The following is a 56952-nucleotide window of genomic DNA, read 5'->3' as shown; positions in this document are numbered from 1 at the left end:
GGCCGTCGCCGGGCACATCGGGGCCGAGGAGCGCTTCGAGTACACCGTGATCGGCGACCCGGTGAACGAGGCCGCCCGGCTCACCGACCTGGCCAAGGCCCGGTCCGAGCCGGTGCTCGCCGCGGCGGCCGTGGTCGAGGACGCCGGCCCCGAGGAGGCCGCCCGCTGGGAGCTGGGTGAGGAGGTCCAGCTTCGCGGCCGGGCCCGTCCGACCCGCCTGGCCTCGCCGCGCGTCCCCGAGCGCGCCGCGTCCTGATCGTCCGGGCGCGCCGCGTCCTGATCGTCCGCCGGGCAGGCCGGGTTCCTCGCCGCTAGTCGAGGGCGCCCAGGGACGCGCCGTTGAGGGTCGTCGCGAAGCGGCTGAAACCGGCGTCGGTCTCCTCGCCGAGGTAGACGTCCGTGTGGTGCTGCCCGCCGTAGCCGGGACGGAACAGGTCGCTGACCTTCCAGTGCGCCTTGCGGAACCTGGCGCACACGGCCGCGGGGACGCCGTTCCCGCAGTCGGTGATCATGAAGCGGCGGCCGCGGGCCAGGACGTCCTTGTCGGCGGCGGCCGACACCCACGCCTTCAGCGGACGGCCCGCCGGGTCGCGGGTGCTGTCGTCCAGCCAGTAGCCGGTGTTGTGCGACCAGTTCAGGAAGCGGCCCTCCTGCGGGCCCGAGGTGATCCGGCCGCTGCCCTCGGTGCGGATGATCCGCAGGAAGTCGGCCGGGTAGGAGCCGAGCGGCGTGTGCCCGTTCGAGCAGTGGACGGACGTGCAGCCCTTCACGGCCGTCTGCGCGCCGCCGTGCAGGCTCTCGACGGCCGTGTAGTACGTGGTGACGCGCCAGGAGCCGGGCTTGCCGAGCGGGACGACCGATCCGGGGTCGGCCGGGGGCGGCGCGGCCCGCATGTCCGGGGACGGCGCGGACAGGCTCGGCGCGGCGGCCACGGGCGGCTGGACGGAGTCCGGCGCGGGGTCGAGCTTCCCGGACGCCGCGCTGGAGGTCCCGCAGCCCACGACGAACGGGCCGAGCACGACGAGACCGAGAGTGGCCGACTTCAGAGCCGGCGGCCTGCGAGCCCTCGGGCCGGGAGTCGGCGGGCCGGGAGTCGGCGGCCTGAGTGCGGGCCGTCCGGACGAGAGCCGTCCGGACACGGGCCGCCTGAGCATGGTGGGCACGCCGTGCCGCATCCGCATCGCACCTCCCCGGGACCCCGGATGTTCGCGGAGGCACGTCGCGGCCCGTCCGCACGATGGACACTAGCCCGCACCATGGCGGTTCGTCCGGGCTTCGTCAAGACGGCGGCGCCACGCCGGGGGCCGCCGTCCTGACGAAGATCCAGGTCAGTGGCCGCGTGCGATCCACTCGTCCAGATGCGGGGCCTCGGCGCCGATCGTGGTGCTGTCGCCGTGCCCGGTGCGGACGACGGTCTCCGGCGGCAGCGTCAGCAGCCGCTCCCGGATCGACTCGATGATCGTCGGGAAGTCGGAGAAGGACCGGCCGGTCGCGCCGGGACCGCCCTGGAACAGGGTGTCCCCGGAGAAGACCGTGCCGAGCGACGGCGCGTACAGGCAGACCGCGCCGGGGGAGTGCCCGGGCGTGTGCAGGACGGTCAGCTCCGTCCCGGCGACCGTGATGACCTGGCCGTCCGCGAGCTCGCCGTCCGGCGAGGCGCCCGGGTGCCTCTGCCTCCAGAGCATCAGGTCGTCCGGGTGCAGCAGGACGGGCGCGTCGTCGGTGCGGGCGGCCAGCGCGGGCGCGGCGTCGATGTGGTCGTCGTGCCCGTGCGTGGACACGATCGCGACGAGCCGCCGGTCGCCGACCGCCTCGGCGATCGCGTCCGCGTCGTGCGCGGCGTCGATGACCAGGCACTCGGCGTCGTCCCCGACGATCCAGACGTTGTTGTCGACGTCCCAGGTGCCGCCGTCCAGCGAGAACGTGCCGGACGTGACGAGGTGGTCGATCCGCGCGGTCATCAGAGCATCACCACCGAACGCAGGACGTCGCCGTGGTGCATCTTCTCGAACGCGGCCTCCACGCCGTCCAGCGGGATCGTCTCGGAGACGAACGCGCCGAGGTCGAGCCGTCCCTGGAGGTACAGGTCGATGAGCATCGGGAAGTCGCGGGACGGCAGGCAGTCGCCGTACCAGGACGACTTGAGCGCGCCGCCGCGTCCGAAGACGTCCAGCAGCGGCAGCTCGAGCTTCATCTCCGGGGTCGGGACGCCGACGAGGACGACGGTCCCGGCGAGGTCGCGGGCGTAGAACGCCTGCTTGTAGGTCTCGGGGATGCCGACCGCGTCGATCACGACGTCCGCGCCGAACCCGCCGGTCAGCTCCTGGACGGCCGTGACGACGTCGCCGTCCTTGGCGTTCACGGTGTGCGTCGCGCCGAGCTCCTTGGCGGTGGCGAGCTTGCGCTCGTCCAGGTCGACGGCGACGATCCGCGCCGCGCCCGCGAGCCGGGCGCCGAGGACGGCCGCCGCGCCGACGCCGCCGCAGCCGATGACCGCGACGCTGTCGCCGCGGCCGACGTTCCCGGTGTTGATCGCCGCGCCGAGGCCGGCCATGACGCCGCAGCCGAGCAGGCCCGCGACCTCGGGCTTGGCGGCCGGGTCGACCTTGGTGCACTGCCCGGCGTGGACGAGGGTCTTGTCGGCGAACGCGCCGATGCCGAGCGCGGGGGACAGCTCCGTGCCGTCCGCCAGGGTCATCTTCTGCTTGGCGTTGTGGGTGTTGAAGCAGTACCACGGGCGTCCGCGCAGGCAGGCGCGGCACTGTCCGCACACCGCGCGCCAGTTCAGGACGACGAAGTCGCCGGGCGCGACCTCGGTGACGCCGTCGCCGACCGTCTCGACGATCCCGGCGGCCTCGTGGCCGAGCAGGAACGGGAAGTCGTCGTTGATGCCGCCCTCGCGGTAGTGCAGGTCGGTGTGGCAGACGCCGCACGCCTGCACCTTCACCACGACCTCATCCGGCCCCGGGTCCGGGATCGTGATCGTTTCGATCCGCACCGGCTGTCCCTTGCCCGGTGCGATGACCCCACGTACCTGCTGCGCCATCCTTGCCGCCTCCCGTTCGGGTGTGTGACTCTCGGTCAGACCCTATAAAAACGGGCGGCCACCTGGGAATTCAGGGGGTGGAGGGCGTCACCAGGCCCGCGTTGTAGGCGATGATCACGAGCTGGACGCGGTCGCGCGCGTCGAGCTTGGTGAGCAGGCGGGCGACGTGGGCCTTGGCCGTCGCGACGCTGATCGACAGGCGTTCGGCGATCTCGCCGTTCGACAGCCCGGACCCGACCAGCGTCAGGACCTCGCGCTCACGCTCGGTGACGACGGACAGCTCGGCCGGAGGGGCCGCGGACGGCTCGGGCCGGGCGGCGAAGTCGGCGATCAGCCGCCGGGTCACGCCGGGCGCGAGCAGCGCCTCGCCCGCCGCGACCACCCGGACGGCCGCGAGGATGTCCTCCAGGGCCATGTCCTTCACCAGGAAGCCGCTGGCCCCCGCGCGCAGGGCGCCGTAGACGTAGTCGTCGTCATCGAAGGTGGTCAGCACCAGCACGCGCGCGGTCGCGGCGGCCGTGATGCGGCGGGTCGCCTCGATGCCGTCCATGTCCGGCATGCGGATGTCCATGACCACCACGTCGGGGCGGTGCTCGGCGGCGAGCCGCACGGCCTGCTCGCCGTCGCCCGCCTCGCCGACGACCTCCAGGTCGGCGCAGTCGGTGATGAGGACGCGCAGTCCGGCTCTGATGAGCGGCTGGTCGTCGGCCAGCACGACGCGGACCGTCTCCGCCGGCGCGGTCATCCGGCCACCGCCAGGACGGCCGAGGAGCGGGTCGGGATACGGGCGGCGACCTGGAAGCCGCCCTCGGGACGGGGGCCTGCGACCAGGTCGCCGCGCAGCAGGGTGGCGCGTTCCCGCATTCCGACGATGCCGAACCCGCCGCCCTCGCCGGACGGCCCGCCCGGTCTGCCCGTCCCGCCCGTCCCGGTCCCGGCGTCCTCGATCCGGACGGTCAGTTCGTCCTCGGTGAACCCGATCGTCACCCGGCAGGCCGCCACGCGTGCGTGCCGGACCACGTTCGTCACCGACTCCTGGACGATCCGGAACGCCGACAGGTCGATCTCCGGCGGCAGCGGGCGCCGCTCGCCGTTCCAGCGCACCTCGACGTCGACGCCCGCGTCGCGGGTGGCGGCGACGAGCCGGTCCAGGTCGGTGAGGCCCGGCGCGGGGTCGAGCGGCGCGGGGGCGGGGCCGTCCCCGGCCCCTTCGCCGGACTCGCGCAACGTGACGAGCATCCGGCGGAGCCCGGCCAGGGTCTCCCGGCTGGTGGTCTCGATCGCGGTGAGCGCGTTGCGCGCCTCCTCCGGCTGGGTGTCGATGACCCGGCTGCCGACGCCCGCCTGGATCGCGACGATCCCGATGCTGTGGGCGACCATGTCGTGCAGCTCGCGGGCGATCCGCAGCCGCTCGGCGGCGACCGCCTGCTCGGTCTCGCGGGACCGCAGCTCGACGGCGTGCTCGCGGCGCTCCCGGAGCATCCGCGCGGTCGTCATCGCCGCCACGAACGCGAGCACCGCCAGGACGACGCCCTGCATCTGGGACTCCGGGCCGCGCGGCATCGCGACGGCCACCACCAGCTGGAGCATGAACAGGCCCGCGCAGGCGATCGTCCTGGTCGGGCGGGGCTTGCGCAGGGCGATGTAGGCGAGCGCGACGTCGTCGATGACGAGCTTGGTGTAGCCGGTCGCCCAGGTGATCTCTGTGGCGAACAGGATGACCCAGGCCAGCACCAGGAACGCGATCAGTGCCGGGGTGCGGTGGCGGAGCAGCAGCGCGGGCGCCGCCATCAGGAGCGCCGGGGCCACCACGGCCTGGGAGACCGCCTCCGGATGCCGGCTCATGAGCGGGACCAGCAGCAGGGCGAAGAAGGTCGCGCCGCCCCACGCCAGCACGGACATCGCGGCCCGGCGTAGGAAGGCGGCCTTGCCGCCGAGCCGCCCGGACGTGCCGCTGGGCGGCTCGGAAGGGTCGGGGGACATGTCGTGATCGTAACCTTCCACGTCGTTTGTGGGTATTAGCCGCCGGGCGTACGCCCAGGGGCTACCCCTGCCCGCGCAAGTGTGGCCGACGGCCCGACGACGGACATGGGGCCCGCGGGTGATCTTTGCGGCATGAAGATGTTCGTCCGTGTTCTGCTGGCCGTCGAGATGGCGGCCCTCGCGGTGTCCGCCGTGCTCTGGGACTCGCTGGATTTCCGCATCTACCGGCTCGGCGGGGGTGTGGTGACCGACGGGGCCAGGCTCTACACCGAGCAGCTCGCCGAACACTGGTACACCAACTCCCCGGTGTTCGCGCTGCTCTGCTCGCCGCTGGCGGAACTGCCGCTGACGGTGGCGCGGGTGGGCTGGCAGTTCGCGTCGCTGGCCGCGCTCGTCTGGGCCTGCGTGAACCTGCTGGAACTGGCCGGACGCCCCGTCACGCGGAACACGGTCGCCACCCTCGTCGCGGCCGCGATGCTCCTCGAGCCGATGTACCACACCTTCTTCCAGGGGCAGGTCAACCTCTTCCTGCTCGCCCTGGTCGTCGCCGACATCAAGGCCGTCGCGCGCGGCCGGACGGCGGGCGTCGGGATCGGCCTCGCCGCCGCCTTCAAGCTGACCCCGGGCATCTTCATCGTCCTGCTGCTGGTGACCGGGCGCATCCGCGCCGCGGCCATCGCCATCGGGACGTTCGCCGTGGCCGTCGCGGGCACCTGGCTCATCGCTCCGGACGCGTCGCGCGTCTACTGGACGGGCACCTTCCGCGACACCTCGCGCGTCGGTGTCACTTACATCAGCAACCAGTCGCCGTTCGGCATGCTCTCCCGGATGCTCGGCGGCCACCCGGACCGCGTCCAGAGCTGGTACCCGATCATCTCCGTGGCCGTCGCCGTCGCCGGTCTCGCGGTCGCGGCCCTGTGGGCGCGGCGCGGCGACTGGCTGAGCGCGGCCGCGGTGACCGGGGTGACCGGCCTGCTGGTCTCGCCGATCTCGTGGGCGCACCACTGGGTGTGGGTGCTCCCGGCGCTGGTCCTGCTCGTCCGGAACGGGCACCGCGTGGCGGCGGGCTGCGTGTACGTGATCTTCGTCCTGTCCCCGCTCTGGTGGACGCCGCACGACGGCACCGACCGGGAGTGGGGCTTCCACTGGCTGATCACCGCGGTCGCGAACTGCTACCTGCTCTCAGGGGTCGCGTTCCTGGTGTACGCGGCGCTCGAACTGCGGCGCCCGGTCCGCGCCCCTGAGCCGCCGCGCCTGGAGCTCGTCCAGGACGAACCATTCCAGCGCCGGGACCCGGCCCCGCACCGGGAGCCGGCCGAGGTCTCTTAGCTCTCAGGGGTGAGCGCGGGGATCACCGTCGCGCGGGACGCGCGTCCGGGGTGGTGAGGCCGAGGCTTGGGAACCATGAGCCCCAAGAACTTCACCGCCGTGACCCTCACAGGCGCCGCAGTCGTCGGCCTTGGCGCGCTTTCGAGCCCCCCTTCGGGCACTTGGCCCTCGGTCCCCGCGCCCTTCACCGTGCCCGCGACGGAGCGCGGCTCGCTCGTCAAGGCCGAGCACCTGCGCGGTCTGTCCGTGGAGGAGGTTCGTACGGTGCTCGGTCAGGGCGGGTTCGACGCCACGACCGTGAAGCACGGGGTGGAGGCCTACCGGCTCACCTACCGGACGGTCGACACCAAGGGCGCTGCGGCGACCGCCACGGGCTTGTTCGTGGTGCCTCAGGGGAAGCGGGGTCGGCTCACGCCGGTCTCGTACACGCATGGGACCATCAGCTACAAGCCGGACGCCCCTTCCGTGAGCATCACCCCGTGGGCCGTCGGCCCGGCCTACACCTACGCGGGTTCCGGTTTCGCCGCGGTCCTTCCGGACTACCTTGGGCTGGGCGAGGGGCCGGGCGCGCATCCGTGGAAGGACGTGCCGTCCGAGACCTCGGCGTCGCTGGACATGCTCCGCGCCGCCCGCGCGTTCGCCCCGCGCACCGGTCACAGTCTCGATCGGGACGTGCTGATCACCGGCTTCTCCCAGGGCGCGTCGTCCGCGCTGGGGCTCGCCCGCACCCTCCAGGACGGCACGGACCCGCACTTCCGGGTCAAGGCCGTCGCGCCGATCAGCGGTGCCTACGACCTCGCGGGCGCCGAACTGCGGACCGACGGCGAGGTCTGCAAGGCCTGGACGCCCCGGATGACCGTCCGGTTCTACAAGGCCGAGGCCGACGAGCAGGCGACGACCCTCAACACCGACCACTGTGTCGCCTCGCTGCGGGAACGCGGCGTGGACCCGCAGGTCGAGAACCTCGGCAAGCCGCTCTACCAGGGCTCGCTGCACCTCGGCACGAACGTCGCCGGGACCGGGAAGATCGTTCACTGGTTCTCGTCCATGGCCGCCTGACCGCCCCGACACGCCGAACGGCCACCCCGGAACGCCGGAGTGGCCGTCTGCTCGTGCTGTTCAGCAGGATGTCAGCGCAGGAAACCTTCGTAGTTGCGCTGCTGGAGCTGGGACTCGATCTGCTTGACCGTGTCCAGTCCGACGCCGACGACGATCAGGATGCTCGTGCCGCCGAACGGGAAGTTCTGCGTGGCGTTGAGCATGGCGAACGCGACCATCGGGATGAGGGCCACCAGGCCCAGGTAGAGCGCGCCCGGGGTCGTGATGCGCGTGAGGACGTAGTCCAGGTACTCGGCGGTCGGACGCCCGGGACGGATGCCGGGGATGAACCCGCCGTACTTCTTCATGTTGTCGGCGACTTCAGTGGGGTTGAAGGTGATCGCGACGTAGAAGTAGGTGAAGAAGATGATGAAGACGAAGAAGATGCCCATGTGCCAGGGGTTGTCCTGGTGCAGGTAGGGCTGGACCTTCTGCAGCCACTTGACGTTCGGCCACAGCTGGGTCGCCAGGACGGGCAGGTAGAGCAGCGAGGAGGCGAAGATGACCGGGATGATGCCGGCCTGGTTCACCTTCAGCGGGATGTAGGTCGAGGTCCCGCCGTACATCCGGCGTCCGACCATCCGCTTGGCGTACTGCACCGGGATCCGCCGCTGGGCCTGCTCGACGAACACCACACCGGCCATGATCGCCAGACCCACCACGATCACCAGCGTGAAGACGAACCCGCCCTTGGCCTTGTAGATCGACCAGAACTGGGACGGGAACACCGCCACGACCTGCGTGAAGATCAGGATCGACATGCCGTTGCCGACGCCGCGGTCGGTGACCAGCTCACCCAGCCACATGATCACCGACGTGCCGGCGACCATGCAGATCACCATCGTCATGACGGGGAAGATGCTGGTCTTGTACAGGATGTCCTGGTTGCCGCCGGCGCCCTGGAACAGGCTGCCGGTCGCGGCCATTGCGACGATGCCGGTGCCCTGCAGGATCGCCAGGCCCACCGTCAGGTACCGGGTGTACTGCGTGATCTTCGTCGTCCCGGCCTGGCCCTCCTTCTTCAGGGCCTCCAGCCGGGGGATCACCACCGTCAACAACTGCAGAATGATCGACGCGGTGATGTAGGGCATGATGCCCAGCGCGAACACCGACAGCTTCAGCAGCGCGCCGCCGGAGAACAGGTCCACCAGACCGTAGAGCTGGTTGGACTTCTTGGCCGCGTCGGCCGTCTGCTTGAGCACTTGCACGTTCACGTTCGGGGTCGGCAGGTTCTGGCCGACCCGGAACACCACGATCATGAAGACCGTGAAGAAGAGTTTCTTGCGAAGGTCCGGGGTTCGGAACGCCCGGGCGAAGGCCGTGAGCACGATGGGCTCCATACGGATCAAGCCGCGACGCCATTCCTGGGCGTCCGCGGTCGTCAACAGGGACTGTCACAGATCCGTGATGGGAGGCGGGCCGCGCACGGGGTCGGTCTCGCCGCCGGGCGCGGACGGCGGCCGGTGGTCCGTCGCGGGCGGGACGGCGCGTCCGGAGAGCGAGGCGGGCGCCTCGGCCGGACGCGGCGTGGCCGTGCGGATCGCCGACAGCTGGGGCCGCGTGGCGTGATCGCCCGGCCGCGCTTCGTAGCGGGCGATGATGTCCGCGTAGTAGCGGTGGAAGAGGGCGGCGCCCGCCTGCAGGACCTGGCTGCGCTGGGCCGCCCGTTCCTGGCAGATCCGCTCCTGTGCGGTGGGTTCCCGGGGCGTGAGCTCCTGGGCCGAGCTCTGGGCGCTGTGGTTCGCGCACTCCTGTCCGGGCAGGCCGGACGCGCTGGCCGAGCTCTCCAAGGGGGCCGCGGAGCCGCCGGGCAGTGCGGACGCGATGGTCGTGACGAGCCCGAACAGGCCCGCCAGGAGCATGAGCAGCCTGCGGTGACGTGGTGTTGTGCCGTCCACGTCCACCCCCGTCCGCTCAGTGTCGTCCAGCGCACACCTTAGTAGTGGCCGGGAGCACCGTCCACACGACCGAGCCGTACGGCCCGGCATCGACCGGGCGACCCCGGAGGTACCTTCCGGTACGCCGGGTCTGGACGTGAAGATCACGTTTCGCTACCTTCCGCGCCATGACTCTGACGCGGAAGATCGTCCGGGCCCTCCCGGTGGCGGGCCTGGCGGCGGCGACCCTGGCCGCCGGACTAGGCGGTACGGCCCACGCGGGTACCCCGCACCCGGGCAAGCCGCAGCCCGGCTGGAAACTCACCGACAGCGGCGTGCAGGCCCGGTTCCGGGGCCTGGCGGCCGTGGACCGGCACACCGCCTGGGCCGCGGGCAGCGGCGGGACCGTCCTGCGGACCGTGGACGGCGGCCGGACGTGGGCGAAGGTCGCCCCGGCGGACGCGGCCGGCCTGGAGTTCCGCGACGTGGAGGCGTTCGACGCCAACAACGCCGTGGTCCTGGCGATCGGCGACGGCGACGCGTCCCGGGTGTACCGGACGTCCGACGGCGGCCGCACATGGACGACCGGGTTCAAGAACGACGACCCGAAGGCGTTCTACGACTGCATGACCTTCTTCGACCGGCGGAACGGGCTGGCGGTCAGCGACCCGGTGGACGGGAAGTTCCGGATCCTCTCCACGGCCGACGGCGGGCGGAGCTGGAAGGTGCTGCCGAACGCCGGGATGCCCGCCGCGCTGCCCGGTGAGGCCGCCTTCGCCGCGAGCGGCCAGTGCCTGGTCTCGCGCGGCTCCCGCGACGCGTGGATCGCGACCGGCGGCGGCGAGCGCTCGCGCGTGTTCCACAGCCGCGACCGGGGTCGCACCTGGACGGTCAGCGACACGCCGCTGCCAAGCGGCGCGGCCGCGGGCGTGTTCGGGCTGGCTTTCCGGGACGCCCGGCACGGCGTCGCGGTCGGCGGGGACTACCGTCCGGGCGAGCCGTCCCCGGACGCCGCCGCGACCACGGGCGACGCCGGACGGTCCTGGCGGCTCGCGCCGCGTCCGCCCGCCGAGTACCGCTCGGGCGTGACGTACTTCGGGCCGGCGCTGATCGCGGTCGGCCCGACCGGCAGCGACCTGTCCCGTGACAACGGACGCACCTGGACGCGATTCGACACTGGCAGCTTCGACACCGTCTCGTGCGCGCACGGCGGCTGCTGGGCGTCGGGAGAGAAGGGGCGCATCGCCCGCATGGGCTAGTGGGCGCCAGGTGCCCGGCCTGCTCGCGGTTCGGATCGCCGGATCGCCGGCACCCTGCATGACCAGATGAGAAATCATCGTGGATGATCTCCGGCGAGGAGGCTTCAGGGCCTCCTCGCCGTTGCTTTTGCTCCGAAAGAGGCGGGCAACCGGATCGGGGAGGGGCTGGGTCGTAGACGGGCAGTGGCCGAATTCCTGGAGCGTCCGCCCGAGCGGGCCGAGCGGCAAGCCTGATTCACTCCGGCCTTACCGGGAACATAGAGTGAGCACTGAACACTGAGCGTGAGGGAAATGGAATGGCCACGGGCACTGTGAAGTGGTTCAACGCGGACAAGGGGTTCGGGTTCATCGCCCAGGACGACGGCGGGCCGGACGTCTTCGTGCACTTCTCCGCGATTCAATCGGCCGGCTACAAGTCCCTCATGGACAACGACAGGGTCGAATACGACCTGGTGCAAGGGCCGAAGGGGCCACAGGCCGAGAACGTCGTGGTCCTCGAGCAGTAGGCGTCGCCGCCGCCCGTCTGGGGACCACGCCCGGCCAGGGGCGAGGGCGCGAATGATCCGGTAAGGCATGACTCCCGTGGCCGTCGCCGGGAAGGAAGGGCGTGAGGGGCAGGCGACCCACCGGGAGGACAACGTGAGCATGACCGCGCCGCCGACCGATACCGAGATCGGCCTGATCGACGCCTACTGGCGTGCCGCGAACTACCTGTCGGCCGGTCAGATCTACCTGATGGCGAATCCGCTGCTCCGCGAGCCGCTGCGGCCCGGGCACATCAAGCCCCGGCTGCTGGGGCACTGGGGGACCTCGCCCGGCCTGAACCTCTGCTACGTCCACCTCAACCGGGTCATCCGGGCCCGCGACCTCGACATGATCTACATCATGGGGCCGGGGCACGGCGGGCCGTCGGCCGTCGCGAACGCCTGGCTGGAGGGCACCTACAGCGAGGTCTACCCGGAGGTCTCGCAGGACGCGGCCGGGATGGGGCGGCTGTTCCGGCAGTTCTCCTTCCCGGGCGGCGTCCCGAGCCACGTCGCGCCGGAGACGCCGGGATCGATCCATGAGGGCGGCGAGCTCGGCTACTCGCTCGCGCACGCCTACGGCGCCGCGCTCGACAACCCGGGCCTGGTCGTGGCGTGCATCGTCGGGGATGGCGAGGCCGAGACGGGGCCGCTCGCGGCCAGCTGGCACTCGACCAAGTTCGTGGACCCGGTGCACGACGGCGCGGTCCTGCCGATCCTGGCGCTCAACGGCTACAAGATCGCGAACCCCACGGTGCTGGCCCGGATCCCCGAGGACGAGCTGCGCGCGCTGTTCGAGGGCCACGGGTACGCGCCGGTGATCGTGTCCGGGGACGATCCGGCGCGGGTGCACCGGGAGATGGCCGCCGCGCTGGACGGCGCGCTGGACGAGATCGCCCGGATCCAGCACGCGGCGCGCGAGCAGGGCGCGACGGGACGTCCGCGCTGGCCGATGATCATTCTGCGCACGCCGAAGGGCTGGACCGGCCCGAAGGTGGTGGACGGCCTGCCCGTCGAGGGCACCTGGCGCGCGCACCAGGTGCCGCTGGCCCGCGTCCGGGAGGACCCCGGGCACCTCGCGCAGCTGGAGGCGTGGCTGCGCTCGTACCGTCCCGAGGAGCTCTTCGACCAGGACGGACGTCCGGTCGAGGCGCTCCGCGGCCTCGCGCCCGCCGGTGACCGGAGGATGAGCGCCAACCCGCACGCCAACGGCGGACGGCTGCTGCGCCCGCTCGAACTGCCCGGCTTCCGCGAGCACGCCGTCCACGTGGACAAGCGCGGCACCGGGACCGCCGAGGCCACCCGCGTCCTCGGCGGCTACCTGCGGGACGCGGTGTCTGCCAACCCGGACAACTTCCGGATCATGGGCCCGGACGAGACGCTCTCCAACCGGCTGGGCGCGGTCTTCGAGGTCACCGACCGGGTCTTCGCGGGCGAGCGGCGCGACACCGACGAGTACCAGGCGGCGTCCGGGCGGGTCATGGAGGTGCTGAGCGAGCACCTGTGCCAGGGCTGGCTGGAGGGCTACCTGCTCACCGGGCGGCACGGCCTGTTCAACACCTACGAGGCGTTCACGCACATCGTGGACGCGATGTTCAACCAGCACGCCAAGTGGCTGAAGGTCTCCCGGGGCCTGCCCTGGCGGGCGCCGGTCGCGTCCCTGAACTACCTGCTGTCCTCGCACGTCTGGCGGCAGGACCACAACGGCTTCACCCACCAGGACCCCGGGTTCATCGACGTCGTCATGAACAAGAAACCCGAGGTCATCCGCGTCTACCTGCCGCCGGACGCCAACACGCTGCTGTCGGTCGCCGACCACTGCCTGCGCTCCCGCGACTATGTGAACGTGGTCGTCGCGGGCAAGCAGCCCGCGCCGGTGTGGCTGCCGATGGACGAGGCCGTCCGGCACTGCGTGCGCGGCATCGGCATCTGGGAGTGGGCGAGCACCGACGGCGGCGCCGACCCGGACGTCGTGCTCGCGTGCGCGGGCGACGTCCCGACCCTGGAGACGCTCGCCGCCGCCGACCTGCTCCGGCAGTTGCTGCCCGAGCTGCGCGTCCGGGTCGTGAACGTCGTGGACCTGATGCGGCTGCTGCCGGTCGGGGAGCATCCGCACGGGCTGCCCGGCTACGAGTTCGACGCCCTGTTCACCACGGACAAGCCGGTCATCTTCGCGTTCCACGGCTACCCGTACCTGATCCACCGGCTCGTCTACCGGCACACCAACCACGACAACATGCACGTGCGCGGCTACAAGGAGGAGGGCACGACGACCACGCCCTTCGACATGGTCATGCTGAACGACATGGACCGGTACCACCTGGTCATGGACGTGATCGACCGCGTCCCCGGCCTCGGCGGACGCGTCGGGAACATCCGGCAGCAGATGGCCGACACACGGCTGCGGATGCGCGCCTACACGCGCGAGCACGGGGAGGACGCCCCCGAGGTCCGCGACTGGGTCTGGCCTTACTGAGTACGGCCGTACAAAGGGGGGATTCTTCGATGCGTGTGCTCACGGTGAACCCGGGGTCCAGCAGCGTGAAGCTCGCACTGCTGGACGCCGATGACAAGGTGCTCCTCCACGCCGAACTGCCGACCGGAGGGGTGGAGCGGGAGGCGGAGCGCGTGCTCGCCCTGATCGCCGGCATGCCCCGCCCGGACGCGGTGGGCATCCGGTTCGTCCACGGCGGGCGGGACTACACCCGTCCTGTGGTCGTGGACGACGAGGTGACCAAGAACCTGCACACGCTGATCGACCTCGCGCCGCTGCACCAGCCGATGTCGCTGTACGCGCTGGGGGAGATCCGGCGGGCGCTGCCGGACGTCCCGGTCGTGGCCTGCTTCGACACCGCGTTCCACGCGGGCATCCCGGACGCCGCCGCCACGTACGCGGTGCCCGAGGAGTGGCGTGAGCGGTTCGCGATCCGCCGCTACGGCTTCCACGGGCTGTCGTTCGCCCACGCCTCGCGCCGCGCGGCCGCGCTCCTCGGACGGCCGCGGCGCATGGTCGTCTGCCACCTCGGCGCGGGCGCCTCGCTGGCGGCCGTCCTGGACGGCCGGTCGGTCGACACGACCATGGGGTTCACGCCGCTCGAGGGGCTGGTGATGGCGACCCGGGCGGGCAGCGTGGATCCGGGCATCCCGATGTGGCTGCTCAAGCACGGCGTCCCGGCGGAGGAGATCGACGACGCCCTCGAACACCGCTCCGGACTGCGGGCCCTGGCCGGGACGGGCGACATGCGCGAACTGCGGCAGCGGGCCGCCTCCGGGGACGAGACGGCGGAGGCGGCACTCGACGTGTACCACCACAGCCTGCGGAAATGCGCCTCGGCGATGGCCGCCGCGCTCGGCGGGCTCGACGCGCTGGTGTTCACCGGCGGCGTCGGGGAGCACGACACGGTCGCCCGCGCGCGACTGGCCGCCGACCTGGCCTTCCTCGGCGTCCGGATCGACTCGGTCCCGAACGAGAACGCGCACGGCGACGCCGTCCTCAGCCCGGCGGGGGGCGAGGTCGGCGTCGCCGTGGTCGGGGCCCGCGAGGATCTGGAGATCGCCGCGGGCACCCGTTCCGCCCTGGCCGGCTAGCCCCGAGGGGTGGCCGGCCAGGGCGGACGGACTTCGGCGCGGGCGCCTCAGCCGTCCATGGCGTCCATGGCGTCCGTGGTTCAGTCGTCCATGGCGAGGAGCAGGCCCGCGGACCAGCTGAAGTTCGGCGAGTTGAGCGTCGCGCCGGTCAGCGGGTCGTAGTTCTCGTGCAGGGCGCCGTCGCCGAGCATGCCGGACGCGTTGGCGCGCAGCCGGTCGGCGAGCGTGCGGGCGTCGGCGTTGTAGCCGTAGCCGCGCAGGCCCTTGAGCGCGAAGTACGCCTGGTCGATCCAGACCGGCCCGCGCCAGTACTTGGTCGACTGGAAGTACGGCGAGCTCTTCGACACCGTCGGGAACGGGACCTTGGTGGCGAACTCGTTCGGGTCCACCATCTTGAACCGGACGGCCGCGGCCTGCTCCTTCGACGCGACGCCCGCCCACAGCGGGATCGCGCCCTCGATGCCGCGTCCGCGCTCGGTGAGGGTCTTCCCACCGTCGGCGGCCATGGACGAGTCGTAGAAGAAGCCCGTCTTGGTGTCGTACATCCGCGCGCGCACGAGCCCGGCGACCTTGGCGGAGTCCTTCTCGAACCTCGCGGCGTCGGCGTGCTTGCCCAACTGCTTGGCGATCAGCGCGAGGTAGTGCTTCTCGGCGGCCAGGTAGGCGTTGAGGTCGACCGACTCCTGGTTGATGGAGTAGCCGACGACCTTGCCGGACGCGTCGGTGTTGGCCAGCATCTTCACGCCGAGGTCGGCGTCGAAGCGCGGCGCGTTGTCCATGCCGCTCTCCCACGCGGCGGCCTCGATCTGGTCGTCCTCGGTCGCGTTGGCCGGGTCGACCGTCGCGCCGTACTCGGCGAGCCCGTTGTGGTCGTGGTCGCGCGTCCGGTACCACCAGTCGTGGTAGGCGACCAGCTTCGGGTACATCTCGCGCAGGAACGAGGCGTCCCGGTCCTTGAGGAAGACCTCCCAGACCGACCAGGCGGCGAGCGGCGGCTTGCTGTTGCGCTCGTTCCAGTTGCCGCCGCCCTCGGCCGGGGTGTTGTAGAAGATCGCGTCCGGGATCATGCCCGCGTCCTGCGGCCGGTCCTTGGACCCCGCGGTGATCTGGTAGTCGAACATCGAGCGGATCTGGTCCCGGGCGAGCGCCGGGTCGAACTTCGCCGTGCCGACCGCCTGCTTCCAGGTGTCCCACGACCACAGTCCGCTGAACCACTTGTAGGTGATGGACGGCGTGATCCCGTTGTGGCGGATCGCGCCCGCCGGGCCGCGCCAGTTCGACACCAGCGTCTCGACGGACTTGACCGCCAGGCGCCGCCGCTCGGCGGGGACGCCCCGGGTCGCCTTGGAGACGTAGCCCTTCCAGCGCTCGTCGCCCTGGGCCTCGGCGCGCTCGGGCGAGCGCAGCAGGCCCGCGACGGCCGGGGCCTCCGCGCGCCGCTCGGCGTCGTCGAAGGTGTAGGTCTCCGCCCAGGTCAGGGCGCTGGTCGCCCGCGGCTTGACGGTCAGCGGACGGGCCAGGTCGGTGGTGTAGGAGTCGCCCGCGATGGTCGTCCGGACCGGCTCGGCGTGCGTGATCTGGAACCGCTCGGTGCCGTTGGTCAGGTAGCTCCAGGTCTTGCGGACCTTGGCGAAGTCGACCTGGACGCCGGTCCCGGTGGCCTTGAGCGAGGGGGCGCTCTTCATCGGCTCGGCGTCCGGGCGGAGCAGCTCGCCGGTCCAGCCGACCTGGATCGTCCGGGCCGTCCGGCCGGTGTTCTCCACGAACGCGCGGACGAGCGCGGAGTGGGCGCTGCCGAAGCGCAGCTCGAGGGTGAGCTTCAGGCCGTCCAGCTCGTAGACCTGGCGGAGCAGGCCGGGCAGCGCCGACAGCTTCGGCTTGGCGCCGGACAGGTCGATCCTGCGGCCGTTCTCACTGAGCTGGATGCGGCTGAACGCCTTGCTCAGCCACCAGGGGTACTCCTGCGCGATGTACAGCGGGCCGGTGAAGCCGCCGTAGGTCGCGGGGTCCTCGGGCAGGGCGTAGGCATGCCATGCGCCGCGGTCGGAGAACACGTTGATGTCGTTGAACTCCGGCGGCTCGGACGCCGTGGGGGTGCCCTTCATGTCGAGCACGTTGGCGTAGCCGGTCCGGCCGTCGGGACCGGCGGGGGCCGCGTGCGCGGGCACCGCCGTCAGGGGGAGGAGAGCGACGACACCTATGGCGGCGCTCAGGGGGTAGCGCATGGTCACCTTGTTTCGGATGCGGGGGTGAGGACGGCGGCGCCGAGCGGGGGGAGTTCGAGCTCGCCCCGGACGGTCGCGCCGGACAGCAGATCAGTACCGAACAAACCGCTCACACGCGACACGGTGTCCGCGTGGTTCAGCAGGAACAGGTGGTCGCCGCGCCGGGTCACCTCGACGCCCTCGGGCGCCTCGTGGACGGGGCGTACCTCCGCGGCGTCCAGGACCAGGCCGAGCGCGGACGGCAGGTGGCAGCTGAGGTACCAGCCGAGCCCGTCGCCGTGCGCGTTGCGGGTGATCGCGGGCCGTCCGGCCAGGGGGCCCTCGGCGTAGGACGCGACGGGATCGGCGGTCGTGACGTCCAGCCACTCGCTCCAGAGCGTCGCCCCGCCCAGGCCCTCGACCTCACCCTCCACCTGCACGGCCTCGTCGTCGGGGACGGGCCAGAACTCGTCCACGACGACGCCGAGCGCGTCGCGCAGCGGGGCCGGGTAGCCGCCGAGGTGGATGTGGTCGTGCTCGTCCACGATCCCGGAGAAGAACCCGCAGGCCAGGTGGCCGCCGCCCGCGACGAACCGGGTGAGCCGCTCGGCCGTGTCCGTCCGCAGCATGTACAGGTTCGGCGTGAGGACGACCTTGTACCGCTCGAAGTCGGCCTCCGGCGGGACGAAGTCGACCGCGATGTTCCGCTTCCACAGCTCCCGGTACCAGGATGCGACGATCGCCTTCAGCTCCAGCCGCGTGGACGGGTGGTCCTCCTGCTCCAGCGCCCACCACGAGTCCCAGGACAGGACGATCGCGACGTCGGCCTCGGTGCGGCTGCCCGCGACCCCGCCGAGCTTCGCCAGTTCAGCCCCGAACCGGACCGTCTCGGCCCAGCCGCGCGACTTCGTCCCGCCGTGGGGGAGCAGCGCGCTGTGGAACTTCTCCGCGCCCGCGCGCGAGGCCCGCCACTGGAAGTACATGACGCCGTCCGCGCCGCGCGCGACCGTCTGCAGCGACCACAGCCGGTGCAGTCCCGGACGCTTCGGCACGTTCACCGGACGCCAGCTCACCGCCGACGGGGCCTGCTCCATGAGCAGCCACGGCTGACCGCCCTTGAGCGAGCGCATCAGGTCGTAGTTCATCGCGGCCGTGATGTGCGCTTCGGGGTCGTGCGGGTCGGGGTAGGCGTCGTCGGAGACGAAGTCCTCGCGGGACGCCCACTTCCAGTAGTCCAGCACCTTGAACATCGACATGAAGTTCGTGGTCACCGGGATGCCGGGGGACACCTCGTCCACCATGTCCTTCTCGGCCTGGTAGCAGGCGAGCAGCGCGTCCGAGCAGAACCGCCGCCAGTCGAGCGTCTGCGTCGGGTTGACCGGGCCGGGCGCGTCGCGCGGCGGCTCGATCTCGTCCCACGACCCGTACCGCTGCGACCAGAACGCCGTGCCCCACGCGGAGTTCAGCGTCTCCAGGTCGGCGTACCGCTCGCGCAGCCAGCGCCGGAAGTCGGCCGCCGACTCCGCGCAGAAGCATTCGGTGACGTGGTCGCCGTACTCGTTGTGGATGTGCCACAGCGCCAGCGCCGGGTGGTCCCGGTACCGCTCGACGATCTTCCGCGCCAGCGTGACCGCGGCCTCCCGGTACACCGGCGAGGACGGGCAGTAATGCTGCCGCGACCCGAACTCCAGCCGGACACCGTCCGACCGGACCGGCAGGACCTCCGGATGCGCGCGCACGAGCCACGCGGGCGGCGACGCCGTCGCCGTGGCCAGGTCGACCGCGATGCCCTGCCCGTGCAGGAGGTCGAGCAGCCGGTCCAGCCACGCGAAGTCCCAGGCGTCCGGGCCGGGCTGGATCTTGGCCCAGGAGAAGACGCCGACGGTGATCATGTTGACGCCGGCCTCCTTCATCAGGGCGGCGTCCTCGGCCCACACCTCCTCGGGCCACTGCTCGGGGTTGTAGTCCCCGCCGTACAGCATCCCGCCGACCCGCGTCAGGGTCGTGTTCCCACCGGTCATCAGCCCTTCACCGCCCCGCCGAGCAGGCCGGCGACGAACTGCCGCTGGAAGACGAAGAACACGATCATGATCGGGAGGGTCGCCACGAACGAGCCCAGCATGAGGCCCGAGTAGTCCACATGGGACAGCCCGATCATCTGGTTGAGCGCGATGGGCACGGTGAACTTCTCCTCGGTGTTCAGCATGAGCAGCGGCCAGATGAAGCTGTTCCACTGGCTCATGAAGGTGAAGATGATCAGGGCGCCGAGCTGCGGGCGCACCCCGGGGAGGACGACCTGGTAGAAGATCCGCAGGTCGCTCGCGCCGTCGATGCGGGCCGACTCGATCAGCTCGTCCGGGAAGGCGAGGAACGCCTGCCGCATGAGGAAGATGCCGAACGCGTTGGCCAGGAACGGCAGGATGACCGCCTGGTAGGTGTCGGTCCAGCCGAGGTTCGCCATCATCTGGAACAGCGGGACCAGCAGCACCTGCATCGGGATCATCATCGTCGCCAGCACCACGCCGAGCAGGACGCCCCGGCCGCGGAAGCTGTACTTGGCCAGGCCGTAGCCGCACATCGCCGAGATCAGCGAGCTGAGCACGGTGTACACGACGGCGACGCCGAGGCTGTTGACGACGACCCGTCCGAACCGGTGCTCGGACTGCAGCCGCGACAGGTTGTCCATCAGCGCCCCGCCGGGCATGAACGGCGGCGGGGAGCCGAACAGGTCGGCGGTGTTGTGCGTGGCCGCCACCGCCATCCAGTAGAACGGCACGAGGCTGACGACCGCGCCGACCAGCAGGATCAGGTACCCGCCCGCCCGGCCCAGAATCTTCGGGTTCACCGCGACCCCCTTCCCAGCAGGCGGAACTGGACCAGCGACACCAGGCCGATCAGCAGGACGACCACCCACGCGATCGCCGCCGCGTAGCCGAAGTCCATCTGGTCGAACCCGACCTTGTAGAGGTACAGGACGGGCGTCATCGTCGTGTTGTCCGGTCCGCCGCGCGTCAGCACGTAGTTCTCGTCGAACAGCTGGAGCGTTCCGATGGTGGAGGTGATCGAGCAGAACAGGATCACCGGCTTGAGCTGCGGCACGATCACCCGGACGAACGTGGTGACCGCGCCGGCGCCGTCGATCGACGCCGCCTCGTACTGCTCACGGCCGATCGCCTGGAGCCCGGCCAGCAGGATCACCGCGTTGTAGCCGGTCCACCGCCAGGTGATCGACAGGATCAGCGAGATCCGCGCCCACGTCGCGTCGTTCAGCCAGTCCACGCCGCCGATCCCGACGCCGTCCAGCATCTGGTTGACCATGCCGCCGTCGGTCTTGAGCAGCACCCGGAACACCACGGAGTAGGCGACCAGGGTGGTGACGGCGGGCAGGAAGTACATCAGCCGCCACCCGCCGCGGAACCGCAGCCAGGACGCGTTCAGCACCCCGGCCAGGACCAGCGCCAGGCCGATCATGATCGGGACCTGGATGACCAGCAGCATCGCGGTGTTGATGAGCGACTGCAGGAGCACCGGGTCCTGGACGAGCCGCCGGTACTGGCGGAGTCCGACCCAGACGGTCGCGCCGTCCTGGTCGGCGGTGAAGCTCTGGTAGATGCTCGCGAGGAGCGGATAGGCGAAGAACGCCACGAACAGGACGGTCGCCGGACCGGTGAACCACCAGTGGGTCAGGCTGAACCGTCGCCGGCGCGGCCGGGGAGCGTCCCCGGCGGGGACGCTCTCGAGCTTCGCGGGCTTGGTCTGCACGGCTGCCATGTGCTACCCGGCGGTCTGACGGCCGGTGGCGGAGGCGATCTGCTTGGCCGTGGAGTCCAGCGTCGCCTTCGGGTCCTTGCCGCGCAGCATCACGGCCGCGTTGGCCGACCACACCAGCTGGGTGGCCTTCGCGCCGTCCTTGGTGTACTCGATCGCCGGGATGGACGGGGACAGGTCGGCGAAGACCTTGTTGGCCGCCTGGCCGCCGAAGTACGGGTCGCCCTGCTGCACCAGCGGGTCCTTCAACGCGGGGAGGAACGCGGGGAACAGGCCCTCGTTCTTGAGCATGGACACCTGGTTGGCGCTGTTGGCGAGCATGAACTCGGTGAACGCCCACGCGGTCTTCGGGTTCTTGGTCTGCGAGGTGACCGTGAGCAGCGAGCCGCCGTTGTTGGACGTCCGCACGCCGCCCTGCTCGAACGCGGGAAGCGGGAACACGCCCCACTTGCCGCTCATCTCCTTCATCTCGCCGGTGAGCGTGCCGCCCCACCAGGCCGCCTGCGGCGTGGTGGCGGACTTGCCGGTCTTGGACGAGGTGACCGTGGCGTCCCAGCCGCGCGCCCAGTCGACCAGGCCCTTGTCGGACAGCTGCTTCAGGAGCGTCATCGCCTTGACGGCCTGCGGCGTGCTCACCGCGACCTTGCCGTCCTTGAAGTAGCCCTGCCCCTGCTGCTGGAGCAGCATCCGGAAGGTGTTGTCCTCGGCCGGGTCGAGGGTGATGAACTTGGTCCCGGTCTTGGCTTTGACCTGCTCACCGGCCTTGACGTAGTCGTCCCAGGTGTTGATCGAGTTGGGGTCGACGCCGGCCTTCTGGAACAGGTCGCGGCGGTAGTACACGCCGCAGGGGCCCGAGTCCCACGGCAGGGCCATGATGCGGCCCTTGTCGTCGGTCGCGGTCTTCCACGAGGCGGGGTCGTACTGGTCCTTGTACTTGTCCGCGAGCGTGCTCAGGTCGTAGAACCTGCCGGGGAACGAGCCGACGAAGCTCTGGAACCGCGGGCCCTCGACGGTGGTGATGTCGGGCAGTCCCTTGCCCGCCTTCAGACCGACGGTGATCTTGTCGTAGGCGTTGTCGTAGCCGATGTCGACAATGTTGATCTTCGTCCCGGGGTGCTGCTTCTCGAACTCGGGGGCGAGGCGCTTGAGCGCGGTCGCCGCGACGTCCCACGACCAGATCGTGACGTCGCCCTTGATGTCGGCGTTCGACCCGGCGGCGAGGCTCGGCGCGGACTTCTTGCCGCCCGAACCGCCGCCCGCGGCGCAGCCGCTCAACGCGATCGCGGCGGCCACCGCGCCCGCGAGCAGAACCGACCTTCGTGTCCGGTTCGTCCCGTTGATATGCACCCTTGCCTCCTGACCCGTCATGCTGAATGCTGTATACAGCACACCGAATGATGATGTTTCTCGTCAAGAGGGGGAGCATGACCGGCTCGTTTGCCCACCCGTACATCCCCAACGCGGCACCCGATGTGAAGCGCGCGATGCTCGACGCCGTCGGGGCCGAATCGGTTGAGGACTTCTACGTCGACGTCCCCGCGGACCTGCGGCTGCAGGGCCCGCTCGACCTGCCGGCGCCGATGCGCTCGGAGGCGGGACTCGTCCGGCACATGAGCGGCCTGCTCGGCCGCAACACCAGCACCCGGGACGCGCTGAGCTTCCTCGGCGGCGGCGTCTACCAGCACCACGTCCCCGCCGTCGTGGACGAGGTCGTGGACCGTTCCGAGTTCCTCACCGCCTACGCCGGCGAGCCCTACGAGGACCACGGCCGCTTCCAGGCGCTCTGGGAGTACCAGTCGCTCATGGGTGAGCTGCTCGACATGGACGTCGTGAACGTCCCGACCTACGACGGCTTCCAGGCCTCGGGCACCGCGCTGCGGATGGCCGGACGGGTCACCGGCGCGCGGCGCGTCATCGTCGCCTCGGCCGTCGCGGCCGACAAGCTGTCCAAGGTCGTCGACTACGTGCGGCCCGACCACGACGTGGTCGTCGTCCCGGTGGTGGACGGACGCGCCGACGTCGCGGCCGTCCGCGCCGCGGTGGCCGAGGGCGACGTCGCGGCGGTCTACGCCGAGGCCCCGAACTTCCTCGGCGTCGTCGACCCCGCCCTGCCCGAGCTCGCCGAGCTCGCGCACGAGGCCGGCGCGCTGTACGTCGTGAACTGCAACCCGATCTCGCTCGGCGTCGTCGCGCCGCCCGCGTCCTACGGCGCCGACATCGTCTGCGGCGACGTCCAGCCGCTCGGCGTGCACATGAGCTTCGGCGGCGGCAACGCCGGGTTCATCGCCACCCGCGACGAGGAGCACCTGGTCGCCGAGTTCCCGTCCCGCCTGTTCGGCGTCGTGCCGACCACGGTCGAGGGCGAGTACGGCTTCGGCGACGTCGCCTACGAGCGCACGTCCTTCGCGATCCGCGAAGAGGGCAAGGAGTGGGTGGGCACGGCCGCCGCGCTGAACGGTATCGCCGCCGGCGTCTACCTCGCGCTGATGGGCCCGCACGGCATGCGCGAGGTCGGCGAGACCATCATGGCCAACACCCGCTACGCCATCACCCGCCTCTCGGCGGTCCCGGGCGTCGAGGTGCCGAACGCGGACGCGCCGCACTTCGCCGACTTCGCCGTCCGGTTCACCGGCTCCCGCACCGTCGCCGAGATCAACGAGGCGCTGCGCGAGCAGGACGTCTTCGGCGGGCACGCGCTGTCCGAGCGCGACGCCCTGTACTGCGTCACCGAGGTGCACACCAAGGACGACATCGACCGCCTCGCCGCCCTGCTTGAGGAGATCTGCAAGTGAGCGCCCCCGCGAACACCGGACCCGTCTCGATCGAGGACGCGCGGATCGCCCCGAAGCCCGCGCTGCGCCGCTTCCACCAGGCGCGCTGGGACGAGCCGCTGATCTTCGAGCTGGGCACGCCCGGCACGCGCGGCGTGGGCGTCCCGGCGCCCGAGGTCCCCCTGGACGACTCGCTGCCCGAGTCGCTGCGCCGCAAGGAGGCCCCCGGCCTCCCGGAGATGTCGCAGCTGCACGTCCTGCGGCACTACCTGCGGCTCTCGCAGGAGAACCTCGGCGTCGACATGAACATCGACGTCGGCCAGGGCACCTGCACGATGAAGTACAGCCCGAAGGTCAACGACCGGTTCGTCCGCGACCACCGGATCTCCGAGCTGCACCCGCTCCAGGACGAGTCGACCGTCCAGGGCGTCCTCGAGGTGATGCACCACCTGGAGAAGATGCTCGCGGAGATCTCCGGCATGGACCGGGTCTCGCTGCAGCCCGGCGCGGGCTCGGCCGCGATCTACACCAACATCGCGATGATCCGCGCCTACTTCGCCTCGCGCGGCGAGCTGGAGCAGCGCGACGAGGTCATCACGACGATCTTCTCCCACCCGTCCAACGCGGCCTGCGCCAAGACCGCCGGGTTCAAGGTCATCACCCTGTACCCGGACGCGGACGGCTACCCCGACATCGAGGCGCTGAAGGCGGCCGTCGGCCCGCGCACCGCCGCCCTGATGATCACCAACCCGGAGGACACCGGGATCTTCAACTCGCGGATCGCCGAGTTCGTCGACATCGTGCACGAGGCCGGCGGCCTGTGCGCCTACGACCAGGCGAACGCCAACGGCATCCTCGGCATCACCCGCGCCCGCGCCGCCGGGTTCGACATGTGCCACTTCAACCTGCACAAGACGTTCTCCACCCCGCACGCGTGCGGTGGCCCGGCGGCCGGGGCGTCCGGCGTGAGCGAGAAGCTCGTGCCGTTCCTGCCGCGCCCGACCGTGGAGTTCGACGGCACGCGCTACCACCTGGACGACGACCGTCCCGAGTCGGTCGGGAAGATGCGTCCGTTCTACGGTGTCGTGCCGAACCTCGTGCGCGCGTACGCGTGGATCATGTCGCTCGGCGCGGAGGGCCTCCGTGAGGTCGCGGAGATCGCCGTGCTGAACAACAACTACCTGATGAAGAGGATCCTGGAGATCCGCGGCGTGTCCGCGCCGTACGCCGAGGGCAAGCGGCGCATCGAGCAGGTGCGGTACTCCTGGGAGGAGCTCGGCAAGGACACCGGCGTCCACAGCGAGGAGATCGGCGTCCGCGCCGCCGACTTCGGCACGCACTACTGGACGAGCCACCACCCGTACGTGGTGCCCGAGCCGATGACGCTGGAGCCGACCGAGTCCTACTCCCGGCAGGACCTGGACGAGTACGCCGCGATCCTCGCCGAGGTCGCGCGCGAGGCCTACGAGGACCCGGAGACCGTCCGGACCGCCCCGCACAACTCGACGATCCACCAGGTCCGGCAGGCGACCCTCGACGACCCGAAGACCTGGGCCGTCACCTGGCGCGCCTACCGCCGGAAGATCCTCGGCCAGTGAGATACGGACTGGTGGTCAACCCGGTCGCCGGACTCGGCGGCCGGGTCGGCCTCAAGGGCAGCGACGGCCCTGACGTGCAGGCCCGCGCCCGTGAGCTGGGCGCGGTCCCCCGCGCGTCCGAACGCGCGACCGCCGCGCTGGAGGAGCTCATGGCCCGGGTCGGCGCGCCGGTCGTGCTGACCGCCGCCGGGCCCATGGGCGAGGACGCGGCCCGCGCGGCCGGGCTCGAGCCGGACGTCCGGTACGTCCCGGACGGCGGGCGGACGACGGCGGCCGACACGGTCGCCGCCGCCAAGGCCCTCGCGCTCGACGTCGACCTGCTGCTGTTCGCCGGCGGCGACGGGACGGCCCGGGACGTCCTGGACGCGGTCGGCACGTCCGTGCCCGTCCTCGGCGTCCCGACCGGCGTGAAGATGCACTCGGCGGTGTTCGGCGTCGGGCCGCGCGCCGCCGGGGAGGTCGCCGCCCGCGTCGCCACGACACGGGCGTTCACCGAGGCCGAGGTCATGGACCTGGACGAGGAGGCCGTCCGGTCCGGCCGGGTCTCGGCCCGGCTGTACGGCCACCTGCTCGTCCCCGACGTGCCCGTCCGCGTGCAGCAGCGGAAGGTCGGCAGCTCGGCCGCCGACCCCTACGCGGTCGGCGGGATCGCCGCCGAGCTCACCGAGCGCGTCGGCGACGGTCAGCTCGTCCTCGGCCCCGGCGGGACGACCCGCGCCATCGCCGCGGCGCTCGGCGTGGACGTCCCCGTCATGGGCGTCAACGTGCTGCGCGCCGGACGGTTCTTCGCCGCCGACGTCAACGCCGCCGAACTCGCCCGGCTCGTCGCCGACCATCCCGACGGCACCTGGATCGCGGTCACCCCGATCGGCGGGCAGGGCTTCCTGCTCGGCCGGGGCAACCAGCAGATCGCGCCCGAGGTGCTGCGCGCCGTCGGCCCGGACCGGCTGCTGGGGGTCGCGACCGAGGCCAAGCTCGCCGCCCTCGGCGGCCGCCCGCTGCTGCTCGACACCGGAGACCCCGACCTGGACCGCGCCCTGGCCGGCTACCGCACCGTGATCACCGGCCGCGGCCGCACCGCCCGCTACCCCGTTCAAGGAGCCTGAACATGATCGACCTGACCGGCAAGCGCGCCGTCGTGACCGGCGCCGCGTCCGGAATCGGCCGCGCCACCGCCGAGCTGCTCGGCGAGCTGGGCGCGTCCGTCGTCCTCGCCGACCTGAACGCCGACGCGGGCGAGGAGGCCGCCAAGGCCATCCCGAACGCCGTCTTCTCGCACTGCGACGTGTCGAGGGCCGCCGACTGCGAGCGGACGATCGCCCTGGCCAAGGACACCTTCGGCGGGGTGGACGTGCTGTTCAACAACGCCGGGATCATCCGCCGTTCGACCGTGTGCGAGATCACCGAGGACGACTGGGACCTGGTGATGGCCGTCAACATCAAGTCGATCATGCTGATGAGCCGGCATGCGATCCCGCTGATGGTCGAGGCGGGCGGCGGAAGCATCGTCAACACGGGGTCCGGTTGGGGCATCCAGGGGGGTGCGCAGGCCGTATCGTACTGTGCGTCGAAGGGGGCGGTCGTCAACATGACCCGCGCGATGGCGATCGACCACGGTCCGCAGAACATCCGCGTCAACTGCGTGTGCCCGGGTGACACGGCCACCGGGATGCTCGCGGACGAGGCGGCCCAGCTGGGCGCGTCGGTCGAGTCGTTCTACGTCGACGCGGCCGACCGGCCGCTCGGCCGCATCGGCACCCCGCGCGACATCGCCAGCACCGTGGCGTTCCTCGCCAGCGACGCCGCGGCGTTCGTGTCAGGGGCCGTCCTCGCCGTGGACGGCGCGGGCACCGCCTGACCCAGGGCCGGGCGCGTGGCGGATCGAGCCGGCCGCGCGCCCTGCCGTCACGGTCGAATCCGGGCACTGGGAAGAGGGAGAGCATGCCGATCGAGCGCCGTCCGCTGCGCGAGCAGATCAAGGACGAGCTGCTGGAACGGCTCAACCGGGGCGAGTTCGCCGCGGACGAGCCGATCAACGAGAACCGGATGGCCGCCGACCTCGGCGTCAGCCGCACCCCGCTGCGGGAGGCGCTGATCGCGCTGGAGCGCGAGGGGGTGATCCGCAGCGAGCGCGGCAAGGGCTTCCGGTTCGCGCCGATGAGCCGCAAGGAGTTCCTCGACCTCAGCACGATCGTGCGCGAGATGGAGTCCCTGGCGCTGAGGCTGAGCGACCCGGCGTTCCTGGTGTCGCTCGCGCCGCGGCTGCTGGCCGAGGCCCGCGGGTTCCCCGACCCGCGCGCCGCCTACGCCGTCCTGGAGAGCCACGACGACGCCTGGCACGGGATGCTGACCTCGGGCTGCCGGAACGAGCGGCTGATGGACATGATCGGCTCGCTGAAGCTGACGATGCACCGCTACGAGCGGGTCGTGGTCGGCGACCAGGACGTGCTGGAGCGCTCGGCCGCCGAGCACGAGCGGATCGCCGAGTGCCTGCTCGAGGGGGACGTCGAGGGCGCGGTCGCCGAGCTCAAGACCAACTGGGCGAGCGGCACCGAGCGCATCCTGGAACGTTTCGACCGCGACCGCCGGACCGCCGAACCCACACCGTCCTGACGTCCGGGCGCTCGCCCTCCCGCCGGCGGTGAGCGGCCGGTGAGGTGCCGGTGAGCGCCCCCGGACATCGTTCTCTCATCAGCCGGTCCGCACCGAGGACCGGCCGCTGAGAGGGAGACGACGATGGGCAAGCTCGACGGCAGGACGGCGCTGGTGACCGGTGGCTCGCGGGGGATCGGCCGGGCGGTGGCGCTGCGGCTGGCCGCCGAGGGCGCGTTCGTCGCCGTCCACTACGGCAGCGACGCGGAGGCGGCGAAGCGGACGGTCGCCGACATCGAGCGGGCGGGCGGCTCGGCGGTCATGGTCCAGGCCCGGTTCGGCGAGGACGGCGCGGTGGACCGCCTGTTCGAGGCGCTCGTCCCCGCGCTGGACGGTGCCGGCCTGGACATCCTGGTCAACAACGCAGGCATCGGGTCGGTGAGCCCCGTCTCGGCGCTCACCGAGGAGGAACTCGACCGGCTACTGAAGGTGAACGTCGCCGCGCCGTTCTTCGTGACGCAGCAGGCGCTGCCGCTGCTCAACGACGGCGGCCGGATCATCAACATGGGCTCGGTCGCGAGCCGGATGGCCGTGTCCGTGCAGATCGGCTACAACGTCTCCAAGGCCGCCCTGGAAGCGCTGGCCCCGGCCCTTGCCAACGACCTCGGCCGGCGCGGCATCACGGTCAACACCGTCGCGCCCGGCGCGATCCGCACCGACCTGACCGCCGGATACGTCTCCATCCCGGAGGCCGCCGCCGCCCTGGAGTCCATCACCGCCCTCGGCCGTCTCGGCGAGCCCGAGGACGTCGCCGACGTGGTCGGCTTCCTCGCCGGACCGGACGCCCGCTACATCACCGGCCAGACCATCGACGTCTCCGGCGGCACCTGGCTCGGCCCCATCGCCCCCGCGTAACCCCCGAAGCCGCCGAACGCCCGGCCGGATCACTCCTGGCCGGGCGTCGGCATGCGGTTCCCCCTGGCCGAAGTTGGCAGTCCGGCCGGGGTGAAAGGTCAGGCGTCCTTACGGAGGAGGCCGCCGTACTCGTAGCCGGGGAAGTGCGCGGACGCGCCGAGGAACTGCTCCAGGTCGGCCGGGACGGGCGGCAGCGGCGGCTGCTCCGGGTCCGGACGCCACCCCTTGATGTTGACCAGGCCCGGCTCGACCGGCGTCAGCCCGGACAGCAGCTCGTCGACCTCGCCGGGGGAGCGCGTCCGCCACGGCATCCCGGACGCGTTGGCCCTCTCGTCCATCGCGGCGCGGATCGCCGCGTCGTCGGTGACGATCTGGGTGAACGCCAGGTGCGAGCCGGGCGCGGCGATGTCGTCGACGATGTGCCGCAGGAGGCCGCGCGGGTCCATGTCGTCCAGGAGGTGGTGGCCGACCGACAGCCACAGCACCGCGACCGGCTCGTCGAAGTCGATCAGCCGCTTGACGCCCGGGTCGGACAGGACGCGGTCCTGGTCGCGGAAGTCGGCGGCGACGAACGCGGTGGTCTCGTCCTCGGCCATCAGCGCGCGGCCGTAGCTGAGCACGGTCGGGTCGTTGTCGACGTAGACGACCCGCGAGCCCGGCCCGAACTCCGCCGCGACCTGGTGGACGTTGCTGTTGGTCGGGAGCCCGCAGCCCATGTCGACGAACTGCCGGATGCCCGCCTCGGCCGCCAGGTACCGGACGAGCCGGTACAGGAACAGCCGGTTGTCGCGGGCGATGTCCACGATCCCCGGGAAGTGCGGGAGCGACTCGAGGGCGAACCGGCGGTCCACCTCGTACCAGTCCTTGCCGCCGAGCGACATGCCGTACAGGCGCGCCGACGAGGGCGTGTTGTGAATGCCGGCGATGGCGTCGCTGCTACTCATCGGGGACTCCGGTCGGACGGGTGACGAAGACGCATTCCGGACGTCACGCTACAGGCCGGGCCGCCGCCGCGAGGGTGTTTCATGATCTTGATCCCGCCGGACCGGCCGCTTCGGGCCAAGGTGCGGACCCACGGCGACGCCCCGGGCGGCCAGGGGGGAGTCTGGACCGACCAGGGCGCCTGCTGGGGCGGGGCCGCGGGGTGCTCGGCCTCAGCCGCCGAGCGCCTCGCGCTCGATCTGCGCGAACTGCGCGCCCATGGCCTCGGCCAGCGCGTTCGCCCCGGACAGCGGACGGACCATGACGGTGAGCTCGTCGATGAGTCCGTCCTCGCGGACGTGGACGAAGTCGCAGCCGTGCACCTCGCGTCCGCCGACGGTCGTGCGGAACACGAACGCGTGGTCGCGTCCGCCCGGCTCGGAGATCTCCCGGACGTACCGGAAGTCCTCGAACACCCGCAGCACGCCGCGCAGGATCGCCATCGTGATCGGCTTGCCCGAGTAGGGCTTGAACACGACCGGGCTGGTGAACACCACGTCGTCGGCGAGGAGCGCCTCCATGGCCTCCATGTCGTGCGCCTCGGCGGCCTTCCGGAACGGATGCATGCCCGTCACCCCTACTCAACGAGTTGACTATGTGCCTGCAGGCTAACACACGCACTTAATCAACAAATTGAGTACAGGTGGCGGTGGCGCCGGGCTGGTCGAGGTGTTCGAGGGCCGGGCCGAGGGTGTCCATGAACGGCGCGTGGACGGTGACGTTGGTGAAGCCGAAGCGCTCGCGGGACTCCCGGATCTGTTCGGCGATCTGCTTCTCCGTTCCGACCAGCAGGAACGGGGTGTCGAGGACCTCGTCCAGGGTGAGGTGCGGCAGGAACCTGGGCGCCATCTCCGTCAGGACGCCGCGCCGGTCCGCGGTGACCTGCACGTGCTGGATGAGGACGTTCAACTCGATGTCCGGGAAGCGGTCGCCCGCCTGCTCCCGGACGAAGGCGACCCGCTCGGCGGCCTCCGCGGCGCTGCCGAGCCGGAACGTCCCGGGTGGCGCGCCGGGGACCTGGTAGGTCCCGGCGACCGCGACGATGTCGGCGTGCGCGGCGGCGACGCGGAGCACGCGGTCGCCCGTTCCGCCGACCAGCAGCGGCGGCCCGTAGCCGCCGAACCCACTGCGTTGGACGGGCTTCAACGTGTCCAGGCCGAATCGCTCGTCGGTCGCGGCGCGTTGCTCGTACCCGTCCGCGGCGAACAGCCGCCTCAGCTCGCCGATGGTCTCCTCCATCCGCCGAGCCCGCGCCCCGAAGCCTTCCCAGGGGATGCCCGCCTCGTCGAACTCCCACTTCATGTGGCCCGCGCCGAGCCCGAGTTCGAGCCGTCCGCCGGTGAGGCGGTCCACCGAGGCGACCTCGCGGGCCAGCAGGTGCGCGTTCCAGAACGGCACGTTCAGCACCAGCGACCCGACCCGCAGCCGCTCGGTCGCGTCCGCCGCCGCGACCATCGTCGGGAACGGCGCGGGCGAGCCGAGGTGGTCGGGCACGAGCGCCACGTCGAAGCCGTACCGCTCGCCCCGGCGACACTGGTCCACGAAGTCCTCGCGCGAGCGGATGTCGAAGAAGTTGAACCCGAAGCGGAAGTCTCTCATCCGCCGATCATCCGCTCGCCCGCCCCGAGCACGCCAGGGCCGCCGCTCACGCCCAGGGTGAACAACGCGGGCGTGGACCCACGGGGAAGAAGACCCGCTACCCCTCGACGCGGACGTGGTCCGCCTGAAGCCCCTTCTGGCCCTGGGTGACCTCGAAGGAGACCTTCTGGTCCTCCTTCAGGGACTTGAAGCCAGAGGTCTCGATGGCGCGGAAGTGGACGAACAGGTCCGGCTCTCCGGACTCCGGGGTGATGAAGCCGTAGCCCTTCTCGTCGTTGAACCACTTCACGGTGCCGTTCTGGCGCTCGGCCATGCCTTCTCCTGAGTGCGATCGAGTGTGCCGACGCTGCAGATCCTCTCACGCAAAGTGTCGATATACGCGCTTAGGGTGATGGCGCGGCCGTGTGCGTGTCAGGAGTGGCGGTGGCTTTGCTGGAATCGGGCGGTTTTGGCGCGGTTTCCGCAGACGTCCATGGAGCACCAGCGGCGGGAGCCGTTCTTGGTGAGGTCGTAGAACCACAGGACGCAGTCGGGGTTCGCGCACTTGCGGACGCGCTCGGGGCGTTCCCCGTAGAGGCGGACGAGGTCGGCGGCGGCGATCCAGGCGGGGGCCCAGTCGGCGTCCTCGGTGACGACCTCGGCCGCAGGCTCGCCGTTCCTGAGCAGGGGGCGGCGTGAGCCGTGCGTGAGGACGGTGTTGAGAGGGCGTTCGTCGCCGTGGAGGGCCAAACGGATGGCCTCGCGGGCGGTCATGACGTGGGCGCGGACGGCCTCGGGGCCTTCGGGCGGGACGGGGAGGGCGTGTTCGGCGAGCCAGCCCTCGAGGCCGCCCGGCTCGTCGAACTCGTCGAAGCGCCGGCCGCGGTCGATCCAGATCGTGGCGAGAAGGTCGAGCGCGAGGGGTTCCCCGGTGAGTGGTCGTGGCATGCCACGAGTGTATCAACCGGCTAAGTGGGGTTGACTGGTTGAGCGGGATCGGGGTACGTTCTTCTCGTTGGCAACCGGCTAAACGCCTTTAGATGGTTGGAGAAGATCATGGTTGACGTACGGCACAAGACGATCGAGATCGACGGGCTCGACGTGTTCTACCGGGAGGCGGGCGACCCGTCGGCGCCCACGCTGGTGCTGCTGCACGGCTTCCCGACGTCCTCGGTCGTGTACCAGGGCCTGATGAACGAGCTGGCCGACGAGTTCCACCTGATCGCGCCGGACTACCCGGGCTTCGGGCTCAGCTCGGCCCCCTCGGTGGACGAGTGGGAGTACACCTTCGACCACATGGCCGACGTGGTGGAGAAGCTGCTCGACGGGCTGGGCCTGACCCGCTACGCGATCCACGTGCACGACTACGGCGCGCCGGTCGGCTTCCGGCTGGCGACCCGGCACCCCGAGCGCGTCACCGGGATCATCACGCAGAACGGCAACGCCTACGACGAGGGCCTGACCCCGTTCTGGGAGCCGATCCGCGCCTACTGGGCCGACCCGTCGAAGGAGAACGGCGACGCGCTGCGCGGCCTGCTCACCCGCGAGGCCACCCACTGGCAGTACACGCACGGCCTTCCCGACGCGTCGCTGGTCGACCCGGCCTACGAGCTGCACGACCAGGCGCTCCTGGACCGTCCGGGCAACCAGGAGATCCAGCTCGCGATGTTCCTGGACTACGGCAGCAACCCGCCTCTCTACCCGTCCTGGCAGGAGTACCTGCGCACGCAGCAGCCGCCGCTGCTGGCGGTGTGGGGCCGCGGTGACGAGATCTTCGGCCCGGACGGGGCGCTCGCCTTCGCCCGTGACCTGAAGGACGCGCACATCCAGCTGCTCGACACCGGGCACTTCCCGTTCGTCACCCGGACCCGGCAGAGCGCGGCGCTGATCCGCGACTTCCTCCGCCGCCTGTCCGATTGACGACGCCCGTCCGATTGACGACGCCCGCCGCCCATCCGGCCAGCGACGCGTCCCCGCCAAAACGGCCCGGCCGACACGCGATGCGTGTCGGCCGGGCCGGCGTCGTTTCCCGTGCTCGCGCGTTGTCCGTCGCGCTCGCACGTCGTGCTCATGCGGTGTGCGGCACGCTCGTGCTTCGTGCTCGCTCGTGGCCGGGGCGCTCGCGCGCCGTCACGGCCCGTCCGCGTCGGTGGATCAGTACATGCTCATCGGCGGGTAGCCCGGCGTCATGGGCATGCAGTACGGCATCACCGGCGGGGTGAGGAGCGGGACGGGGAGCGGAGCGGGGGCGAGCCCGCAGGGGACGAAGTCCGGGGTGGCGGCCTGGTTCGCGGGGGTCTCGGCCTGGGCCGGGACCGCGCTCAGCAGGATTCCCAGGACTGCGGTGGCCGCACCGATGGTGAGGGTTTTGCGCATTGACGTAGCTCCCGTTCTGCACCCGGTCCCCCTCTGGGACCGGTTTCTCGGCAGACACCCTACGGCTACTCTGCGTGATTATCGCAGTACAGAGGGGTTGGTCGGCGCGCCGAAAAGGCGCTTCGCCCGGCCCCCTGGTGGGGACCGGGCGAAGCGCCCTGAGCGGAGAGCCCTGCGCCGGGTCAGGCGAGGGTGAGGAACATCTTCTCCAGCTCCTCCTCGCTCATCGGCGGGGCGCCCTCATCGGTGGTGGCCATGCACTGGCGTATCCCGCTGGCGACGATCTTGAACCCGGCCCGGTCGAGGGCCCTGGAGACGGCGGCGAGCTGCGTGACGACGTCCTTGCAGTCGCGACCGGCCTCGATCATGGCGATCACGCCGGCGAGCTGGCCCTGAGCGCGGCGGAGCCGGTTGAGGACCGCGCCCTGCGCGTTCTCGTCGACCTTCATCGCTGACCTCCCTGTCGAGCTGAGCGCTGGATCCATGGTACCCACGGGGGTATCCGAACGGACCGGTTTCGTGGCGGGCGTCTCAGTCATGGGAGAACCTGACGTCGGGCAGCAGCCGGTTCAGCCACCGCGGGCACCACCAGGCGGCCCGTCCGGTCGCGCGCAGCAGCACCGGGAGCAGCACCAGCCGGACGAGCAGCGCGTCCAGCAGGACGGCCACGCCCAGGATGACGCCCATCTCCTTGGGCGGCAGCGGACCGGACAGCGCGAAGGTGAAGAACACCGCGACCATGACCCCGGCCGCCGCGAAGATCACCCGGCCGGAGCGGGCGAGCGCGCCGATGGCCGCCTGCTTCGGGTCGCCGGTCCTCTCCCACTCCTCCTTGGCCGTGGCCAGCAGGAACACGGTGTAGTCCATCGCGATCGCGAAGATCATGGCGAAGAAGAACACCGGGGCCCAGCCGTCCAGGAAGCCCTGCGGGGTGAAGCCGAGCAGGCCGGACCCGTGCCCGTCCTGGAACACCAGCCGGGCCGCGCCGAACGCGGCGGCGGTGGACAGCAGGCTGGTCAGCGCGCCGAGCGCGGCGATCAGCGGTGCGCGCAGCGCGAACAGCAGCAGGACGAACCCGAGGCCGACGACGGTGCCGAGCACCAGCGGGGTCTTGGCGTCCAGCGTGTCCTTCAGGTCGAGGTTCTCGACGGCCGCGCCACCGACCAGGGCCTTGTCCGGCAGGTCCGCGCGGAGCCGGTCCACGGTCTCGGCGAGGGCCGGGTCGGACGGGTCCACCTTCGGGACGGCCTGGACGAGCGACAGCCCGGAGCCGTCCGCGGACGGGGCGGCGGGCATGACGGCCCCGATGCCGGGGTCGTTGCGCAGCACCGACGCGGTGGCGTCGGCCTCGGCCTGCGGCGTGATGATCTGGAGCGCGCCGGGCGCGCCCTTGCCGAACGCGTCCTGGACGGCCGAGTAGCCCATGCGGGCCGACGCGTCCTCGGGGACGACGGTGATCGACGGCATCGCCGTGCGCAGTCCGAAGACCGGGATGGCCAGCGCGACCAGCAGCACGGTCGCGGCCGCGCCGAACAGGGCCGGACGCCGCCACAGCAGGCGTCCCCAGGCCTCGAAGCGGTTGGGCCGGGCCTCGGCCCCGTCCTTGCGGCGGGCCCACGGCGGCGTCCCGAGGTCGATCTTCTTGCCGAGCATCCCGAGGACGGCGGGCAGCAGCGTCAGCGTCGCGGCCAGGACGAACACGACGGCGAGCATGATCCCGCCCGCCATGGAGCGGAAGGCCGGGGACGGCACGATCATCACGGCCGACAGGCTGACCAGCACGGTCACCCCGGACAGCAGGACGGCCTTGCCCGCGGTGTCCATCGTCTCGGCCACCGCGCGGGCGGGGGTGGAGCGTTGGAGCGCGTCCCGGAAGCGCATCACCAGGAACAGCGCGTAGTCGATGCCGAGCGCGAGGGCGAACATCATCGCGAAGTTCATCGCCCAGATGGAGATCGGGGTCAGCTCGGTCAGCAGCACCAGCGAGCCCGCCGACGCGGCGAGTCCGGCGAGGGTGAGCAGGAGCGGCAGTCCGGCGGCGACGAGCGAGCCGAACGCCAGCACGAGGATGGCCATGGTGACCGGCCACGACAGCATCTCCGACTTCATCATGGCGTCGTGGTTGGCCTTGTTGAAGTCGCTCCACAGCACCGAGGCGCCGGTGGCGCGCACCTGGACGCCGTCCGCCGACAGCTTGGCGATCGGGTCCTTCAGGTCGTCGGCGGCGCGGACCATCTCGTTCGGGTCGGCCGCGGCACCCGCCAGGATCACCGCGGTCCTGCCGTCCTGGCTGACCGTGGCTCCCGGCTGGGGCCGGACGATCTGCCCGACGCGGTCGTCGGCGTCCAGAACGCCGACGGCCTTGTCGACGATCCCCGTGACGGCGGGGTCGGTGACGGGCTTGTCGGCCTTGATGACGACCTGGAGCGCGCTGGAGGCGTTGCCGCCGAAGTGCTTCTCGGCGAGCTCGCGGACCTGGACCGAGGCCGATCCGTCGGCCTGCCAGCCCGCCCCGGACAGCGCCGAGTTGACCTTGGGCGCGAACGCCCCGAGGACGGCGACCAGGATCACCCAGGCCAGCAGGACCAGCCGTGCGTGCCCGGCGGCCCATCCACCGAGCCGGCCGAGGAGTCCGTCCCGTCCCGGTGGACGGTTCGCCTCCCGGGTCCGTTCCCCTCGGCTTTCCACGACGCTCATGCGGCTCCTCTCCAGGATCCGGACATACCCCATGGGGTATCTGACCCGGCCACCGTACCCGATACCCCATGGGGTATCCAAAGACGGTCTTGAGGACGGGCTGCAGAGGCCTTCTGGAGGTGTGTTGATAGAAACACTGTGAGTGATCGTTTTCGCCGGTTCGGGGGCCTGAGGTGCGGCGACGTGTGGTGATCATCGGCGGGGGAGCCGCGGGGACGGCGGCGTTCGCCGCGCTGGCGCGCGCCGGGGTGGACGCGCCGGTCGACATCGTCGACCCGCTGCCCGCCGGGGCGGGCCCGGCCTTCGGGGCCCGCGACGCGGCACTGCTGTGCAACACGTCGGCGGACCTGATGTCCCTGCTCCCGGGCCTGCCCGGCGACTTCCGGGAGTCGTTGCGGGCACGCGGCGTGCCCGCCGAGCGCGAGGTGTTCGCGCCGCGCCGGGAGTTCGCCCGGTACCTGCGCGAGGTCTACGAGACCTGGGCGGGACGTCCGGGGGTGGCGCACCGCCGGGTGGCGCGGCGCGCGGTGGCCGTCCAGCCCCTCGGGCCGGACGAGGGGCAGCGCGTGATCCTGGACGACGGATCGCACCTGATCGCCAGTGACGTCCTGGTGTGCCTGGGCTGGGGGCCGCCCCGGGTCCCGGACGGCCTGCGCGACCGTCCGGGCATCGTGACCAGCCCCTTCCCCGAGGAGCGGATGCTGGAGTCGGTGCCGCCGTCCGGCCGGGTCCTGGTGCTGGGGACGAAGCTGTCCGCCATCGACGCGGCCCTCCTGCTGACCCGCCACGGGCATCGCGTCACGATGGCGTCGCCGTCTGGCGCGCTGCCCGCCGTGCGCACCCGGACCGTCCGGGGAGCCGTCCGGGTCGATCCGGCCGCGGTGCACGCCCTCGACCCCGCCGACCCGCACCTCACCCGGCGGATCCTGGCTCTCGTCACCCGGACGCTCGGCACCGCCTTGACCTGTGATGACGCGGCCGGCGGGACGATCGAGCGGCTGCGGACGGAGATCGATCTCGCGCGTCGCGGACGGGTCGGCTGGCAGGACGTCCTGGTCGAGCTGGTCGACATCGCCAACCCGATTCTCGTCCGGCGGGACGGGGACGCACGCCGTCGTGTCCTGCGCGCGTGCGAGCCGCTGATGCGTTACCTGGGCTCGTTTCCGCTCACCAACGCCGAACGCCTGTTGGGGCTGCTCGAAACCGGTCAGTTGAGGGTGCGCGCAGGGATTCCACGACGCCTGGACGGCCCGCTTCCCTGGCGGGTGCAGTGGCCGGACGGCCAGCACGAGCGCTTCGACACCGTGGTCTGCGCGACCGGCTTCACCGGCAGGCCCCTGCACATGCGGCGTGGCGCCCTCGCGCTGACCCGCGACGCGTCCGGCCTTGGCTCGCCCCCGGAACTGGACGCCGACCTGCGCCTACACGTGGACGGTCGCAGCGAGCGCATCTGGCTACTGGGCGTTTCGTCCGGCTTGCGCATGCCGTTCGTCAACGCCGTCCACCACGCGACCGACCAGGCCGAAGCCTTCGCGCGGGCCTTCGTGGAGAGCTGACCGGCCTCACCCGAACCGAGTCGTCCAGGCGTCGAGCGCCCAGGGGGACTGATCGAGAAAGGGCAGGTCGGAACGCACCATCGGACGGACGGCCAGGATCGGCAGCGGGCTGCGCAACGGCCGGAACCCCGGATTGCGGATGCCCTTCGCGGCGGGCGGCCCGGGATGGAACTCGCCGACCATCAGCCCGTGCCGCACGAACGACGGCTTCAGCCGCCGCTGCGCGCCCTCGATGACCGTCCCCCAATCGCGCTCGTCGACGCCGGGGAAGGCCACGAGCAGCGCCCGATGCGGATCGTCCGCGCCGCCGTGGTGGGCCACGAACCAGGAGAGGTACCGGCGCATCACCCGTGCCACCTGCTCCGGCCCGTCCGGACGTGCCGGCCAGACCGCGCCCAGCAGCTTGCCGCCGTCCAGGGCCTGCCGCGTGTACGGGCACACCGCTCCGGACCGTCCCAGCTCAGGGTGCGGACGGCACAGGTAGTCCCGCACCCAGCGGGTGATCACTTCGAGTGGTCCGGGCCGCGGTCCCGCCTGCTCCGGGCGGATGCCGAGCGCCTCCCCGGCCGTCAGCGGCCGGGGAGGCTCCCAAGGGTCGCTCATCGAGCCGAGAACACCTCCACCGGCTCGTCCGAGACGTAGAACCGGCGGGCCTCGGCCAGCAGCTCCTGGGTGCTGATGTGGCCGTCGCGGTCGGTGTCGAGCTCGCGCGCGGACGCCGTCGCCTGCCGCTGGTTCGCGCCCATCGCGGTCAGGACCTGCGTCCAGTCGTCCACCGTGACCCGGCCGTCGTCGTCGTGGTCGGCGACGGCGATGACCGCCTCCGCCCACGGGCGCAGCGAGTCGTCGAAGCCGCGCATGCCCGAGTGGAGGGAGTCCTGGGCGGCTGCGAGGAACTGGGCCCGGCCGATCGCGCCCTCCGGGTCGGCGTTGGCGCTGCGCGCCAGGCCCTCGAAGTAGTGGCGGGCGCCCTCGTGCAGGGCGCGTCCCTTCTCCGATCCGGGGTGCTGCGAGAGGGCGCGCAGGATGCCGTCGGCCATGAACTCGAGGTCGTGGCGGGAGATCGCGCCGTCGTTGTTGCGGTCGAAGGTCTCGAACCGCTCCGCCAGCTTGACGTCGTAGGCCCCCTGCCGGGCCTGGTCGACCTGCTTGGCGTTGTGCCGCGGTTTCCCGTTCTTGCGGGGCTTCTTGTCCTGGCGAGCCGGCTTGTTGTTCTTCCTGTTCGCACTCACGGTGCCCTCCGTCAACTCGAATGTCGCGTTTCGCACCTATATCGCTACCCTGAGTGACTGTCGGTATCCGAGATCATCTCTCTGGCGCACGGTAAGAGTCGGCAAACAGCCGTCCGCGACGGGGCCCGGCTAGGAGAGCAGGGTGATCGCGACGGGGAGGTGGTCGGAGTCCGGGACGTCCACCTTGCCGGGGTTCTCCGCGGTCAGGTCCGGTGTCGTCAGGATGTGGTCGAGCTGGTCGGTCGGCCTGGGCCGCGCCGGATAGGTGACGAAGGGGCGGACCGCGGCGAACGCGTCCCGCAGGCCCGCGCCGAGCAGGACCTGGAAGGCCCGGTCGCTCGGCTGCATGTTGAGGTCGCCGCCGAGGACGACCGGACCGCCCCTCGCGGCGGCCGACCGTGCGATCCGGGCGAGCTGCTCGGCCTGCCCGAGGTCGGCCCAGCCGTCCGGCGGCTGGGTGTGGGTGGCGATGACCGTGACGACCCGTCCGTGCCAGCGCACGCCGACTTCGAGGGCCTCGGCCCCGGTCGGCCCGCCCTTCACCAGGACGTGGTTCCGGACGGACACGACCGGCAGGTTCGTGAGCAGCGCGTCGCCCCACACCTCGTCCCCGGCGGGCGCCCAGTGCGGCTTCAGGCCGAGCCGGTCGGACATCAGCCTCAGCTGGTCGCGCCCGCCGTTCAGGAACCAGCCGCGGTCGACCTCGCTCAGCAGCACGATGTGCGGACGCAGAGCCCGCAGGGCCTTCGCCTGCCCGTCGACGGTCATCGTTCCGTTCATGCCGAAGCCCATGCGCAGGTTGTAGGCGGCGACGCGGAGCCCGTCGCCGGTGATCGGCTGCCAGGACGGCGTGCCGGGCAGGCCCGTGGTCAGCGTCACCAGCAGCGCGGACGCCACCGCGGCGGCGAGCACGCCCCACTGCCGTCCCGCCTCGGGACGGCGTTCGGCGCGGCTGAACGAGACCGCCGCGACGACGACCGCCGCCGCCACCGGCACCCACCGGTTCGGCATGCCGAGGTCGTAGGCCGAGTAGTACGCGAAGAACAGCACCACGAAGACCAGGAACCCGGTCGCGGTCGCCAGCCCGCGCCGGGTCGCGGCGCCTTCGCCGGCGGACGGGCGTGCGGCCGCCCAGCCCAGGCATCCGGCGAGGGCGAGCTGCCCGGCGACCTGCGCGATCAGCGTCCAGGTGGGGGAGACGCCATGGACGCCGTCCACCGTCGCGCGTCCGAAGGCGAACCCGAGCGCCGACAGGACGAGCACGACCCCCGGCACCGCCGGATGGCGCGTCCAGAACGCGGGCCGCGCGACCACGGCGACCGACAGGACGGTCCCCGTCGCGACCACCACCGCCGCCCAGGTCGCGCCGTCCGCGCTGGCCTGCGCATGCGACGAACTGCCCGTGTACAGGCCCCACAGCAGAAGGGCCGGGCCGAGCGTCCACCACAGCCGTCCACCCTGGGGCTGCTCGTCTTGCGCGCGGCCCCGACGCAACGCGAAAGCGAAAATCCCCAGCTCAAGCGCCAGCACTGCCCAAGGCCAGATGCCGTCCCGCCACACCAGGTCGATGCCGCCGAGCGCCGCGTGCAGGACGCCCGAGGCGGCGAGACCGGCGACGAAGCCGACGGCGACCGGACGGGCGTCCCGTGCCGTTCCGGCCGTCGCGACCAGCCAGCACAACCCGGCCAGCAGCCCGACGCTGGCCACCGCGACCTGGGGCGTCCCGCCGTCGGTGAACTGGAGCGCGGCGCGTGAGGCCAGGAGCACCACGGCCGCGCCCGGGCCGATCCGCCGGGCGAAGGGCGCGGCGGCGAACGCCGCGACGAACCACACGAGCGCGTACAGTCCGATGAGTTCGGCCGGTGTGCTGCCCGCGTCGCCGACCACGGTGATCAGGGACGGCAGGAACACCCTGACGACGTCCACCAGGACGACGGCGCCCGCCACGACGTCGAGCCGTACCCGCACCACGCACCTCCGGTGTCCGCGTGAATGCGAGAGAGCTTCACGTATGGAGCCGGAGGTGCGCAAGAGGCGTCACGGACGAATCATCCGAACGGGCGGGGAGTCGGCCGGACGGGCGGGGGAGTCAGCCGAACAGGCGGTACTCCGTGAGCAGCTCGCCGACCTCGGTCTCGTTGAGCTTGTGCAGCAGCCGCTTGCGGATCAGTTCGGGCATCGGCAGGTGCAGCTCCTCGCCGTCCCGCAGGCGGCTCGTCGCGGCGAGCAGCTTGCGGACGTCGTAGGTCGAGTTGAACACCTCGGGGACGCCGCGCTCGATGCCGAGCAGCCGGTACACCGCCTCCATCGGCGTGCGGACGGAGTACTCGGTCGTGAAGATGCAGTCGCGGGTGCTCTCGGCGAACTGCCCGATGAACGCGAAGTTCACCGAGCCCTCGGGGACGACGTCCGGCCGGTCGCCCGCCCGGCGCGGCATGAAGAACGACGTCACGTAGGGCATCATCACCGGCACCGCCTTGGCGCCGGTCGCGGCCAGCTCGGGGATCTCCTCCTCGGGGACGCCGAGGTGGTACAGCCACTCCTGGACGATCTCCTCGCCCGTGCACTCCTGCATCGGCTTCTTGACGTAGTCGCCGGGGACGTCCACGAACAGCGAGTACACCCAGGCGACGATCTGCCCTTCCGGCTGCTGCTTGAAGTGCGGCTGGCGGTTGACCGTCCAGCTCATCAGCCAGCTGGAGTCGCGGACGGTGACGATGCCGCCGGTGACGACGCGTCCGCTGAACGGGTCGCGCTTGCAGATCTTCTGGATGTACCGGGGGATGCGCTCGTCGAGGGTGGTGACGGTCGCCGACTCCCACTTGGTCTCGGGGATGTGCGAGCCGAACACGTCCGGGCGGCCGAACGCCGGGTCCTTGGACGCGATGCGCCGCCACAGGTCCCAGGCGGGGGCCGGGCCCTCGTTCAGCTTCGCGGGGGTCTGGTGGTCGCCGTTGTCGGAGTTCTCGGTGAGCGAGCCGATCGTCATGAACAGCAGGTCGTCCGGGCCGAGCTCGGTGCCGCCCTCGACGCCCTTCCGGATCCACTTGACGCTGGTCGCCTGCTTGCGTCCAGGGGTCCCGGACTCGCCGGCCGTGCCGGGCGTGAGGACGAAGTCGACGTCCACGACCTCGGTGTCGAAGTGGAAGTTCACGCCCTGGTCGAGCAGCCACCTGTACAGCGGCAGCACCAGGGACTCGTACTGGTTGTACTTGGTGAACTTCAGCGCGGAGAAATCGGGGAGCCCGCCGATGTGGTGGATGAAGCGGTGCAGGTACAGCTTCATCTCCAGGGCGGCGTGCCATTCCTCGAACGCGAACATGGTGCGCCAGTAGAGCCAGAAGTTGCTCTCCAGGAAGTCCTTGCCGAAGACCTCGTCGATCCGCTTCCCCTCCACCTCCTCACGAGTGGCGAGGAAGACCTTGACGAGGTCCTTCTGGGCCTTCTCGTTGAGGGCGAACAAGCCGTCGGTGCGCGCGTCCTGGCCGCGCTTCTCGGTGACCCGCTGGAGGGAGTAGTTGGGGTCGTCCTTGTTCAGCCAGTAGAACTCGTCGAGGACGCTCGCGCCCTCGACCTCGATGGACGGGATGGAGCGGAACAGGTCCCAGAGGCACTCGAAATGGTCCTCCATCTCGCGTCCGCCCCGGACGACGAATCCCTTCTCCGGCTCCTTGATCCCGTCGAGCGCGCCACCCGGAAGCCGCAGCCGCTCGAGGACGGTGATCCTGCTTCCGTCCATGTGACCGTCCCGGATGAGGAACGCCGCTCCGGCGAGCGACGCGAGCCCCGCCCCGACGAACCAGGCGGTCTTGTCGTCCACGCCCTTCGGCTTACGCGGACGAGCGAATGCCTCGTAGTTTCCACTGCTGTAGTACATGCGATTTCCCCCCGAAACCACGAGTGTTTGCGAACATGGTCCTACCCGCCGGTAACCACGCGCCACACCTCGAATGATCAGATGTGCCCGACCTCTCACGTGGCCCGGTCCGGCGCCGGAGTGTGACCCACGACCACGCACCGCCCCCGCTTGACGGCCCTCCTAGCTAACCGTTATCTATATGGCCCTCGGGAGGTGGCGATGCAGGACGTCCTGCTGGCGTTGCTGAGCAAGGAACCCGCGCACGGGTACGACCTGCGCGCTCGGCTGACGGCCGCGCTCGGCCCCGTGGGCGACACCATGAACGCGGGCCAGGTCTACGTGTCGCTGCGGCGGCTGGAGAAGGCCGGGCTGGTCGAGGCCCACGTGGTCGGGCAGTCCGACCGTCCGGACCGGAAGGTCTACGACCTGACCCCGGCCGGACGCGAACGCGTCGCCACCTGGCTGACGGACGCCTCCTGGGAACGGACGGCGCCCGCCGAGTTCCACCTGAAGCTCGTCGCCGCCGCCGCGTCCGGGCTCGCCGACCCGGTCGCGCTCGTGGACGCCCAGCGCCGCGAGCTGACGCGCCGCCTCGCCGAGGCGCAGCGGGCCGCGCTCACCGAGCCGGACGGCTCGCGCGCCGCGCTGCTGCTGGAGGGGGCCGTGCTGCGACTCGGCGCCGACCTGGCATGGCTGGACGCCTGTGAAACCCACTGGACGAGGGAGAACAGCTGATGGAGCCGGTCCTGCGGGCCCGCGGCCTGCGCAGGCACTACGGGGCGGACGCGGCACTCGTCCGCGCCGTCGACGACGTCCACCTCGACGTCGCGCGAGGCGAGGCGGTCGGGATCGTCGGGCCGAGCGGCTGCGGCAAGTCCACGCTGCTGCACCTGCTCGGCGGCCTGGACCGTCCGGACGGCGGCGAGGTGCTGCTCGGCGGACGGCGGCTCGACACGCTGTCGGAGACGGCCGCCGCGCGGCTGCGGCGCGGCCTGGTCGGGTTCGTCTTCCAGGCGTTCCACCTCATGGACGAACTGACCGCGCGCGAGAACGTCGAACTGCCCGCGCTGCTCGCCGGCGTCCCGCCGCGCACGGCGCGCCGCCGCGCCCTCGGCCTGCTGGAGCGCGTCGGACTCGGCGACCGCGCCGGACACCTGCCGGGTGAGCTGTCGGGCGGGCAACGTCAGCGCGTCGCCGTCGCGCGGGCCCTGGTCAACGACCCGCCGCTGCTCCTCGCCGACGAGCCGACCGGCAACCTCGACACCGCCGCCGCGACCGGCGTCCTGCGCCTGTTCGCGGAGCTGCGCGCCGAGGGCCGCACGCTCGTCGTGGTCACCCACGACCCGCGCATCGCGGGCGCCGCCGACCGCGTCATCGCCATGCGCGACGGCGCGTTCGTCGACCAGACCGTCCTGACCGGGCGGGTGTGACATGGGCCGGATCCTGCTCGTCGCCCGCCTGGCCGCCGTCGACCTGCGGCGACGTCCCGTGCAGGCACTGCTCCTCCTCATCGCGATCACGGCGACGGCGGCCACGCTGACGCTGGGCCTGCTCGTCCGGAGCGTCACCGACGACCCCTGGGAACGGACGCGCGCCGCCACCGCCGGCCCCGACGCCGTCGCCGTTGCGCCTGATTTCGCGAGCCTGCGGACGCTCGCCCACGCCGACGGCGTCACCGAGACCGGACGTCCCTTCCCCACCTTCTCGGCATCGCTCCGCACCCGGGACAGGACGGCGAACGCCGTCGTCCACGGCCGGGACACCGATCCCGGCCCCCTCGACCGCCCGTACGTGACCGGCGGGAATTGGATCCGGCCCGGGATGGTCGTGGTCGAGCGGGCTTTCGCGGACGCGCTGGGCGTCCGTCCAGGCGACGCTCTCACCCTCGGCGGACGCCGTCTCACGGTCGCCGGAATCGCCGTCACCGCCGCCCGCGCGCCGTACCCGTCGTCCACGCCCGGCCTCGTCTGGACGACCCGCGCCGACACCGCCCGGCTGGCTCCGGCTCCCGGCGCCAGGCGGCAGTGGACGATGCCGATGCGCCTGGACAAGCCCGCCTCCGCTCCCGCGTTCGCGGCGCGCCATCCCGGCGTCCGCGCGGCTCAGGACATCGGCGTGTACGCCACGAGCGAGCTGCGCCTGGCGAACGGCGCCCTGCTCGGCGGCACGTGGGCGCTCGTGATCCTGTCCGGCCTGTGCGTCGCCCTGCTCGTCGGCGGACGGCTCGCCGAACAGGGCCGCCGCGTCGGCCTGCTCAAGGCGGCGGGCGCCACGCCCGCGCTGGTCGCGGCCGTCCTGCTGGCCGAACACCTCGCCGTCGCCATCGCCGCCGCTGCCCTCGGCCTCGTCGCGGGCTGGGCCGTGTCCCCGGCGCTGACCGGCCCGAACGCCGGGCTGCTCGGCACCGGCCAGGCCCCGACCCCGTCGCCGGGAACCGTCGCCGTCGTCCTGCTGACCGCCCTCGCGGTGACCGCCGCGTCCACGGCCTTCCCGGCTCTGCGCGGCGCCCGGATCAGCACCACCCGCGCGCTCCTCGAACAGGTGAGGCCGCCTCGCCGGTCGCGCCTCGCCGGACGGGCCGTCGCGCTGCCCGTCCCGCTGATGCTCGGCGTCCGGATCGCCGCGCGCCGTCCCCGCCGGACGGTCCTGGCCGCGTCCAGCGTGGCCGTCACCGTCGCGATGACGGTCGCGGCCCTCGCGATGCAGCACGACGTCCGGCACAAGGACGCGGGCGCCGCCGGCCCGGACTTCGTCCCCGGCGCCGGGAATCCGGTGACCGAGCGCGTGAGCCAGATAGTCCTGGTCCTGTCGGTCGCGCTGCTCCTGCTCGCCGCGGTCAACGCCGTGCTCACCGCCTGGACGACCTGCCTCGACACCGCCCGTCCGGCCGCCCTCGCGCGGGCCCTCGGCGCGACACCCCGCCAGGTGGCGGGCGGCCTGGTCGCCGCCCATCTCCTCCCCGCGACGGTGGCCGCGATCGTGGGCGTCCCTCTCGGGCTGCTCGTCCACCGAGCCGCCCTGGCGGTCGCGGGCGGAACAGGCGGCGGCGCCGTCCCGCTCGCCTGGCTGGCCACCGTCGTCCCCGTGGCGCTCGCCGCCGTCGCGCTCCTGACCGCCGTCCCGATCCGGCACGCCGCGTCCCGCCCGGTGACCCGCGCCCTGACCGCCTGACAGCGGCCTGAGCGGACAAACCGCTTGTCTCGCCCGGAGAGCGATGGTCTGATCCTGTGCCGTGTTCATGACGACCTTCCTGCTCGAGTTCCAGGGCTGGCACTGGAACGCCGCCGCTCTCGGCGACCCGGAGCTGCGTGGCGCCTTCGAGGCGATGAACGAGCCGACGACGACGGAGGACTTCGAGCGTGGATTCCTGACCCTGCTGCGCAGCGACGACACCGCCGCCAGAGGCATCGCGCTCGACTTCTACGACCGCGCGGAGATGACGGAGCGGTTCGTCGGCGGGAACGTGCTCGAGGACCACGCCGAGGAGGTGTTCCGGGTCGCCCGCGTACTGCTCCGGCAGCCTCCCGTATCGCGGGAGGACGGGCAGGCGGAGATCGAAGGGGCGAACCACGCGAGTGCGCTGGCCGCACTATGGAGGTTCGGGCTCGAGGACGAGGACACCGAAGCCGTCATCCGGGTCCTGGAACGGATGCCCGAGGAGACCCTGAGGAGATGTGCCCTCGACGCCGCCGGCGTCCTTCTCGAAAGCTCCGACCCGCCCGATCCGGTGCTGAACGCGGTCGTGGCTCGCGTGGGCGTGTGCTTCGATCGCGTTGAGGCGATTCGCGAGCTGCGCGATTCGGCGGATGCCGAGGCGATCGAACGCCTCCTCCTGGCGACCCGGGACGACGAGTGGAGGGTGAGGCAGGAGGCCGCCGCCGCCCTGGCGTCCCGCTTCCGCTTCTACTCCCACCGGACGCTTCTCGAGGAGCTGGTCGAGACCTGGGCGGACGACGAGCGGTCCGAGGCGTTCGACGAGGTGCGCGAGGCCCTCTCCGAAGGCCCGCACAGCCGGTTCTGGGAGGACACCGAACTGAACGGCGAGCTGCTCGAAGCGCACCGCCGGCTGCGCTTGCCGACCAGCGAGGACGTCCATCATCAAGCCTTCCGCGCCCTGCTCCGCAGTGGGAGCGCGCCGGCGGTGGGCATCGCACTCGACCACTTTCACCTCGTCGACGGCTTGACGCGGTTCGGCATCGACGACGACGAGTACTCGGCCGAGGTGCTCACCATCGCCCGAGCGATCCTCGGAAGGCCGTCCGAGGCCGACGGTGCCGACCACGCGAGCGCGCTCGGCATCCTCGGCGAACTCGGCGTGCCGGAGGACGCGCCGTCGATCGCCGCGGCGCTACGCACCCGGGAAGCGCCGGCCGTGGTCCTGGAGTCCGCCGTGGACGCGGCGTTCGATTGCCTCGACCGGTGGGAGACGCCGGACCGAGACGTCGTCGCCGCGCTGGATGAGTTCATCTTCGACGGCTCACTCGACCTGGACCTTCGCGCCCACGCGGTCAGCGCCCTGATGGGGCTGGGACCGGTCGCGCAGGTCACCGCCGTCCTGACGCGCGCGGTCCGATCCGGGGAGCTGCGCGTCCAGGTGGAAGCGGCCATCGCCCTCACCTTCCAGGCCCTCATCGACGATCACCGCGCCCTGCTGCGGGAGGTCGTCGCGTCCTGGCCGCAGGACGCGGGAGCCCGGGCCGAAGCCGTCCGGGCCACGCTGGCCGACAGCTAGTCAAGGTCAGGAGATCGGCCCTGGTCCGAGGGCGGGGGAGTGCCCGACGAGATCGCACGTTCGGAGTGCGAAGTCGTCGTGGGAATGGAGCGGCGCGGGTGCGCCGGTGGCCTCCGCGGAGATGATCCTGTCGATGCGGAAGGCTCGCGCGGCGCAGGCGGCACCAGCCGAGGAGGTACCAGTACCGTCCGCGCACCGTGGCGAACAGCACGGGCTCGACCTCGTGTTCGGTGCGGCCGCCTTCCTTGTCGGGGTAGGTGAGGCGCAGCACCTGGCGGCCGGCGACGGCGTCCTGGATCACCAGAGGCACCAACGACGGCACGTCCTCTGGACGCTTGAGCAACTGGACGCGGTCGGTCAGACGGCGCGCGGCCTCCGCGTGACGTGCCGGCATCGCCGCGACGATCTTGTGGGCCGCGCTGCGCGCCGCCCCCGCGAACGGTGTCGCGCCGACCTGGTCGAGCGCCACGGCTACTGCGATCGCCTCGGCGGGCGTGAAGTTCAGCGGAGGCAGGCTCATGGTCTTGTCCAGCGTGTATCCACCGCGCCGCCCGGTGTCGGCGTAGATGGGAACGCCCGCCTGCGTCAGCGCGTCGATGTCGCGCGCGATGGTGCGGACGCTCACCTCGTAGCGGGCGGCCAGCTCACGGGCACTGCGCCGACGCGGCGCGACCGCACGCAGTTCCTCCACGATGGCGTAGAGCCGATCCGTGCGATTCACACCTGGGCACGCTAGCCGGACCCACCGACAGAACCCGGTACGGCTTCCTTGGAAACGCTGACATAGGGCTGTCTCGCCGACCCCCGATCGTGGTGCTCGTACCGCTCGAACAGCAGAGAGGAACGAGAACGACATGCCCATCGGATACCTGGACGTCCCCCTCGGCGTCGACATCGACGGGAAGAAAGAGCTCGTCAAGGCGGTCTACGAAGCCCTGCACGAGGCCTATCCCTTCCCCGACGACACGCGGATCTTCCTTCGGGAGTGGCCGCTCGACAGCGTCAGCCAGAACGGGCTTCTCGGTTCGGAGCCGGCCAGGCCCGTCCTGATGCTGCATGTCCCTCAGGGCGCCGAGGCCGACGCCAAGCGCAAGATGCTGGCGAGGGTCAACGCGGCCGTCGCCTCCGCCTACGGGCTCCCGGACTTCGTGACCTTCATCCACGAGCACCCGCTTGACCTCGTGGCGCTCGACGGCGCCCTGCTCGCGGACGACCAGCAGCGAGTCCACGACCAAACCGAGGCCTATATGTAGGTCGCCCAAAGCGGGTGGCGGCGACGGCTTGCCCAGGCCAGGCCTGACGGACCGGCCTGGGCAAGCCGTCTACCGGTTCAGCCGGCCGACGCGCGGGCCGCGGCGAGGAGCGCGGGGTCCACGTCGGGCACGGCGAACTTCGGGTTGTGTCCCGCCGCCACGACCCTCATGACGAAGCCGGCCGCCTCTTCCAGCTGCCGTGCGCTGTCGAGTCCTCCAGCAACGGCGGTCTCAGCGCCAAGACCCGCGATGAGGGTCGTGACCCGATCAAGTGCGTCCTGGTCGTCGCCGCAGATCGTCACGACCGGCGCCGCCTCCGACGGCCCCGTGTACGGCCATGAGGCTCCGGCGAACAGGTGGAGCGCCTTCACCACGTGCGCACCGGTGGCCGCGCGAGCCACGACCTGCGCCGCCGAGCCGGACTCCGGCTTCAGTGCGCCGGTCGCGTAGTCCACCGGATTGGTGCAGTCGATCACGGTCTTGCCGTCCAGCGACCCCTCGGAGCCGCCGACGAGCGCGATGGCGGCCTCAAGCCCTTCCCAGGACACCGCGACCACGACCACGTCGGACCCGGCCGCGAGGTCTCCGGGGGCGACGGCCGCGGCCGCGGCGCCGATCTGCTCGGCGGCCTTGCTCGCGTGTGCCGGATTGCGGCCGGTCACCAGGATCGAGTGCCCGGCTACCGCCCATGCCTGGCCGAGCGTCACGGCTAGGTTCCCGGTGCCCAAGATACCTACGTTCATAGCGTTCTCCTCTGTCGGAAACTTCGACTTCGAGAACGCTATGAGCCGGGTTCCTACCGATCGGTAGGCGACCGATGGGACACTGGAGCCATGATCGACGGGTCCTGCCACACGTTCGTCTCCGACTGCCACGTACGCGCGGCGGCCGAGCTCATCAACCACACCTGGGATCCCATCGTGCTCAGCGCCCTGCGCCTGGGCCCGACACGCCGCAACGAACTGCTCGGACGGATCGCGGGAGCCAGCGACAAGGTCCTGACGCAGGCACTGCAGCGCCTCCTGGCGCACGGGCTCATCACCAAGGAGCGCGCCGCCGACCCGGTCTCGGCGAACAGCGGCGTGGTCTACCGGCTCTCCCCGCTCGGCGAATCGTTCACGAACGGGCCCTTGGTGCAACTCGCGCAATGGGCAGCCGACAACCAGGCCGAACTCGCCGATTCGTCGACGACCTCATGAGCCGCAGCCGCCGCGCGCGGCCCTTCGCCTGAGCGAGCCGTTCGGGGGACGGCCCGAAGCCGGTTGCCGGCAGGGGCGCGAGACAAAAATTCAGTGCAGCATTTGATCAAGCCTGGCATGAGCGGTTGCAGAACGCGGTAATTGGAAGTGGTACCTGCCCTGATCGGGAAACCCGATCGTCGGGTGAGGCTTGTCGCGTGTCGGCACTATCCAATGAACCTGTCTTCTGGCCTGTGAGGGTTGTGTTATGTGCGCCGCCACGGTGATGGACGGCACCACCGTGACATTGCTGCGGCGGGACGACATGCTGGTCGTGGACGTCGACTTCGTGAACGTGCAGCGGACTGCGGCCGGCACTGGCGGACCTGTTCTCGTCCCCACCGACACCGCCACACCCGCGTTCATCGTGGTCACCTTTCAGCCGCAGGCCGTCATAGAGCAGGTGCGGTTCCAGGGCGGGCCGGCCATTGGCGATGCCGCCGCGCGGTTCAGTGGGGACACCCGGCTGGCCTTTCGGTTTCCGCCGGGCGGGAGCATTCCGTTCACGACCGCGGGCTTGCTCGGCTGGACCGGATTGTCGAACGCGCCGGACCGCAGCGGGGTGGAGTGCGTGTGGGATCTGATCCTTCACCCGGCGGATCCGGCCGGTTGGACGCACTCCTTGATGCCCGTGACCAGCGCTGCCGGGGTGACGGAGTTGTGGCATACCCGCCTGACGGACGGCTCGCAACAGCCGATACCGATCGGTGACGTGCGCTCGACGGGGTCCGACACGGAGTTTCCCGGTTCGCTGACGAAGGCGCAGCGGTCCGGGATCGCACAGGCCGCGGCGGTGCGCCCGCTGCTCGCCCATGAGCTGACCCTGAGCGCCCTGGGCGCCACGATCAACCTCACCGGCGATTGGGCGGATCTGCCACGCCTCAGCGTGCTGGGCTATCGCCACCGGGCCGTGCTCGGCAGGGACGAAACCGTCCATGTCGCCGAACGTGGCTTCCTGTTCCCGTTCGGATTTCCGGCGAAGCTGGACACCAACACCGAACGGCGAATCGCCGACGGCACCGCCGAGCTGGAGCAGGTGGCCCGGCTCACCGTGGCGGTCCCCGAGCTCAGCTACGACAGCGCGGTCGGCGTGCCCTTCGCCGGCCGTGACCTTCCCATCCGGCGGATACATCTCGACGGTCCGCTGGTCACCGAGGTCAGCACCACGGACCTGCTGGCCGAGGGGATCTTCTGGGTCGACACACCCTCCGGCGACAGGCTCGCCGTCGACTTCACCGCAGAGGACGGCGAAGGCCACCTCGTCTCGTTCAGCGCGCCGGTCGCGTTCGTCCCGCAGGCACGTGCGTTCGGCGGCCTCGGGTCGGCGGTCCTCGGCTACGACCAGCAGCGTGCGCAGATCCCCTCGCCGGCGAGGGGCCAGATCTGCATCGCACCCGACGGCAGGGACAAGGCGTTCGACGTCACGGCCCTGTACATCGGCGCGCGGGAGGCCGACGCGCCGGAGGCCACGCTGCGCGAGGCGGGCCAGCTCGCCGCCCTTCCTCGGCTGGCGGGCGTCGACGCGCGGGTGCCGGAGCTGGAGGTGTTCGACGCTGCCGCCCGGGAGAGAAGGATCGCCAGTGTCCCGACGACGCTGAACCTTGATCAGAACTACGTGCAGCAAGGGCTGGCACTGGCCGGGATCTATGCCAGTCTCAAGTCGCCGGTGGCCTTCGCCCCGCCGGCCGCCGGCGTCGGCGGTGTCGCCGTGCTCGGCATGGCCGTGTCGGGCCTGTCACGGACGACCGGGCTGGTCGGCGGAGACCTGGAGGCGCTCCGGAGCGGCCGATTCGATCCCGCCAAGTTCCTCGCCGTCGACAACCTGCCGGGGATGCTCCCGCCGACGCTGCTGGGGTTCGTGAAACTGGCCGATCTCGTGGACGTCGCCCCCGTCGGAGACGGCGAGGCCGTCCCGCGGGTCAGCACCGAGATCGTGTATCCGGGCGGGGACCGAAGCAAGCCGCCGACGGTGCGCTCGGTGGTGGCCTGGAGCCCGAAGGTGAAGCCGGGCCTGTTCGAGGGAACGCTGCGCACGACCCCGGACACGCGTCTGGAACTGCACAGCACGACCTCCGTCACGTTGCACGCGACCCCTCCCGTCGCGCCGTCGGCTCCTGGCGGCACACCCCCGGTCGACCTTGGCGCCGGTGAACCGACTTCGGACGTCCGAGGCGAGCTGAAGTCGTTCTCCCTGGAGTTCGCCGGCCAGGTGCTCGTCATCGACTTCGCGCGGGTGGCGTTCGTGGCCCGGCCGGGGACCTCCCCGTCGCTCGACGTCAAGATCACCAATGTGGGGTTCGGCGGCGACATGCGGTTCTTGAACACGCTGCGCCGCTACCTGCCGTCGCCGCCGAACGGGCTGCTGGTGACGGCGTCCGCCGAGCAGATCGACGTCGGCTACACCCTGGCGATCCCGACGGTGTCCACCGGCGTGTTCCTGCTGCAGAACCTCGCCTTGTCGGCCACGGTCAGCCTGCCGCTGACCCGCAAGCCGGTGCGTGCGCGGTTCGCGGTGTCCGGGCCCGATGACCCCTTCCTGCTCACGGTGTCCCTGTTCGGAGGAGGCGGCTACGTCGTCCTGGAGGTCGAGGGCGACCGTGTGGTGGGTTTCGCGGCCGCGTTGGAGTTCGGCGCGGCGACCGCCCTGGACGTGGGGATCGCGAGCGCGTCCGTGGCGGTCACCGCCGGTGTGTACATCGGCCTGACCAGCGGTAAGGCGGAGCTGGGCGGCTTCTTCCGCGCGGTCGGCGAGTTGGACGTCGCGGGTCTGGTCCAGGTGGCCGTCGAGATATACCTGTCGCTCAGCTACCGCCAGGGGCCGAGGGGATCGGAGGCGCACGGAAGCGCCACGCTGACGGTTCGCGTGCGTGTCCTGACCTTCGCCCAGTCGGTGACGCTGAGCCTGGAGCGCTCCTTCGGCACCGGCGCGGACCCCACGTTCGACAAGGCGTTCCCGACCGCCGAACCCTGGCTGCAGCGTTGCGCCGCGTTCGGGCCCACGGCGGCGGCATCGTGATCAAACAGACGATCGTCTGGACACTGCTCCCGGATCCGGCCGCGCCGCGGGCGTCGGGAGGCACGGTTCAGCTGACGCTGCTAGCGAGTCCGCGGCTCACCACCGACACGGTGGTCCCGCTGTCGGACTATCCGGACGTGCGCCACTGGCCCGCGGTGTCGCTCCAGGTCGCCGTGGAGATCGTGAGCCCGGGCGGCGCGGTCACCGTACCGGCGGAGTTCACCGATGAGGCGCCCGACTCCACTCTGTGGCAAGCGATCTTCCCGCCGAGTCTCCCGGTGGTGCCGTTCAAGTTCGACCGCACGTTCGCCGACACCCCGATCAAGTCATATCCGGCAGAGCGAGTGCGGGCATCGCTGGCGGACGAGTACCGCCGCCTATTCGGACCGGACGAGCCCGGTGCCACGACGCACGACGATGCCGCGAACGACGATGTCGCGGACGCCGAATCACGCTGGGAAGCGATCGACCGGCTGATACGCGTTGTCGGGGATGGCACCCGGAAAGCGGTGTCCGTTGGAGGTTCCCAGCTCGGCGCCGTGCCGGACGATCTCCACGAGGACCCGTCCGGCTGGAGCCGCCTGGCCGAATTCCACCGGTCGCGCCGGGGCGAAGGGCACACGACGAAGCCCGGTCTTACTCGCGACGGCAAGCCGGCGGAACGGGACTTTCACGCCGTGGCCGCCGCGCTGGCCGACCACCCGCGGCTGCAGGCCCGGCTCGGCCTGGTACGCGCACTGCGTGTGCATCTGCCCGCGGGCCTTGAGGGGCCGGTGACGATCCGGGCCGTGCCGTCGCACCATGCCGGGTTGTCGGACTACCGGCCGCGGACCTCGTGCGTCGCCCATGCGGGGGAGTTGCGCTTGGCGACGAAGGACGGCGCGGAAGCACCGCTGTACCTGACGCTGGACGACATCAGCCGGTACGCGGCGATCGATGTCGACACCGACGCCGCCGGGTTGTCGCTGCAGACCTTCGTGTCCTCATTGCGGTTGACGCCGCGGGACGCGCCGACGCCGCCGCCGGTGCATCTTCCCGCGCTGCGCTCGGACGGCATCTTCGTCGCCGAGGCGAACCGGGCAATCCCCTTCAAGGACGCGCTGCGCCGCGCCGCCAACGAGATCGAGGCGGATCTGGCCGGGGGAGGGGACGGCGGCGCGATCGTCTTCAACGCCGACGACGTCCAGCAGGGCTACCGGGTGGACGTTCTCGACGTGGACTCCGGACGCTGGTCTCCGCTCTGCCGCAGGGTCGGCGCCTACAAGATCGCCGGTCTCACCTCGCCGGTGCCCGTAGACGACGAAGGCACCGTCAGCGACGTGCTCACCGCGTCAAGCCAGGACGGAGCACCCGTCAACCTGCTCCACCAGTCCCTGTTCCGCTGGAACGGATGGAGCCTGGTCGTGCCACCGCCGGGACGCATGCTCGACCGCGACGGCCAGACCGTCGACCCGAATCCCGGACCCGTCGGCAACCCGCCGTTCACCATGGAAGTGACGGTGCCGGCGGGGACGCTGCCGTCGCTGCGATACGGCCGCCGCTACCGGATCCGTGCCCGCCTGGTGGACATCGCCGGACGCAGCCTCCCGTTCAACCCGGACCCGGCGGTGCCCGCGCCCGCGACCCCCGCCCTCCAGCACAACCGCTACCACCCGGTGCCGAGCCCCGTCCTGGTGCCGCGCCGTCCGGTGACCGAGGGCGAGTCGACCGCCGTCATGGTCGTCCGCACCGACAACAGCGACCCGGCGAACCCGCGGCCGGGACCGCCCTGCGAACGCCACGTACTCCCGCCCAAAGCCGCCGTCCTGACCTTGGAGCGACACGGCGTCCTCGACGTCCCCGGCGAGCACCGCCTCGACCCGAACACCTATGCGCTGCTCTTCGAACGCGACGCGCGCGGTGTCTCCGGAACCCCCGATCCGGCCGCGAGCGGGACGCCGTACATCGACGCCGACACGATCACCCTGCCATGGCTGCCCGACCCGCTCGCCGACGGCATCGCCATCCACGGCCTACCCGGCGACCTGCAGATGCCATGGCCACGAGGGGATGCCTGGCATGATCGCCGACCGGTCCGCTTGATCGTGGAGCCCGGTACCGGCCCGGCACCGCCGCTGATCGATCCCGTCCACCGGACCATCCGCCTGGCCCTCGAGCCCGGCGCCGGCCTCAGCACGACCATCAGCAGCGAGCTGCGCGAGGGGACCGAAGAAGTCCTCGGCCTGTGGCAGTGGTTCGCGGGCGAGGTCGGCCGCGCCACGACCGAGACCGCCGCCCGGCGCCACGAGGCGGTCGCCGGTCGAGCCGGGCAGCTGACGCCGCCGCAGGAACTACGCATGATCCACGCGGTGCGCTGCCCCCAGACACCACCGGTCTTCAGCGGACCGAAGATCGTACGCACCCCGGACGAGGCGGGATACGAGCTCACGGACCCCGCGATCGGCGTTCATGCCGCCTCCACCGCATCCGTCCATGTCGAAGCCGAATGGTCGGACGTCGTCGACGACCCGACGCGGAACGAACCGACCCATGCAACTGGCCGAGCCATCCTGAAGCAGGACCACGAGAATCCCCCCACGGCGGCCACGACGCCGTTCCAGGCGCGTGCCGAGCTGGGCGACACCCGACACCACACCGTGCGGTTCACGCCCGTCGCCACCTCGCCTTTCGCCGCCTACTTCACGCAGCGAAGGACCGTCCGGCTCGCGGGCACCGAAACAGTGCGGCTGGCCGACGCCCTCGTTCCCGGGACCGTCGTGGTGGTCGGCCATGGCACCCCGGCCACCTTTCGCCTCGACCACGACATCGCGGTCGACTACACCGCAGGCACGATCGCGCGCATCCCGGGCGGCGGCGTCCCCGACGGCGCCGACCTCGACGTCGCGTTCGTCACGCCACCGGTCACCCGCGCCGGCTCGCCGATCACCCTGTCGGTGCCGGCGAGCACCCGCCCCGCACCGCCCACCGTGCACAGCGTCGTCCCCGCCTTCGCCTGGCGGCGGGACCGCAGCGGCAGCACGATCATCAGCACCCGGTACGGCGGACTGCTCCGCGTCTACCTGGAGAGACCCTGGTTCGACTCCGGCGACGGAGAGCTGCTGGCCGTCCTCATCGCCGACGACGAGCTGCGGCACCTCAACCCGGACACCTGGGCGCAGACGCTGCCCTTCGTCTCAGGCGCGGGCGCCGACCCGACCGGACTGGGCGGCGGAGCACCCGACCTCGCCCAGGCGACGTTTCCGCGAGCGGTGCGGAGCCAGACCGTGCGTGTGCCCGGCCTGCGCGACATCGACCCCGCACAGGCCAACAACCCGCTCTTCCGGATCAAGGCCGTCGGCCACACGGTCGAGTTCGACCCGCAGCGCCGCCTGTGGTTCAGCGACATCGAGATAGGACACGACACCGACCAGCCTTTCGTCGAGCTCAAACTGGCCCGGCTGCAGCCGGACACGGTCGAGCTCATCACCCCGGGCGCCATCGAGGACCTGCACATCTCACGGATCGTCGACGCCGGCTTCCACCAGCTGCCGACCGAACGCACGGCGCAGATCGAACTCCAAGCCTCGGTGGCCTTCATCACGGTCACCGGTCCGGTCCACACCGACCTCGCCGCCAGGATCTCCGTCGCAGTGCGGACCACCGGCCAGGGCGATGACCCGACCATGTGGAACGAACTGGACCAGCAACACGAAGAATGGCTCACCGCCGGACTCTCCGCGGACGGAGCCGGGCGATGGAGCGGATTCATCAACCTGCCGGTGCTGTCCGGCACCCGGCCGATGCAACTGCTCCTGCGCGAGCATCGGCTGATCTCCGGCGGGCCGGGATCCACCGCTCCGGGGGAGCGACTGTCCTATGTCGACGTGCTGGATCTGTGACGGC

Annotated in this window: 49 protein-coding genes (1 of these 49 only partly in view); 23 read left to right on the top strand and 26 right to left on the bottom strand. The window is 71.4% G+C overall.

The window, feature by feature from the left end; translation table 11 throughout:
- Positions 1 to 256 carry the final stretch of an adenylate/guanylate cyclase domain-containing protein gene (locus AB0L06_RS35520; protein WP_500235562.1) on the top strand. The gene continues 1340 nt to the left of window position 1, outside the view, so only the last 256 of its 1596 coding nucleotides appear in the window; its start codon lies beyond the left edge, outside the window; its stop codon occupies positions 254 to 256.
- A 55-nt stretch (positions 257 to 311) separates the two neighbouring features.
- Here AB0L06_RS35520 and AB0L06_RS35515 read toward each other — a convergent pair whose 3' ends face one another.
- From AB0L06_RS35515 to AB0L06_RS35495, 5 genes are all read right to left on the bottom strand, one after another.
- Positions 312 to 1181 (bottom strand): hypothetical protein, encoded by an 870-nt coding sequence (locus AB0L06_RS35515; RefSeq protein WP_500235561.1) that lies wholly within the window; start codon positions 1179 to 1181, stop codon positions 312 to 314.
- A gap of 147 nt (positions 1182 to 1328) precedes the next feature.
- On the bottom strand, positions 1329 to 1964 hold the full coding sequence (locus AB0L06_RS35510; protein ID WP_500235594.1) for an MBL fold metallo-hydrolase: 636 nt from the start codon (positions 1962 to 1964) through the stop codon (positions 1329 to 1331).
- A complete protein-coding gene (locus AB0L06_RS35505; protein WP_500235560.1) occupies positions 1961 to 3046 on the bottom strand; it encodes an S-(hydroxymethyl)mycothiol dehydrogenase in 1086 nt (361 codons plus the stop codon). Before AB0L06_RS35505 ends, AB0L06_RS35510 begins: the two co-directional genes overlap by 4 nt.
- Positions 3047 to 3116: 70 nt before the next feature.
- The gene (locus tag AB0L06_RS35500) at positions 3117 to 3791 is read right to left on the bottom strand and encodes a response regulator (RefSeq protein WP_500235559.1); all 675 of its coding nucleotides are present in this window, start codon (positions 3789 to 3791) and stop codon (positions 3117 to 3119) included.
- Positions 3788 to 5029, bottom strand: coding sequence for a sensor histidine kinase (locus AB0L06_RS35495; RefSeq protein WP_500235558.1), 1242 nt, complete (start codon positions 5027 to 5029; stop codon positions 3788 to 3790). Before AB0L06_RS35495 ends, AB0L06_RS35500 begins: the two co-directional genes overlap by 4 nt.
- Before the next feature lie 132 nt (positions 5030 to 5161).
- On the opposite strand from AB0L06_RS35495, the gene AB0L06_RS35490 reads away from it, so the two are divergent.
- Positions 5162 to 6358 (top strand): glycosyltransferase 87 family protein, encoded by a 1197-nt coding sequence (locus AB0L06_RS35490; RefSeq protein WP_500235557.1) that lies wholly within the window; start codon positions 5162 to 5164, stop codon positions 6356 to 6358.
- Positions 6359 to 6433: 75 nt separating this feature from the next.
- A complete protein-coding gene (locus tag AB0L06_RS35485) occupies positions 6434 to 7417 on the top strand; it encodes an alpha/beta hydrolase family protein (RefSeq protein WP_500235556.1) in 984 nt (327 codons plus the stop codon).
- 71 nt (positions 7418 to 7488) lie between these two features.
- Here AB0L06_RS35485 and secY read toward each other — a convergent pair whose 3' ends face one another.
- Together secY and AB0L06_RS35475 are read right to left on the bottom strand one after the other, a co-directional pair.
- The gene (gene secY, locus AB0L06_RS35480) at positions 7489 to 8784 is read right to left on the bottom strand and encodes a preprotein translocase subunit SecY (RefSeq protein WP_500235555.1); all 1296 of its coding nucleotides are present in this window, start codon (positions 8782 to 8784) and stop codon (positions 7489 to 7491) included.
- Between the two features lie 66 nt (positions 8785 to 8850).
- Positions 8851 to 9354, bottom strand: coding sequence for a hypothetical protein (locus tag AB0L06_RS35475; RefSeq protein ID WP_500235554.1), 504 nt, complete (start codon positions 9352 to 9354; stop codon positions 8851 to 8853).
- 167 nt (positions 9355 to 9521) lie between these two features.
- Here AB0L06_RS35475 and AB0L06_RS35470 point away from each other — a divergent pair, with 167 nt between their 5' ends.
- The 4 genes from AB0L06_RS35470 (at position 9522) to AB0L06_RS35455 (ending at position 14704) form a co-directional block, all read left to right on the top strand.
- Positions 9522 to 10592, top strand: a complete 1071-nt coding sequence (locus AB0L06_RS35470; protein WP_500235553.1) for a WD40/YVTN/BNR-like repeat-containing protein — start codon at positions 9522 to 9524, stop codon at positions 10590 to 10592.
- A gap of 296 nt (positions 10593 to 10888) precedes the next feature.
- Complete coding sequence (locus tag AB0L06_RS35465) at positions 10889 to 11098, top strand: cold-shock protein (protein ID WP_500235552.1); 210 nt, start codon at positions 10889 to 10891, stop codon at positions 11096 to 11098.
- 67 nt (positions 11099 to 11165) lie between these two features.
- On the top strand, positions 11166 to 13592 hold the full coding sequence (locus tag AB0L06_RS35460; protein WP_500235551.1) for a phosphoketolase family protein: 2427 nt from the start codon (positions 11166 to 11168) through the stop codon (positions 13590 to 13592).
- Between the two features lie 29 nt (positions 13593 to 13621).
- A complete protein-coding gene (locus AB0L06_RS35455; protein WP_500235550.1) occupies positions 13622 to 14704 on the top strand; it encodes an acetate/propionate family kinase in 1083 nt (360 codons plus the stop codon).
- 80 nt (positions 14705 to 14784) lie between these two features.
- On the opposite strand, the gene AB0L06_RS35450 is transcribed toward AB0L06_RS35455, so the two are convergent.
- From AB0L06_RS35450 to AB0L06_RS35430, 5 genes are read right to left on the bottom strand one after another with little or no spacing between them, the layout of a single operon-like run.
- Positions 14785 to 16929 (bottom strand): MGH1-like glycoside hydrolase domain-containing protein, encoded by a 2145-nt coding sequence (locus tag AB0L06_RS35450; RefSeq protein ID WP_500235549.1) that lies wholly within the window; start codon positions 16927 to 16929, stop codon positions 14785 to 14787.
- Positions 16930 to 16931: 2 nt separating this feature from the next.
- Positions 16932 to 18929 (bottom strand): beta-galactosidase, encoded by a 1998-nt coding sequence (locus AB0L06_RS35445; protein ID WP_500235548.1) that lies wholly within the window; start codon positions 18927 to 18929, stop codon positions 16932 to 16934.
- Positions 18929 to 19753: a carbohydrate ABC transporter permease gene (locus AB0L06_RS35440; RefSeq protein ID WP_500235547.1), complete on the bottom strand. Its 825-nt coding sequence runs from the start codon at positions 19751 to 19753 to the stop codon at positions 18929 to 18931. The genes AB0L06_RS35445 and AB0L06_RS35440 overlap by 1 nt, the downstream gene beginning before the upstream one ends.
- Positions 19750 to 20679, bottom strand: coding sequence for a carbohydrate ABC transporter permease (locus tag AB0L06_RS35435; RefSeq protein ID WP_500235546.1), 930 nt, complete (start codon positions 20677 to 20679; stop codon positions 19750 to 19752). The genes AB0L06_RS35440 and AB0L06_RS35435 overlap by 4 nt, the downstream gene beginning before the upstream one ends.
- A 3-nt stretch (positions 20680 to 20682) precedes the next feature.
- A complete protein-coding gene (locus AB0L06_RS35430; protein WP_500235545.1) occupies positions 20683 to 22023 on the bottom strand; it encodes an ABC transporter substrate-binding protein in 1341 nt (446 codons plus the stop codon).
- Between the two features lie 77 nt (positions 22024 to 22100).
- Here AB0L06_RS35430 and gcvPA point away from each other — a divergent pair, with 77 nt between their 5' ends.
- The 6 genes from gcvPA to AB0L06_RS35400 all read left to right on the top strand — a co-directional run bounded on the left by gcvPA (position 22101) and on the right by AB0L06_RS35400 (position 28552).
- Positions 22101 to 23468 (top strand): aminomethyl-transferring glycine dehydrogenase subunit GcvPA, encoded by a 1368-nt coding sequence (gene gcvPA / locus AB0L06_RS35425; RefSeq protein ID WP_500235544.1) that lies wholly within the window; start codon positions 22101 to 22103, stop codon positions 23466 to 23468.
- Complete coding sequence (gene gcvPB / locus AB0L06_RS35420; protein WP_500235543.1) at positions 23465 to 25045, top strand: aminomethyl-transferring glycine dehydrogenase subunit GcvPB; 1581 nt, start codon at positions 23465 to 23467, stop codon at positions 25043 to 25045. The genes gcvPA and gcvPB overlap by 4 nt, the downstream gene beginning before the upstream one ends.
- Complete coding sequence (locus AB0L06_RS35415; protein WP_500235542.1) at positions 25042 to 26151, top strand: ATP-NAD kinase family protein; 1110 nt, start codon at positions 25042 to 25044, stop codon at positions 26149 to 26151. Before gcvPB ends, AB0L06_RS35415 begins: the two co-directional genes overlap by 4 nt.
- A 2-nt stretch (positions 26152 to 26153) precedes the next feature.
- Positions 26154 to 26903, top strand: coding sequence for an SDR family NAD(P)-dependent oxidoreductase (locus tag AB0L06_RS35410; protein WP_500235541.1), 750 nt, complete (start codon positions 26154 to 26156; stop codon positions 26901 to 26903).
- A gap of 83 nt (positions 26904 to 26986) precedes the next feature.
- A complete protein-coding gene (locus AB0L06_RS35405; RefSeq protein WP_500235540.1) occupies positions 26987 to 27658 on the top strand; it encodes a GntR family transcriptional regulator in 672 nt (223 codons plus the stop codon).
- Positions 27659 to 27781: 123 nt separating this feature from the next.
- The gene (locus tag AB0L06_RS35400) at positions 27782 to 28552 is read left to right on the top strand and encodes an SDR family NAD(P)-dependent oxidoreductase (RefSeq protein ID WP_500235539.1); all 771 of its coding nucleotides are present in this window, start codon (positions 27782 to 27784) and stop codon (positions 28550 to 28552) included.
- A gap of 98 nt (positions 28553 to 28650) precedes the next feature.
- Here the strand turns inward: AB0L06_RS35400 and AB0L06_RS35395 are convergent, their stop codons facing one another.
- The 5 genes from AB0L06_RS35395 to AB0L06_RS35375 form a co-directional block, all read right to left on the bottom strand.
- A complete protein-coding gene (locus AB0L06_RS35395) occupies positions 28651 to 29496 on the bottom strand; it encodes an SAM-dependent methyltransferase (protein ID WP_500235538.1) in 846 nt (281 codons plus the stop codon).
- Positions 29497 to 29706: 210 nt separating this feature from the next.
- Positions 29707 to 30099 carry a nuclear transport factor 2 family protein gene (locus AB0L06_RS35390; protein ID WP_500235537.1) on the bottom strand — a complete coding sequence of 131 codons (393 nt, stop codon included), beginning with the start codon at positions 30097 to 30099 and terminating at the stop codon, positions 29707 to 29709.
- Positions 30100 to 30154: 55 nt separating this feature from the next.
- Positions 30155 to 31132, bottom strand: a complete 978-nt coding sequence (locus tag AB0L06_RS35385; protein ID WP_500235536.1) for a TIGR03621 family F420-dependent LLM class oxidoreductase — start codon at positions 31130 to 31132, stop codon at positions 30155 to 30157.
- A 97-nt stretch (positions 31133 to 31229) separates the two neighbouring features.
- The gene (locus AB0L06_RS35380) at positions 31230 to 31445 is read right to left on the bottom strand and encodes a cold-shock protein (RefSeq protein ID WP_500235535.1); all 216 of its coding nucleotides are present in this window, start codon (positions 31443 to 31445) and stop codon (positions 31230 to 31232) included.
- Positions 31446 to 31543: 98 nt separating this feature from the next.
- Complete coding sequence (locus AB0L06_RS35375) at positions 31544 to 32059, bottom strand: CGNR zinc finger domain-containing protein (protein ID WP_500235534.1); 516 nt, start codon at positions 32057 to 32059, stop codon at positions 31544 to 31546.
- 108 nt (positions 32060 to 32167) lie between these two features.
- Between AB0L06_RS35375 and AB0L06_RS35370 the strand changes: the two genes are divergently transcribed.
- The gene (locus tag AB0L06_RS35370) at positions 32168 to 33031 is read left to right on the top strand and encodes an alpha/beta fold hydrolase (protein WP_500235533.1); all 864 of its coding nucleotides are present in this window, start codon (positions 32168 to 32170) and stop codon (positions 33029 to 33031) included.
- A 234-nt stretch (positions 33032 to 33265) separates the two neighbouring features.
- On the opposite strand, the gene AB0L06_RS35365 is transcribed toward AB0L06_RS35370, so the two are convergent.
- From AB0L06_RS35365 to AB0L06_RS35355, 3 genes are all read right to left on the bottom strand, one after another.
- Entirely contained in the window at positions 33266 to 33487 is a 222-nt protein-coding gene (locus AB0L06_RS35365) for a hypothetical protein (protein ID WP_500235532.1), read from the bottom strand.
- Positions 33488 to 33669: 182 nt separating this feature from the next.
- The gene (locus AB0L06_RS35360) at positions 33670 to 33936 is read right to left on the bottom strand and encodes a metal-sensitive transcriptional regulator (RefSeq protein ID WP_500235531.1); all 267 of its coding nucleotides are present in this window, start codon (positions 33934 to 33936) and stop codon (positions 33670 to 33672) included.
- A gap of 82 nt (positions 33937 to 34018) precedes the next feature.
- Positions 34019 to 36184, bottom strand: coding sequence for an MMPL family transporter (locus AB0L06_RS35355; RefSeq protein WP_500235530.1), 2166 nt, complete (start codon positions 36182 to 36184; stop codon positions 34019 to 34021).
- A 173-nt stretch (positions 36185 to 36357) separates the two neighbouring features.
- On the opposite strand from AB0L06_RS35355, the gene AB0L06_RS35350 reads away from it, so the two are divergent.
- Positions 36358 to 37740 carry an FAD/NAD(P)-binding protein gene (locus AB0L06_RS35350; protein WP_500235529.1) on the top strand — a complete coding sequence of 461 codons (1383 nt, stop codon included), beginning with the start codon at positions 36358 to 36360 and terminating at the stop codon, positions 37738 to 37740.
- Between the two features lie 6 nt (positions 37741 to 37746).
- On the opposite strand, the gene AB0L06_RS35345 is transcribed toward AB0L06_RS35350, so the two are convergent.
- The 4 genes from AB0L06_RS35345 to AB0L06_RS35330 all read right to left on the bottom strand — a co-directional run bounded on the left by AB0L06_RS35345 (position 37747) and on the right by AB0L06_RS35330 (position 42849).
- On the bottom strand, positions 37747 to 38343 hold the full coding sequence (locus tag AB0L06_RS35345; RefSeq protein ID WP_500235528.1) for a DUF6875 domain-containing protein: 597 nt from the start codon (positions 38341 to 38343) through the stop codon (positions 37747 to 37749).
- Positions 38340 to 38972 carry an EF-hand domain-containing protein gene (locus AB0L06_RS35340; protein WP_500235527.1) on the bottom strand — a complete coding sequence of 211 codons (633 nt, stop codon included), beginning with the start codon at positions 38970 to 38972 and terminating at the stop codon, positions 38340 to 38342. Before AB0L06_RS35340 ends, AB0L06_RS35345 begins: the two co-directional genes overlap by 4 nt.
- A 129-nt stretch (positions 38973 to 39101) precedes the next feature.
- Positions 39102 to 40940 carry an endonuclease/exonuclease/phosphatase family protein gene (locus tag AB0L06_RS35335; RefSeq protein WP_500235526.1) on the bottom strand — a complete coding sequence of 613 codons (1839 nt, stop codon included), beginning with the start codon at positions 40938 to 40940 and terminating at the stop codon, positions 39102 to 39104.
- A gap of 121 nt (positions 40941 to 41061) precedes the next feature.
- Positions 41062 to 42849 (bottom strand): oleate hydratase, encoded by a 1788-nt coding sequence (locus AB0L06_RS35330; protein WP_500235525.1) that lies wholly within the window; start codon positions 42847 to 42849, stop codon positions 41062 to 41064.
- Positions 42850 to 43050: 201 nt separating this feature from the next.
- On the opposite strand from AB0L06_RS35330, the gene AB0L06_RS35325 reads away from it, so the two are divergent.
- From AB0L06_RS35325 to AB0L06_RS35310, 4 genes are all read left to right on the top strand, one after another.
- A complete protein-coding gene (locus AB0L06_RS35325) occupies positions 43051 to 43566 on the top strand; it encodes a PadR family transcriptional regulator (protein ID WP_500235524.1) in 516 nt (171 codons plus the stop codon).
- Positions 43566 to 44261 (top strand): ABC transporter ATP-binding protein, encoded by a 696-nt coding sequence (locus AB0L06_RS35320; protein ID WP_500235523.1) that lies wholly within the window; start codon positions 43566 to 43568, stop codon positions 44259 to 44261. Before AB0L06_RS35325 ends, AB0L06_RS35320 begins: the two co-directional genes overlap by 1 nt.
- A gap of 1 nt (position 44262) precedes the next feature.
- Positions 44263 to 46002, top strand: a complete 1740-nt coding sequence (locus AB0L06_RS35315) for an FtsX-like permease family protein (protein WP_500235522.1) — start codon at positions 44263 to 44265, stop codon at positions 46000 to 46002.
- A 61-nt stretch (positions 46003 to 46063) separates the two neighbouring features.
- Entirely contained in the window at positions 46064 to 47563 is a 1500-nt protein-coding gene (locus AB0L06_RS35310) for a hypothetical protein (RefSeq protein ID WP_500235521.1), read from the top strand.
- Here AB0L06_RS35310 and AB0L06_RS35305 read toward each other — a convergent pair.
- On the bottom strand, positions 47460 to 48284 hold the full coding sequence (locus tag AB0L06_RS35305) for a helix-turn-helix transcriptional regulator (protein ID WP_500235520.1): 825 nt from the start codon (positions 48282 to 48284) through the stop codon (positions 47460 to 47462). The genes AB0L06_RS35310 and AB0L06_RS35305 overlap by 104 nt on opposite strands.
- Before the next feature lie 133 nt (positions 48285 to 48417).
- Between AB0L06_RS35305 and AB0L06_RS35300 the strand changes: the two genes are divergently transcribed.
- The gene (locus AB0L06_RS35300) at positions 48418 to 48816 is read left to right on the top strand and encodes a tautomerase family protein (RefSeq protein WP_500235519.1); all 399 of its coding nucleotides are present in this window, start codon (positions 48418 to 48420) and stop codon (positions 48814 to 48816) included.
- 77 nt (positions 48817 to 48893) lie between these two features.
- Here AB0L06_RS35300 and AB0L06_RS35295 read toward each other — a convergent pair whose 3' ends face one another.
- Positions 48894 to 49559: an NADPH-dependent F420 reductase gene (locus AB0L06_RS35295; RefSeq protein ID WP_500235518.1), complete on the bottom strand. Its 666-nt coding sequence runs from the start codon at positions 49557 to 49559 to the stop codon at positions 48894 to 48896.
- A 90-nt stretch (positions 49560 to 49649) separates the two neighbouring features.
- On the opposite strand from AB0L06_RS35295, the gene AB0L06_RS35290 reads away from it, so the two are divergent.
- The 3 genes from AB0L06_RS35290 (at position 49650) to AB0L06_RS35280 (ending at position 56948) form a co-directional block, all read left to right on the top strand.
- Complete coding sequence (locus AB0L06_RS35290) at positions 49650 to 50015, top strand: winged helix-turn-helix transcriptional regulator (RefSeq protein ID WP_500235517.1); 366 nt, start codon at positions 49650 to 49652, stop codon at positions 50013 to 50015.
- 247 nt (positions 50016 to 50262) lie between these two features.
- A complete protein-coding gene (locus tag AB0L06_RS35285) occupies positions 50263 to 53070 on the top strand; it encodes a hypothetical protein (RefSeq protein ID WP_500235516.1) in 2808 nt (935 codons plus the stop codon).
- Positions 53067 to 56948, top strand: a complete 3882-nt coding sequence (locus AB0L06_RS35280; protein ID WP_500235515.1) for a hypothetical protein — start codon at positions 53067 to 53069, stop codon at positions 56946 to 56948. The genes AB0L06_RS35285 and AB0L06_RS35280 overlap by 4 nt, the downstream gene beginning before the upstream one ends.
- Positions 56949 to 56952 lie beyond the last annotated feature (4 nt).

This window comes from Spirillospora sp. NPDC052269, from assembly GCF_040679435.1.
Classification (GTDB): Bacteria; Actinomycetota; Actinomycetes; order Streptosporangiales; family Streptosporangiaceae; genus Spirillospora.
The sequence above is the reverse complement of the archived record's forward strand: the minus strand, read 5'-3'. Positions and strand labels throughout refer to the sequence as shown.

Excerpts from the sequence above, each read along its gene's own strand:
- AB0L06_RS35515 (WP_500235561.1), bottom strand. The coding sequence starts at position 1,181 with ATGCGGATGCGGCACGGCGTGCCCACCATGCTCAGGCGGCCCGTGTCC.
- AB0L06_RS35505 (WP_500235560.1), bottom strand. The coding sequence starts at position 3,046 with ATGGCGCAGCAGGTACGTGGGGTCATCGCACCGGGCAAGGGACAGCCG.
- AB0L06_RS35500 (WP_500235559.1), bottom strand. The coding sequence starts at position 3,791 with ATGACCGCGCCGGCGGAGACGGTCCGCGTCGTGCTGGCCGACGACCAG.
- AB0L06_RS35495 (WP_500235558.1), bottom strand. The coding sequence starts at position 5,029 with ATGTCCCCCGACCCTTCCGAGCCGCCCAGCGGCACGTCCGGGCGGCTC.
- AB0L06_RS35490 (WP_500235557.1), top strand. The coding sequence starts at position 5,162 with ATGAAGATGTTCGTCCGTGTTCTGCTGGCCGTCGAGATGGCGGCCCTC.
- AB0L06_RS35485 (WP_500235556.1), top strand. The coding sequence starts at position 6,434 with ATGAGCCCCAAGAACTTCACCGCCGTGACCCTCACAGGCGCCGCAGTC.
- AB0L06_RS35470 (WP_500235553.1), top strand. The coding sequence starts at position 9,522 with ATGACTCTGACGCGGAAGATCGTCCGGGCCCTCCCGGTGGCGGGCCTG.
- AB0L06_RS35465 (WP_500235552.1), top strand. The coding sequence starts at position 10,889 with ATGGCCACGGGCACTGTGAAGTGGTTCAACGCGGACAAGGGGTTCGGG.
- AB0L06_RS35460 (WP_500235551.1), top strand. The coding sequence starts at position 11,166 with ATGACTCCCGTGGCCGTCGCCGGGAAGGAAGGGCGTGAGGGGCAGGCG.
- AB0L06_RS35455 (WP_500235550.1), top strand. The coding sequence starts at position 13,622 with ATGCGTGTGCTCACGGTGAACCCGGGGTCCAGCAGCGTGAAGCTCGCA.
- AB0L06_RS35450 (WP_500235549.1), bottom strand. The coding sequence starts at position 16,929 with ATGCGCTACCCCCTGAGCGCCGCCATAGGTGTCGTCGCTCTCCTCCCC.
- AB0L06_RS35445 (WP_500235548.1), bottom strand. The coding sequence starts at position 18,929 with ATGACCGGTGGGAACACGACCCTGACGCGGGTCGGCGGGATGCTGTAC.
- AB0L06_RS35435 (WP_500235546.1), bottom strand. The coding sequence starts at position 20,679 with ATGGCAGCCGTGCAGACCAAGCCCGCGAAGCTCGAGAGCGTCCCCGCC.
- gcvPA (WP_500235544.1), top strand. The coding sequence starts at position 22,101 with ATGACCGGCTCGTTTGCCCACCCGTACATCCCCAACGCGGCACCCGAT.
- AB0L06_RS35410 (WP_500235541.1), top strand. The coding sequence starts at position 26,154 with ATGATCGACCTGACCGGCAAGCGCGCCGTCGTGACCGGCGCCGCGTCC.
- AB0L06_RS35405 (WP_500235540.1), top strand. The coding sequence starts at position 26,987 with ATGCCGATCGAGCGCCGTCCGCTGCGCGAGCAGATCAAGGACGAGCTG.
- AB0L06_RS35400 (WP_500235539.1), top strand. The coding sequence starts at position 27,782 with ATGGGCAAGCTCGACGGCAGGACGGCGCTGGTGACCGGTGGCTCGCGG.
- AB0L06_RS35395 (WP_500235538.1), bottom strand. The coding sequence starts at position 29,496 with ATGAGTAGCAGCGACGCCATCGCCGGCATTCACAACACGCCCTCGTCG.
- AB0L06_RS35390 (WP_500235537.1), bottom strand. The coding sequence starts at position 30,099 with ATGCATCCGTTCCGGAAGGCCGCCGAGGCGCACGACATGGAGGCCATG.
- AB0L06_RS35385 (WP_500235536.1), bottom strand. The coding sequence starts at position 31,132 with ATGAGAGACTTCCGCTTCGGGTTCAACTTCTTCGACATCCGCTCGCGC.
- AB0L06_RS35380 (WP_500235535.1), bottom strand. The coding sequence starts at position 31,445 with ATGGCCGAGCGCCAGAACGGCACCGTGAAGTGGTTCAACGACGAGAAG.
- AB0L06_RS35375 (WP_500235534.1), bottom strand. The coding sequence starts at position 32,059 with ATGCCACGACCACTCACCGGGGAACCCCTCGCGCTCGACCTTCTCGCC.
- AB0L06_RS35370 (WP_500235533.1), top strand. The coding sequence starts at position 32,168 with ATGGTTGACGTACGGCACAAGACGATCGAGATCGACGGGCTCGACGTG.
- AB0L06_RS35365 (WP_500235532.1), bottom strand. The coding sequence starts at position 33,487 with ATGCGCAAAACCCTCACCATCGGTGCGGCCACCGCAGTCCTGGGAATC.
- AB0L06_RS35360 (WP_500235531.1), bottom strand. The coding sequence starts at position 33,936 with ATGAAGGTCGACGAGAACGCGCAGGGCGCGGTCCTCAACCGGCTCCGC.
- AB0L06_RS35355 (WP_500235530.1), bottom strand. The coding sequence starts at position 36,184 with ATGAGCGTCGTGGAAAGCCGAGGGGAACGGACCCGGGAGGCGAACCGT.
- AB0L06_RS35345 (WP_500235528.1), bottom strand. The coding sequence starts at position 38,343 with ATGAGCGACCCTTGGGAGCCTCCCCGGCCGCTGACGGCCGGGGAGGCG.
- AB0L06_RS35330 (WP_500235525.1), bottom strand. The coding sequence starts at position 42,849 with ATGTACTACAGCAGTGGAAACTACGAGGCATTCGCTCGTCCGCGTAAG.
- AB0L06_RS35325 (WP_500235524.1), top strand. The coding sequence starts at position 43,051 with ATGCAGGACGTCCTGCTGGCGTTGCTGAGCAAGGAACCCGCGCACGGG.
- AB0L06_RS35320 (WP_500235523.1), top strand. The coding sequence starts at position 43,566 with ATGGAGCCGGTCCTGCGGGCCCGCGGCCTGCGCAGGCACTACGGGGCG.
- AB0L06_RS35315 (WP_500235522.1), top strand. The coding sequence starts at position 44,263 with ATGGGCCGGATCCTGCTCGTCGCCCGCCTGGCCGCCGTCGACCTGCGG.
- AB0L06_RS35300 (WP_500235519.1), top strand. The coding sequence starts at position 48,418 with ATGCCCATCGGATACCTGGACGTCCCCCTCGGCGTCGACATCGACGGG.
- AB0L06_RS35295 (WP_500235518.1), bottom strand. The coding sequence starts at position 49,559 with ATGAACGTAGGTATCTTGGGCACCGGGAACCTAGCCGTGACGCTCGGC.
- AB0L06_RS35290 (WP_500235517.1), top strand. The coding sequence starts at position 49,650 with ATGATCGACGGGTCCTGCCACACGTTCGTCTCCGACTGCCACGTACGC.
- AB0L06_RS35285 (WP_500235516.1), top strand. The coding sequence starts at position 50,263 with ATGTGCGCCGCCACGGTGATGGACGGCACCACCGTGACATTGCTGCGG.